Annotated in this window: 46 protein-coding genes and 1 pseudogene (1 of these 47 running past the window's edge); 17 read left to right on the top strand and 30 right to left on the bottom strand. The window is 63.0% G+C overall.

Annotated elements, in window-relative coordinates:
* Positions 1-168: 168 nt before the first annotated feature.
* Together IVA95_RS16285 and IVA95_RS16280 are read right to left on the bottom strand one after the other, a co-directional pair.
* Complete coding sequence (locus IVA95_RS16285) at positions 169-1,554, bottom strand: FAD-binding protein (RefSeq protein ID WP_247511382.1); 1,386 nt, start codon at positions 1,552-1,554, stop codon at positions 169-171.
* Between the two features lie 50 nt (positions 1,555-1,604).
* Positions 1,605-2,432 carry an MBL fold metallo-hydrolase gene (locus IVA95_RS16280; protein ID WP_247511381.1) on the bottom strand — a complete coding sequence of 276 codons (828 nt, stop codon included), beginning with the start codon at positions 2,430-2,432 and terminating at the stop codon, positions 1,605-1,607.
* Positions 2,433-3,075: 643 nt separating this feature from the next.
* On the opposite strand from IVA95_RS16280, the gene IVA95_RS16275 reads away from it, so the two are divergent.
* Positions 3,076-6,402, top strand: coding sequence for an adenylate/guanylate cyclase domain-containing protein (locus IVA95_RS16275; RefSeq protein WP_247511380.1), 3,327 nt, complete (start codon positions 3,076-3,078; stop codon positions 6,400-6,402).
* 61 nt (positions 6,403-6,463) lie between these two features.
* Here the strand turns inward: IVA95_RS16275 and IVA95_RS16270 are convergent, their stop codons facing one another.
* From IVA95_RS16270 to IVA95_RS16245, 6 genes are read right to left on the bottom strand one after another with little or no spacing between them, the layout of a single operon-like run.
* Positions 6,464-7,339: an amidohydrolase family protein gene (locus IVA95_RS16270; protein WP_247511379.1), complete on the bottom strand. Its 876-nt coding sequence runs from the start codon at positions 7,337-7,339 to the stop codon at positions 6,464-6,466.
* 25 nt (positions 7,340-7,364) lie between these two features.
* Complete coding sequence (locus IVA95_RS16265; protein ID WP_247511378.1) at positions 7,365-7,748, bottom strand: RidA family protein; 384 nt, start codon at positions 7,746-7,748, stop codon at positions 7,365-7,367.
* Positions 7,749-7,777: 29 nt separating this feature from the next.
* Entirely contained in the window at positions 7,778-8,581 is an 804-nt protein-coding gene (hpaH, locus tag IVA95_RS16260) for a 2-oxo-hept-4-ene-1,7-dioate hydratase (RefSeq protein ID WP_247511377.1), read from the bottom strand.
* A gap of 3 nt (positions 8,582-8,584) precedes the next feature.
* Positions 8,585-9,439: a fumarylacetoacetate hydrolase family protein gene (locus IVA95_RS16255; protein ID WP_247511376.1), complete on the bottom strand. Its 855-nt coding sequence runs from the start codon at positions 9,437-9,439 to the stop codon at positions 8,585-8,587.
* Between the two features lie 46 nt (positions 9,440-9,485).
* A complete protein-coding gene (locus IVA95_RS16250; protein ID WP_247511375.1) occupies positions 9,486-10,103 on the bottom strand; it encodes a flavin reductase family protein in 618 nt (205 codons plus the stop codon).
* Between the two features lie 11 nt (positions 10,104-10,114).
* Positions 10,115-11,092 (bottom strand): tripartite tricarboxylate transporter substrate binding protein, encoded by a 978-nt coding sequence (locus tag IVA95_RS16245; protein ID WP_247511374.1) that lies wholly within the window; start codon positions 11,090-11,092, stop codon positions 10,115-10,117.
* Between the two features lie 169 nt (positions 11,093-11,261).
* On the opposite strand from IVA95_RS16245, the gene IVA95_RS16240 reads away from it, so the two are divergent.
* A complete protein-coding gene (locus IVA95_RS16240) occupies positions 11,262-12,050 on the top strand; it encodes an IclR family transcriptional regulator (protein WP_247511373.1) in 789 nt (262 codons plus the stop codon).
* Position 12,051: 1 nt separating this feature from the next.
* On the opposite strand, the gene IVA95_RS16235 is transcribed toward IVA95_RS16240, so the two are convergent.
* From IVA95_RS16235 to IVA95_RS16195, 9 genes are all read right to left on the bottom strand, one after another.
* Entirely contained in the window at positions 12,052-13,143 is a 1,092-nt protein-coding gene (locus tag IVA95_RS16235) for a histidine kinase dimerization/phosphoacceptor domain -containing protein (protein ID WP_247511372.1), read from the bottom strand.
* On the bottom strand, positions 13,140-13,580 hold the full coding sequence (locus tag IVA95_RS16230) for a response regulator (RefSeq protein ID WP_213247449.1): 441 nt from the start codon (positions 13,578-13,580) through the stop codon (positions 13,140-13,142). Before IVA95_RS16230 ends, IVA95_RS16235 begins: the two co-directional genes overlap by 4 nt.
* Positions 13,577-15,109, bottom strand: a complete 1,533-nt coding sequence (locus tag IVA95_RS16225; RefSeq protein ID WP_247511371.1) for a CHASE3 domain-containing protein — start codon at positions 15,107-15,109, stop codon at positions 13,577-13,579. Before IVA95_RS16225 ends, IVA95_RS16230 begins: the two co-directional genes overlap by 4 nt.
* Positions 15,110-15,215: 106 nt before the next feature.
* On the bottom strand, positions 15,216-16,577 hold the full coding sequence (gene accC, locus IVA95_RS16220) for an acetyl-CoA carboxylase biotin carboxylase subunit (protein WP_213247445.1): 1,362 nt from the start codon (positions 16,575-16,577) through the stop codon (positions 15,216-15,218).
* A gap of 88 nt (positions 16,578-16,665) precedes the next feature.
* Positions 16,666-17,163 (bottom strand): acetyl-CoA carboxylase biotin carboxyl carrier protein, encoded by a 498-nt coding sequence (gene accB / locus IVA95_RS16215; RefSeq protein ID WP_213247443.1) that lies wholly within the window; start codon positions 17,161-17,163, stop codon positions 16,666-16,668.
* 86 nt (positions 17,164-17,249) lie between these two features.
* Positions 17,250-17,729 carry a type II 3-dehydroquinate dehydratase gene (gene aroQ, locus IVA95_RS16210; RefSeq protein WP_247511370.1) on the bottom strand — a complete coding sequence of 160 codons (480 nt, stop codon included), beginning with the start codon at positions 17,727-17,729 and terminating at the stop codon, positions 17,250-17,252.
* 296 nt (positions 17,730-18,025) lie between these two features.
* Positions 18,026-18,646: a hypothetical protein gene (locus IVA95_RS16205; RefSeq protein WP_247511369.1), complete on the bottom strand. Its 621-nt coding sequence runs from the start codon at positions 18,644-18,646 to the stop codon at positions 18,026-18,028.
* A complete protein-coding gene (locus IVA95_RS16200) occupies positions 18,646-19,785 on the bottom strand; it encodes a YadA-like family protein (RefSeq protein ID WP_247511368.1) in 1,140 nt (379 codons plus the stop codon). The genes IVA95_RS16205 and IVA95_RS16200 overlap by 1 nt, the downstream gene beginning before the upstream one ends.
* 544 nt (positions 19,786-20,329) lie before the next feature.
* Complete coding sequence (locus tag IVA95_RS16195; RefSeq protein WP_247511367.1) at positions 20,330-21,544, bottom strand: adhesin; 1,215 nt, start codon at positions 21,542-21,544, stop codon at positions 20,330-20,332.
* Positions 21,545-21,841: 297 nt separating this feature from the next.
* Here IVA95_RS16195 and IVA95_RS16190 point away from each other — a divergent pair, with 297 nt between their 5' ends.
* Positions 21,842-22,975: a helix-turn-helix transcriptional regulator gene (locus tag IVA95_RS16190; RefSeq protein ID WP_247511366.1), complete on the top strand. Its 1,134-nt coding sequence runs from the start codon at positions 21,842-21,844 to the stop codon at positions 22,973-22,975.
* A gap of 86 nt (positions 22,976-23,061) precedes the next feature.
* Here the strand turns inward: IVA95_RS16190 and IVA95_RS16185 are convergent, their stop codons facing one another.
* The 3 genes from IVA95_RS16185 to IVA95_RS16175 all read right to left on the bottom strand — a co-directional run bounded on the left by IVA95_RS16185 (position 23,062) and on the right by IVA95_RS16175 (position 26,412).
* The gene (locus tag IVA95_RS16185) at positions 23,062-23,877 is read right to left on the bottom strand and encodes a DUF1236 domain-containing protein (protein WP_247511365.1); all 816 of its coding nucleotides are present in this window, start codon (positions 23,875-23,877) and stop codon (positions 23,062-23,064) included.
* Between the two features lie 211 nt (positions 23,878-24,088).
* Positions 24,089-24,856, bottom strand: coding sequence for a DsbA family protein (locus IVA95_RS16180; protein WP_247511364.1), 768 nt, complete (start codon positions 24,854-24,856; stop codon positions 24,089-24,091).
* Positions 24,857-25,008: 152 nt separating this feature from the next.
* A complete protein-coding gene (locus IVA95_RS16175) occupies positions 25,009-26,412 on the bottom strand; it encodes a M48 family metalloprotease (protein WP_247511363.1) in 1,404 nt (467 codons plus the stop codon).
* A 228-nt stretch (positions 26,413-26,640) separates the two neighbouring features.
* On the opposite strand from IVA95_RS16175, the gene IVA95_RS16170 reads away from it, so the two are divergent.
* Both IVA95_RS16170 and IVA95_RS16165 read left to right on the top strand, forming a co-directional pair.
* Positions 26,641-27,828, top strand: coding sequence for an aminotransferase class I/II-fold pyridoxal phosphate-dependent enzyme (locus tag IVA95_RS16170; protein WP_247511362.1), 1,188 nt, complete (start codon positions 26,641-26,643; stop codon positions 27,826-27,828).
* A gap of 78 nt (positions 27,829-27,906) precedes the next feature.
* Positions 27,907-28,509 carry a biotin transporter BioY gene (locus IVA95_RS16165; RefSeq protein WP_247511725.1) on the top strand — a complete coding sequence of 201 codons (603 nt, stop codon included), beginning with the start codon at positions 27,907-27,909 and terminating at the stop codon, positions 28,507-28,509.
* Between the two features lie 120 nt (positions 28,510-28,629).
* Here IVA95_RS16165 and IVA95_RS16160 read toward each other — a convergent pair whose 3' ends face one another.
* Positions 28,630-31,737 carry a ribonuclease E/G gene (locus IVA95_RS16160; RefSeq protein ID WP_247511361.1) on the bottom strand — a complete coding sequence of 1,036 codons (3,108 nt, stop codon included), beginning with the start codon at positions 31,735-31,737 and terminating at the stop codon, positions 28,630-28,632.
* Positions 31,738-32,461: 724 nt separating this feature from the next.
* Between IVA95_RS16160 and IVA95_RS16155 the strand changes: the two genes are divergently transcribed.
* The 7 genes from IVA95_RS16155 to IVA95_RS16125 all read left to right on the top strand — a co-directional run bounded on the left by IVA95_RS16155 (position 32,462) and on the right by IVA95_RS16125 (position 40,904).
* Entirely contained in the window at positions 32,462-33,793 is a 1,332-nt protein-coding gene (locus IVA95_RS16155) for an N-acetylmuramoyl-L-alanine amidase (protein WP_247511360.1), read from the top strand.
* A 240-nt stretch (positions 33,794-34,033) separates the two neighbouring features.
* Positions 34,034-36,538 (top strand): penicillin-binding protein 1A, encoded by a 2,505-nt coding sequence (locus tag IVA95_RS16150; protein WP_247511359.1) that lies wholly within the window; start codon positions 34,034-34,036, stop codon positions 36,536-36,538.
* A gap of 124 nt (positions 36,539-36,662) precedes the next feature.
* Positions 36,663-37,794, top strand: a protein-coding gene (prfB, locus tag IVA95_RS16145) for a peptide chain release factor 2 (RefSeq protein WP_247511358.1) whose coding sequence is annotated in 2 segments (ribosomal slippage) — positions 36,663-36,731 and positions 36,733-37,794 — 1,131 coding nt in all. Because the reading frame shifts where the segments join, the coding sequence is not laid out codon by codon here.
* A gap of 3 nt (positions 37,795-37,797) precedes the next feature.
* On the top strand, positions 37,798-38,667 hold the full coding sequence (locus IVA95_RS16140; protein WP_247511357.1) for an NAD(P)-dependent oxidoreductase: 870 nt from the start codon (positions 37,798-37,800) through the stop codon (positions 38,665-38,667).
* Positions 38,668-38,741: 74 nt separating this feature from the next.
* Positions 38,742-39,647, top strand: a complete 906-nt coding sequence (locus IVA95_RS16135) for a DMT family transporter (RefSeq protein WP_247511356.1) — start codon at positions 38,742-38,744, stop codon at positions 39,645-39,647.
* A 121-nt stretch (positions 39,648-39,768) separates the two neighbouring features.
* Complete coding sequence (locus IVA95_RS16130; protein ID WP_247511355.1) at positions 39,769-40,410, top strand: XRE family transcriptional regulator; 642 nt, start codon at positions 39,769-39,771, stop codon at positions 40,408-40,410.
* Positions 40,407-40,904, top strand: coding sequence for a hypothetical protein (locus IVA95_RS16125; protein ID WP_247511354.1), 498 nt, complete (start codon positions 40,407-40,409; stop codon positions 40,902-40,904). The genes IVA95_RS16130 and IVA95_RS16125 overlap by 4 nt, the downstream gene beginning before the upstream one ends.
* Before the next feature lie 35 nt (positions 40,905-40,939).
* On the opposite strand, the gene IVA95_RS16120 is transcribed toward IVA95_RS16125, so the two are convergent.
* Complete coding sequence (locus IVA95_RS16120; RefSeq protein WP_247511353.1) at positions 40,940-43,105, bottom strand: carbamoyltransferase C-terminal domain-containing protein; 2,166 nt, start codon at positions 43,103-43,105, stop codon at positions 40,940-40,942.
* Between the two features lie 143 nt (positions 43,106-43,248).
* Here IVA95_RS16120 and IVA95_RS16115 point away from each other — a divergent pair.
* Positions 43,249-43,381 (top strand): annotated as a pseudogene (locus IVA95_RS16115) (branched-chain amino acid ABC transporter substrate-binding protein); the annotation flags it as partial.
* A 41-nt stretch (positions 43,382-43,422) separates the two neighbouring features.
* Here the strand turns inward: IVA95_RS16115 and IVA95_RS16110 are convergent.
* The 3 genes from IVA95_RS16110 to IVA95_RS16100 all read right to left on the bottom strand — a co-directional run bounded on the left by IVA95_RS16110 (position 43,423) and on the right by IVA95_RS16100 (position 46,296).
* On the bottom strand, positions 43,423-43,872 hold the full coding sequence (locus tag IVA95_RS16110) for an SRPBCC family protein (protein ID WP_247511352.1): 450 nt from the start codon (positions 43,870-43,872) through the stop codon (positions 43,423-43,425).
* 210 nt (positions 43,873-44,082) lie between these two features.
* Positions 44,083-45,435, bottom strand: a complete 1,353-nt coding sequence (locus tag IVA95_RS16105) for a M23 family metallopeptidase (protein WP_247511351.1) — start codon at positions 45,433-45,435, stop codon at positions 44,083-44,085.
* Between the two features lie 99 nt (positions 45,436-45,534).
* Entirely contained in the window at positions 45,535-46,296 is a 762-nt protein-coding gene (locus IVA95_RS16100; protein ID WP_247511350.1) for a peroxiredoxin, read from the bottom strand.
* 216 nt (positions 46,297-46,512) lie between these two features.
* On the opposite strand from IVA95_RS16100, the gene IVA95_RS16095 reads away from it, so the two are divergent.
* Complete coding sequence (locus tag IVA95_RS16095) at positions 46,513-50,181, top strand: DUF3971 domain-containing protein (protein WP_247511349.1); 3,669 nt, start codon at positions 46,513-46,515, stop codon at positions 50,179-50,181.
* Positions 50,182-50,249: 68 nt separating this feature from the next.
* Here the strand turns inward: IVA95_RS16095 and IVA95_RS16090 are convergent, their stop codons facing one another.
* Together IVA95_RS16090 and bla are read right to left on the bottom strand one after the other, a co-directional pair.
* The gene (locus tag IVA95_RS16090; protein ID WP_247511348.1) at positions 50,250-50,672 is read right to left on the bottom strand and encodes a hypothetical protein; all 423 of its coding nucleotides are present in this window, start codon (positions 50,670-50,672) and stop codon (positions 50,250-50,252) included.
* Positions 50,673-50,678: 6 nt separating this feature from the next.
* The gene (gene bla, locus IVA95_RS16085) at positions 50,679-51,575 is read right to left on the bottom strand and encodes a class A beta-lactamase (RefSeq protein ID WP_247511347.1); all 897 of its coding nucleotides are present in this window, start codon (positions 51,573-51,575) and stop codon (positions 50,679-50,681) included.
* A 112-nt stretch (positions 51,576-51,687) separates the two neighbouring features.
* On the opposite strand from bla, the gene IVA95_RS16080 reads away from it, so the two are divergent.
* Positions 51,688-52,590 (top strand): LysR family transcriptional regulator, encoded by a 903-nt coding sequence (locus IVA95_RS16080; RefSeq protein WP_213247767.1) that lies wholly within the window; start codon positions 51,688-51,690, stop codon positions 52,588-52,590.
* On the opposite strand, the gene IVA95_RS16075 is transcribed toward IVA95_RS16080, so the two are convergent.
* On the bottom strand, positions 52,591-53,838 hold the full coding sequence (locus IVA95_RS16075; RefSeq protein ID WP_247511346.1) for an MFS transporter: 1,248 nt from the start codon (positions 53,836-53,838) through the stop codon (positions 52,591-52,593).
* Positions 53,839-54,101: 263 nt separating this feature from the next.
* Positions 54,102-55,112 (bottom strand): AraC family transcriptional regulator, encoded by a 1,011-nt coding sequence (locus tag IVA95_RS16070; RefSeq protein WP_247511345.1) that lies wholly within the window; start codon positions 55,110-55,112, stop codon positions 54,102-54,104.
* Between the two features lie 412 nt (positions 55,113-55,524).
* On the opposite strand from IVA95_RS16070, the gene IVA95_RS16065 reads away from it, so the two are divergent.
* Entirely contained in the window at positions 55,525-56,328 is an 804-nt protein-coding gene (locus IVA95_RS16065) for an MBL fold metallo-hydrolase (RefSeq protein ID WP_247511344.1), read from the top strand.
* A gap of 51 nt (positions 56,329-56,379) precedes the next feature.
* A complete protein-coding gene (locus IVA95_RS16060; protein WP_247511343.1) occupies positions 56,380-57,063 on the top strand; it encodes a DUF1326 domain-containing protein in 684 nt (227 codons plus the stop codon).
* Positions 57,064-57,138: 75 nt separating this feature from the next.
* Here IVA95_RS16060 and tyrS read toward each other — a convergent pair whose 3' ends face one another.
* Positions 57,139-57,671 carry the final stretch of a tyrosine--tRNA ligase gene (gene tyrS / locus IVA95_RS16055; protein WP_247511342.1) on the bottom strand. 721 nt of this gene lie beyond the right edge of the window, so 533 of the gene's 1,254 nt are visible here — the last part of the coding sequence; its start codon lies off the right edge, out of view; its stop codon occupies positions 57,139-57,141.

The raw sequence follows: 57,671 nt of genomic DNA, 5'->3' as shown, positions 1-57,671 counted from the left end.
CGAAACGACGACCACGGCCGGACCGCGGGCGGGTTCCTTCCGTCAAAACTCAATCAGATTGGGCCGCGCCGATGCAAATGGTTGGGGAAGCCTGAGCGTTCCTTCGTTCCATGAAACGAAAGAACGCTCCGATCCTTGGACATACTCGAGCCGCGCGGACGTGATCGTTTACGAGTGCAGCGGTCGGATGTTCTGGTTCACGCGGAAGAAATTCGTCGGGTCGTATTTGGCTTTCAAGGCGACGAGACGATCGTAATTGTCACCGTAGGTAGCCCTGAGCCTGCTCTCGTCTCCATCGTCCATCATGAAGTTCACGTAGCCACCGTCAGCCGAGTAGGGATGCACGGCCTCCCAATAGCCCTTGGTCCAGCGGGTGATTTCGCCCGCCTTTTGCGGATTGGGATCGATGCCGGCGATGACCATCGACCAGGTCGCGTCGCGCGTGTTCCAGGCGGTGTCGGTCTTGCCGACGCGACGGACAGCGCCGTCGATCGGATAAAGATGCATGAGCGAGAGCGGGCTCGGCAGTTTCTGTGCCTGGGCGATATGGGCGTCAATCGCTTCGTCAGTCAGTTCTTTCACGAAATCGCCGCGCCAGTACCATTGCAGGCCTTTCGGGAAGAACGGATCGAACATGGACTGGAGGGCCGGATAGGGCATTTCGCCCATCCAGTTGAAGAGCGGCGGGGGCAGTTCAGCGAGCAATTTAGCCATGACCGCCTGGCCGTCTGCTGTCGCGCCATTGTAGCAGCCGATGATGGCGCAGGCGCGCTTACCCTGATGCTCAGCCGGGAACGGGTCTACCGGCGGAACGGTCTTCAACCCGACAAAGGCCCCGAGCTCTTCAGGAGCGCCAGCCAGGAAATCCCTGTACTTCTGCATGATCGTCCGGGCATCTTTGAGATCCCAGAAGATTGGACCGGCATAGACCATGTTCACCGGATGAGCCTGGAACAGGAAGCTCGTGACAATGCCGAAATTACCACCGCCGCCGCGCAGGCCCCAGTAGAGGTCAGCATTCTCAGACTTGTTGGCTGTGACAATGCGACCATCGGCGAGCACGACATCCGCCTCGAGCAGATTGTCGCTGGTGAGGCCATACTTGCGGGTGAGGTATCCGGTGCCGCCGCCGAGCGTGAGGCCGGCAATCCCGGTCGTCGAAACGATGCCGGCCGGCACAGCGAGCCCGTAGATATGCGTGGCGTGGTCTACGTCGCCTTGCGTGCAGCCGGGACCGACGCGGACGGTGCAGGCGGTGGGATTGACCCGCACGCCTTTCATCATCGACATGTCAATCATCAGCCCGTTGTCGACACTGCCAAGGCCCGGCCCGTTGTGCCCGCCTCCACGGATTGCGACCCGGAGATCATTCTGCCTTGCAAAATTGACGGCGGTGACAACGTCAGCGACGTCGATACATCGCGCAATCATCTCGGGACTCTTATCGATCATCCCGTTGTAGAGGCTACGCACGGCGTCATAATCGGCGTCCGTTCGCCTGATGACGGGGCCGCGCATGTTGCCGATGAAGGTTTCAGTGGCCATGGCTTGCATGATCTCCTCCTGTTTCACACACAATGATCGGCCAGTTGGGCTAGGTGGACTTAAGTGGGACTTACGCCGTCCCAACTCCAATCGCTTGAAAGCCAGCTGAACGCTGTCCCCGCGCGAACGACATGGCCAATCCCGGGGAACGGGAGATGGTAGGTCGAGACCATCACCTTCTCGCTTGCGCATCGATCGAGGAAGGCTCGGCGCGTCTTCGCGCCTTGCTCGAGATCTAAGTCGAACCCGCCGCGCCAGTCGGGGTGTTGGAAGGCGACAGCGCGGTTCCCAACAACGTCTGCGGTGCAGAGAATCTGGTTGGAACCGGACGCGATCTGCACAGAGGTGTGCCCCGGCGTGTGCCCGGGCGTGGCTATCGCCGTGATACCCGGGACCACCTCGCCATTTGGCTTCACGGTCCGGATGCGATCCTCGATGGCCGCGAATGTTTTCATGTTCTGGCGATAAAGGCCGCCCCGCCTAGCATCACTTGCGAACGGGTGCTGAGGCTGCAGCCAGAAGTTCAGTTCCGGTTCGCTAATCACATACTCGGCGTTTGGAAAGGTCCGTTCGGTATCACTCGCGTCAGCAACCCCCCACAGGTGATCCGGATGGGCATGTGTGATGAGGATTGTGTCGACCTCCTCCGGTTTGATTTCGGCGGCCGCGAGGTTGTGAAGTAGACGGCCGGCGGTTGGCTGCATCTTTCCCCGGGAGCCTGCGTCGATGAGTACAAGGCGATCGCCCGTATTCACGGCCAACACATTCACCTGCAGCGTAGATTTGTCCGTGGGCTGGAAATCCGACGCAAGGACGGCATCGCGTTCCGCTTTAGGCGCCTCTGGCCAGAGCGCCTCCGCTGGAAAAGCAATTGTGCCGTCGCTCACGACGGTGAGTTGGAATTGCCCGAGACTGAACCGATAGAATCCTGGCGCCTGACTTCTTGAGACTGGTGCGCGAGCTCGGGCACCACCTCCACTTAATGACCCACCAACGAGGCCAACCACAGCGCCCCCGGCAGCTGCAAGGAAATGACGACGATCAAGCGACATCTCATCCTCCCTTGAACGGTGTTGACCGCGGGACGGCAGACTTCGCTAGCGATGCAGGCCGCCCCACAAGAGCAGTCCTACTCGAAATTATGCTTTTTCCTTTAGCACAATGGTGCTCGCACTAAACCTGCTTCGATACTTGCTCTGATCAATTCTTCATCAATGCGTCCGTTAGTTTTGAACGGGAAGGTTGCTAAATTGCACCGCCATCTTGGAGGTGCGGTCCAGACCCGAACCAGAGGCGGAGATTTCTGGACCACGGATGTATGCTGCGGGGCATATGTTCGGATCCTATTGGGGCGTGCTGGCGTCAGGATCACGCGGCAGATCTGGTCTTTGCCTCCGTCGCCTGTCGATCGCTGGCCATTGCCGGCGGGATCTCCGGTCGACGGCGAGCAAGCGCAGGCAAGCAATCCCCGCGTAATGTCCCATTCTCTGCTAAACTTCACAACGGGACTGGCTGGCGGAGCGTCGCGGAATGGACGTCGCGCAGTGGCTTGAAGATCTCGGCCTTTCCAAATATTCGGCGCTGTTCCGCGAGCAGGCCATCGATGCTGACGTGCTGCCGTCGCTCACGGACGCCGACTTCGAGAAGCTTGGTCTGCCGCTCGGACACAGAAAAAAGCTGCTAACAGCGATCGCTGCCCTGGAGGCCGCGCCGTCGTCCACCGCCTCAGTCCGGCGGCCGTCGCTCGCTGAGCGACGCCAACTCACAGTGATGATCGTCGACCTTGTCGGCTCGACGTCTCTTTCCACGCGGCTCGATCCCGAGGACATGCGGGAGACGCTGACCGCCTACCAGGACGCAGTCGCGGGCGAGATCGCACGCTTCGAGGGACACCTTGCCAAGTTCATGGGTGACGGCGTGTTGGCCTACTTCGGCTGGCCGCGCGCGCACGAGGACGAGGCTGAGAGGGCGGTGGCAGCCAGCCTCGCGACCGTCGAGGCCGTGGGCCGTTTGCGGTCCCCAGACGGCCACCCGCTTGCCGCGCGAATTGGGATCGCGACAGGGCTCGTCGTCGTAGGTGATCTTCTCGGCACTGGTGCGGCGCAGGAGGAAGCGGTCGTCGGCGACACCCCGAACCTCGCCGCCCGCCTACAGGCCGTAGCCGGGAGCGGCGAAGTCGTCGTCGCTGAGCAAACACGGCGCCTGCTCGGCGGGCTGTTCGAGCTCGAAGACCTCGGACCATGCGAACTGCGGGGCTTCGGAAAACCGATCAACGCTTGGCGGATCGTCCGCACGGGCGCAGCGGAGAGCCGCTTTGAGGCACTCCACACAGCGGGCCTGAACCCGCTCGTTGGGCGGGAGCAGGAACTGGGACTTCTCCTCGAGCGCTGGCATCTCGCCAAGAATGGCGAGGGTCAGGCGATGCTTCTCGCCGGGGAGGCCGGAATCGGCAAGTCGCGACTCATCGAGGCGCTCCGAGAACGGATCGCCGATGAGCCGCACACTCGAATCTCCCATCGTGCCTTGCCCTACCACGCCAATACTGTGCTCTGGCCATTCATCGACCAGCTTGAACGAGCGGCGGCGTTCGAGCGTGACGACACGCCTCCAATACGGCTCTCCAAGCTCGTATCTTTGCTTGCGCAAGGGACCGACGATCTCACCGAAGCCGTGCCGCTTATCGCGGCTCTCCTCGGCATTCCAACGGACGGTCGATACCCGCCGCTCGACCTCATGCCGCAGACCCAAAAGCGCAAGACACTGGAGGTGCTTCTCGCACAGCTCGAAGGCCTGGCCCAGCGACGGCCGGTTCTCTCAGTGCTTGAGGACGCGCACTGGTTCGATCCAACATCGCTCGAGCTTCTCGAGCTGATCCTAGAGCGGGTCCAGCGCCTGCCGGTGCTCGCAATCATCACGTTCCGGCCGGAGATGACGCCGCCCTGGCCGTCCTTCCCGCACGTAACGGCCTTAACGCTTAATCGCCTTGCGCGCCGGGCAGCGGCAGCTCTTGTCGAGCAAACGTCAGGCGGGCGCCGCCTTTCTCCGGCAGTGGTGAACGAGATTGCCGCGAAGACCGAGGGCGTTCCGCTCTTCATCGAAGAACTCACCAAGACCGTGTTGGAATCGGGCATGCTGCGCAATACGCCCGAGGGTCTCGCGCCGGTCACGTCGCGTGGCGCGCTTGCCATTCCGGCGAGTCTGCAGGACTCCCTGATGGCCCGGCTCGATCACCTGGCTTCGGCCAAGGATCTGGTCCAGGTCGGCGCCGCCATCGGCCGCGAGTTCACCTACGAGCTCCTCGATGCAGTCGCTGGACGAGAACCGGCTGATCTCGACCAGGCGCTCGCCCGGCTCGTGAAGTCAGAGCTCGTCTTTCAGCGCGGCACACCGCCCGAGGCGGTCTATACGTTCAAGCATGCGCTGGTCCAAGACGTCGCCTACGCGTCGCTGCTTAAGAGTCGACGGAGCGAGCTCCACGGCCGGATTGCTGCCATCCTCGAGGCGCGGTTCGCCGACCTTGTCGCGCGTCAGCCCGAACTCCTTGCGCACCATCTCACAGCAGCCGGGCATGCCGATCGGGCGATCGACTTTTGGTTACGGGCCGGACAGCTAGCGGTTGGCCGATCGGCAAACAGGGAGGCGATAAGTCATCTGACCACGGCCCTTGAGATGCTCGAGAACCGCCCGCCCACCGATGAGCAGTTGTGCCGCGAGCTCGAGGTGCAGATTGCACTGGGTCCCCCGCTGACCGCAACCAAGGGCTTTGCCGCTCCCGAGGTCGAAACGGCGCACGTCAGAGCGGAGCACCTGGCGCGACGGTACGGACACCGTCGCCATCTCGCCAGAGCGTTGCGCGGCCTGTGCTATGTGAATCACGTACGCGGTCACATCCAGCGCACGAGTGAGCTGTGCTCCGAGCTCGTCGACCTGGCCGAGCAAGGCGAGGATCCCGTGATGCAGGCCGACGCGCACAATGCCCTGGCGTTCAATCTATTCCACCAGGGCGAGCACCGATCGGCGCGCGAGCACTTGGAGATTAGCAGTGCAAAGATCGTGCAGGCTGGCGATCCTGCCAATGCCTTGTCGCGCGGCGTCAACATCCACGTCTTCGGCCGCGCCTATAGGGCTCATGTCGACTGGCATCTTGGGTTCGCGGACACCGCGCTTCGGTCGATGCAGGATGCAATCGATCTGGCCCATCGACTCGTCCACCCGTTTAGCTTGGCGGTGGCACTCGCCTACGCGGCGATGCTTCACCAGTTCCGTCGCGAGCCGACGGAAGTCCGCGCTCGTGCCGAAGCGGCTCGCTCAATCTGCACGGAACACGGGTTCAGCTACTATGAGGCCTGGGCCGCGATCATGACCGGCTGGGCCGTCGCCGAGGAGGGCGACGTCGAGGATGGTATCGAACGCGTTCGCGTCGGTGTGCGGGACCTGCGGGCCACCGGTGCTGAGCTGCGTTTGCCGCACTATTTGGGGATCCTTGCTGACCTTTACCGCCGAGCGCAACGGCTTGAGGACGCGATCGTCAATCTCGCCGAGGCCCGCGCTGTCGCAGAGCGCAATGAGGAGCACTGGGCCGACGCCAGTCTGCACGTTCTCGAGGGCAATCTCGCTCTGGCAAACGGTGACCAAGCGGAGGCGGAACGCTGCTTTCGGCGCGCCATGGAGAGCGCGCAAGCCCAAAGTGCCCGCGCGCTTCTCCTGCGGGCCAGTACAAGGCTCGCGCGGCTTCTGGCGGCGGGTGATCGAAAAGAGCAAGCCTATGATGAACTCGCCGATATCTATGGCTCGTTCACCGAGGGCTTCGAAACCGTCGATCACCGTGAGGCCAGAGCCTTGCTCGATGGCATTTGACAGCGTCTGGAAAAAGCACGCGAAGGTCGTGTGGCAAGCCGTTTGGTGGTACGGATCGAGTCTAATCCTCGTAACCGAATAGTTTGGCCGGGTTGGTGACCAGGATCCGCTTCAGCTCCGCTTCATCGGCCACGTAGCGGTAGAGTAGTTCGAGCAGGTCGGCATCGTTGGGCGGCTGCACCACCGAGACCGGGTGCGGCCAGTCGCTGGCCCAGACGCAACGGTCGGGCGCCGCCTCGATATAGGCGCGCGCGATCGGAATGACGTCGTCCCAGGGCGGGCCGTTCTTCGAGGTCTTTTCGCCGAGCGACAGCATCACCCAGAAATTGCCCTTCGACAGGAGCTCCAGCATCTTCCGCAAGTTCGGGTCGTCCTTGCCGCGGGTCGGGTCAGGGCGTGCCATGTGATCGATCAGCACCGGCACGTCGAGATTTTCGTACTTGGCGACGCTGGAGACGATGCCGTCTTTCTCCGGCTGAATTTTTGCGTACCAGCCGAGTTCGCGAATCTTCGCGATGGCGCGGGCAAAATCCCTGTCCGAGAGCACCGCGCCGAGTTCCTGCCGGAAGCTGAAACGGGCGCCGCGAACACCAGCATCGTGCAGCTTGGCGAGATAGGCGTCATCGGCTTCGGCAAACACCAGCGCATTGGCGCAGCCGCGATAGTTCGGTCCCATCGCCGCGAGGCCGTCGAGCACCACCGAATGATCGGCGCCATAGGTCGTGGTCTGCACGATGATGCCGCGCTCGATGCCGAGCGCCTTGTGGACGCGAAGCGCAGCCTCCCAAGTCGCGGTCGGCATCTGGTAGGCGGCACCCGGACGCACCGGATATTTTTCCAGCGGCCCCAGTACGTGAAACTGGCTGTCGATGCTCTTAGGCGGCGGCAGTTTTGAGGGGCGGCGCGGGTTCGGATCGAACGGAAGATAGGTCGGCATCTCGGTTTTCCTTGTCTGATCGCGGTCAGTCGATCACGGCAGTGAAATCGCATTGCACGAGCGCGCCATTCTCCATGTCCATCTGCAATGCATGGCGGGCGGGGCGAGAGTGCTCGTCGGGAAACATCTTCAGCCATTCGGTATTGACCGGCGCGCGCTGCTTGCGGTCCTGCAGCCATACCGTCATCTTGATGATGTCATCGGTCGTGCCGCCGCCGGCTTCCACGATTGCCTTTATATGCGCGAACATGTTGGCGCACTGGTCCTCGATGCGTTCGGGCATCGCGCCGGTCGCGGGATCACGGCCGAGGATGACGCCGGACATCAGGAGATTGCCGATGCGGCAGGCGTTCGGAATGGGATTGGCGTGCTTGAATTCGCCGATATGAATGCTCTTGCGCCTTGTCATCGCTGCTCTCCCTTCGGGATGCTTCTCGTTCAGACGAACTGGCAGGATACCGAACCGAACCGGCCGTAATCGGCATGAAACGTGTCGCCCTTGATGATCTCGACCGGGCGCGTAAACGATCCGGCCAGCACCACTTCACCGGCTTCGAGATATTCGCCTTGGGCAGCCAGCCGGTCGGCGAGCCAGGCCACGCCGTTGGCGGGGTGATTGAGCACGCCCGCGGCGATGCCGGTCTCCTCGATCTGGCCGTTGCGGAATAGAAGCGCGCCGATCCAGCGCAGGTCGGCGTCGAGCGGGCGAATGGGCCGGCCACCGACGACCAGTGCGGCATTCGCGGCATTGTCGGAGATCGTATCCATCACCTTGCGCGGCGCCTTCGTCTCGGGATCGACGCGATGCATCCGGGTTTCCAGGATTTCGAGCGCCGGCGTGACGTAATCGGTCGCGTTGAGCACGTCGAACAGCGTGCAATCCGGTCCCTTCAACGGCGCCTTCAGCATGAAGGCCAACTCAACCTCGATACGGGGAGCACGGAAACGATCGAACGGGATCGGCGACGCGTCGGGATAGAACATGTCGGCGAACAGCACGCCGTAATCCGGCTCGGAAATACCGACGGCGTTTTGCATCGCTTTCGATGTCAGGCCGATCTTGTGGCCCCTGACGATGCGGCCGCGGGATAGCTGCAACTTGGTCCAGGCGCGCTGAATGGCGTAGGCGTCCTCGATCGTGAGATCCGGGTGCTCGCGGGTGAACGCAGGGATCAGCGACTTGCTGCGTTCGGCGTCATCGAGGCGCTGCGCCAGCCGTTCGACGGTTTGTTGATCGAGCATCTTCTATTGCTCCGCCGCCACGGTGTTGCGAAGGATGCCGATCTTTCCGGACTCGACCTCGACGACGTCGCCGACCTTGAGCCAGCGCGGCGGCGTGAATCGGGCGCCAGCCCCGGTCGGGGTACCGGTCGCGATCATGTCGCCGGGTCTTAAGGTGGCAAAGGTCGAGAGGTAGGCGATCAGGTAATCGAACGGGAACATCAGTCGCTCGGTGGAGTCGCTCTGGCGTACCTCGCCGTTGACACGGGTGATGATGTCGTGGGGGCCGCGCGGATCGCATTCGTCTGACGTGACGATCCACGGCCCGATGCTGCCCGAGCGGTCAAAATTCTTGCCTTGGGTGACGTTGAACTTGCCGTGGTGCAGCCAGTCGCGAACGCTGCCCTCGTTGCACAGCGTCATGCCGAATATGTGCTCCCATGCACGCTCGCGGGGAATGTGCCGGCCTTCCTTGCCGATCACGATCACAAGCTCGCCCTCGTAATCGAGCTGTTCGGAGACCTTCGGCTTCTCGATCGGCTGATCGGATCCGACGACGGAGGAGGGGTTGCGGACGAACAGGCTCGGATATTTCGGCAGGTCCGAGTTATCCTTGTACTCGGCGTTGCGGTCTTTGTAGTTGACGCCGATGCACCAGAGCTTTTCCGGAGCCGGGATCGGCGGCAGCAGCGTGATGTCCTCGAGTGCATAGTCCGGCTTCTGTCCGGCAATCGCCTGACGCGCGATATCCAGTCCGCCTACGGCGATCAGCGCCCGCAGGTCGGCAAAGTTCGTTCGTTCGGTCAGGTCGACGACCCCGCCGGGGATGCTGGCGCCAAAGCGCGGCTTGCCGTTTGCTAGATAGCTTACAAGATGCATGCGATCGGTCTCCGGATCAGCGCGGCGCGCGATGGCGCGGCACGCTTCAGGATTCAGTCTTCGAAGTCTGAAACACGGGTTTCAGGGTGACGATCTCGCCGAGCTTGGCGTAACGCGGACCGGCGATGCGGGCGATCGGGTCGAGCGCCTCGGTCTCGATCTTGCCGTTATTCAAAAGGCCATCCCTGATGTGGAAGACCAGCACTTCGCCGACGATGAGCCGGCTGCGGGTCTCGCCGAATTCGAGGCATTGGCGGAAGCGGCATTCCATCGCAATCGGCGCGGCCGCGAGATGAGGCACCTTGATTCGCTCTCCCGGCAGCGTCGAAAGCCGCAATTCCTCGACTTCGCTGACGTCGGACGGATGTTCGGTGGAGCTCTCATGCACCGCGGTCATCAGGCTGGAATCTGCGATGTGAACGACGTATTCCTCGTTGTTGAGGATGTTCTGCGCCGTATCCTTGTAGATTCCACCCTTGCGGCCGACGCTGATGGCCAGCATCGGGGGCTTCGGGGAGACGAACGTAAAGGCAGAGAACGGGGCGAGGTTGAGCACGCCGCCGCTCGACAGGCTGGTTACCCAGGCAATCGGACGGGGCACGACAACGCCCGTGATCAGCCGGTAAGCCGTTTCAGCATCGAGATATGCAGGATCGATCAGCATCGCGATGCGCTTCAATCAGCCTTGATGTTCGCCTTGCGTACGACGGGAATCCACTTGGCGTCCTCGCGTTCGAGGTAGCTCGTGAACTCTGCCGGCGTCATAGATACGGCCTCGGCGCCAAGCGCGTTGAATTTCTGAACGATCGCGGGATCTTTCAGGATCTCTGCGAGAGTATCGTGGAGCTTGGTCACGATCTCGGCCGGCGTACCAGCCGGCGCGAACAGGCCGGTAAAAGTCTGGCCGTCGAATTCCTTGTAGCCGAGTTCAGTGAAGGTCGGGACATCGGGCAGCCAGGAGGCACGGTGGCTGCCGGTGACGGCGAGCGCACGCAGCATACCGCTCTTGATCGAAGGCAATCCGACGGAGATCTGGTCCAGCGCAAACTGCACCTGTCCGCCGATGAGGTCGTTGAGAGCGGGCGCGTTGCCTCGGTAATGCACCGTCAGCCATTGCAGGCCCAGTGTCGACTGCATCAGTTCGCTCAGCAGATGGTTGGTGGTGCCCTGGCCGGGCGAGGCCATCGTCAGCTTGCCCGGATCGCGGCGCGCGAGCTCGATGAACTCCTTCAGATCCTTGGCCTTCACCGACGGATGCACTTCGAGCACCAGCGGCGTCATCGAGATCGAAGTGATGGGAACGAAGTCCCGCTTCCAGTTGTAGGCCTCACGCTTGGCGATCTCGGGTGCGAACAGCACCGGACCATTGGCGCCGACGAACAAGGCATAGCCGTCGGGCGGCGTTTTCGCGAACGCCTCGCCGGCGATCAGTCCGCCGGCACCGGCCTTGTTTTCCACGATGAACGGCTGGCCGAGCTTCGCCTGCAGCCTGTCGGCGATGACGCGCGCAGCGCCATCGACATTGCCGCCTGCCGGGTAAGGGACGATCAGCTTGACCTGACGCGCCGGCCATTGCTGGGCGTCTGCCGGTGTGTTCAACGCTGCCGTGAACAGCGCCGACAGAGCGACGCCTGCGATCGCGAAAAGTTTCATCGCATCCTCCCGAAAAGCGGCACATCTACCGCTACATTCTTGTTTTGCGCGAGCGCCGTCCGAGCGGCATGCGCATGTATTGTTCCGCGCCGCGATCTTGCGCGCAGCCCTTCCGCTGTCGACCAAATTGTGGTGTTTTTGTCCACATTGTGGACAGCGGGCAAGACGTATGACGAACGGTCGGTTAAAGGCACGAGGGCCGCTACAGGGTGGGCAGGCGATCCGCCGCGCGTTGGCCGTGCTGCGGACGCTCGCGGTTGGCGGGGAACGAGGCGTACCGCTGGCTGAAGTCGTGCAGGCGACCTCGCTCGCGCGCCCTACGGTACATCGCATCGTGCATGTGCTGATCGAGGAGGGGATCGTCGAGCGCAGCGAGCGGACGGGAAATTATGTCGTTGGGCGCCAGGTGCCCGAACTGGCGCTGGCGCGTCCGTCGCGCTCGCCACTGTTGATTGCGGCCGAGCCGCATCTGGCGGCGGCGTCGGCGAAACTTGGCGATACCTTGTTTCTCACGGTACGCACCGGCCTCGATACGCTTTGCGTGGCGCGCCGCATCGGCAGCTATCCGATCCAGGTCTTGTCGATCGAGGTCGGTGTACGCCGTCCCCTGGGCGTCAGCAGCGCTGGAGTGGCGATCCTGGCCGCCATGCCGTCAGCGGAGGCGCGCAAGATCGTGCTCGCCAACGAAACAAGATTTGGTGCTTACCGGACGGATACGGCCACCGTGCTCGGCCAGATCCAGCTCGCGCGGCGCCGAGGTTACAATCTGCGCGATGTCGGCCTCGTGCAGGGCACGAAGTCACTTTCTGCCTGGATCCGCACGCCGGACGGCCAGCCAGCCGCCGCGATTACGCTCTCCGCCATCCGCAACAGGTTGAGCCCGCGTCGTGCGATCGAGGTGGCGGACGTTCTCATCTCGGCTGCGCGCGCGATCGAAGCGGCGATGGCTAGGAATTAGCCTAACTCGCCGCGGCGTTGTTCGACTTCGGCGCCGCTGCCGCGACGCGGCGGAAGCGCAGTACGATCCTGGTGCCGTGGTGGTTGGGATCGCGCTCGGCACTGGCATCCAGTTTGGCGGCCATGGCGCTCACGATGCGTTGTCCCATGCCGGTGGAACGCGGGTCTGACTTGGCGTTGAGGCCGACGCCGTCGTCCGCGATCGAGACCACGAGGTCTTCGCCGTCGGGCTTGAGCTCGACGTGAATGGGACCGGCGCCATCGGGATAGGCGTATTTGACGGCGTTCATCACCAGTTCGTTGACGATGATGCCGATCGCCACCGCGCGGTCCGGGTCGATCTCGATCGGTTCGGCCTTGAGCGTCAGCCGCGACATCTTGTTGCCCTCGGCCGAACGGCGGAGATCTTCCAGCAGAGCTTCGAGATACTGGTTCAAGAGCACGCTCTTGAGATCGTGCGAAGTATAGAGACGACGGTGGACCTGGGCGACCGCGGCGACGCGGCCCATCGCATTGGTCAGCGCCGCCTTGACGTCCTCCTGGGTCGCCGAATTGGCCTGCAGGTGCAGCAGCGAGGCGATGATCTGCAAGGAGTTGCCGACGCGGTGGTTGACTTCGCGCAGCAGCACTTCACGTTCGGCGGCGAGCGCCGCATAGCGGTCGCGTGAGGCGTGAACCTCCGCTTCGGCCTCGTCGCGGGCCCGTTGAAGCTCGGCCTGCCTGAGCGCGCCGTCGATCGCGACCTGAAGCAGCGGAATGAAATCGCCCCTGACGTCCTTGACGAGATAGTCGGCGGCGCCGGCCTTCAGCGCCGTGACAGCAATCGCCGAATCCTGCGCGGCCGTGACAAACACCACCGGCGGAGCGTCCGGTATCGCCATGATCCGTTCCAGCGTTTCGAGGCCGTCGAGACCCGGCATGAACTGGTCGAGCGCAATCACGTCGATGCCGCCTTGCGCCAGCCGCGCCAGCCCCTCTTCGCCGCCCGCCGCGTGCACGACCTTGAAGCCTGCCCGCGTCAGGCCGCGGTCGACCAGCCGGGCGAGGCCGGCGTCGTCGTCGATATAGAGCAGTGTCGGCGTTGCGGGTTTCATGTGGCGGCCGGAGGGACCTGAATAACGGAGAAGAACAGACCGAGCTGGCGAATGGCGTTGGCGAAGCTTTCGTAGTTCACGGGCTTGGTGATGTAGACGTTGCAACCGAGTTCGTAGCAGCGCTTGATCTCGTAGGAGTCGTCGGTCGTAGTCAGCACCACGACCGGCGTGGTCTTGAGATACTGGTTTTCCTTCACCCGCTTCAGAATGTCGATGCCGGACGTATCGGGCAAGTTGAGATCGAGCAGAATCAGGAGCGCGCCGCCCTTGTGGTCGAGGCCCGTCCCGTCCTTGCCGAACAGATAGTTCAGCGCTTCTGTACCGCTGGTGAACGGTATTATCTCGTTGTTGACGCCGGATCGGCGGATATTCCGTTCGATCAGGCGAGCATGGCCCTCGTCGTCCTCAATCATGATGATGGTGACTGGATTACTCATGTCCGTATATTCCGGTTACCCGCTGGCCAATTAATAGGCAGCGTGATCGTGAACGTGCTGCCCTGGTGAAGTTCCGATGCGACCGACATGGTTCCTCCCAAGCGGCGCACCAATGCGCGGACATGGGCAAGCCCGATGCCTTGTCCCGGCTTGTCCTGGGTTCCCGCGCGGCGGAACAAATCGAAAATGCGCTGATGGTCCTTAGGATCGATGCCGCGGCCATTGTCTGTTATCTCGAAAACCGCAAAGCCGAGCTTGGTGCGGCCGCGAACCGTGATTTCGCCGGGGACGCCGGTCTTGAGATATTTGAGCGCATTGTCGATCAGATTGGAGAATATCTGCTCCAGCGCAAGGCGATCGCTGACGATATTCGGCAATGCGTCGATCCGGATCTCGGCCTGGGCTTCCGCGGCCTGGTGCGCCACGGTCGCCACAATGCCTTCGATCAGCTCTTTGGTATTGATCCAGACCGGCTCGAACTCGCGCCGCCCCTCGCGGGTGAGATTGAGAATCGCCGATATCAGCCGATCCATCTTGCCGATCGACGATTTAATGAAGGCGAGCGCCTCGGAGAAATCCTCTGAGAGCTTCCTGTCGGGACCTTCGAGTACGGGCTCGGCGGTATCGGTGGCATTTTCCGGGGCGGGCGGCGCTTCGGATTGCGCGCGGGAAAGTGCTGCGATCCGTTTGAAGATGTCCCCGCGCAATTCCTCGAGCTCGCTGGTGAAGCCCATGATGTTCACCAGCGGTGAGCGCAGATCGTGGCTGACGATATAGGCGAAGCGCTGGATCTCGTCATTGGCCTCGCGCAGGTCCGCCGTGCGCTCGTCGATGGTGTTTTCGAGATTGAGATTGCTGTCGCGCAATTGCGTCTCGGCCTCGTCGCGGGCGCGCGATGAGCGTCGCACCAGAAAGATCGAAATTCCGGCGAGCGCGATCACGAGGCCAGATCCCGCCACCGTCACCAGCGAGGCCAACTGCTGAGTGCGATCTGCGGTTGCAGTGCGTGCCAGAAACAGCCGGTCTTCCTCGGCCCGCATAGCCTGTGCGACATCGTGGATGATCGTGCTCGTATCGCCGGCAGCCGCTTCGCGCACCAGGGCGGTAGCACTCTGCGGATCGCCCTGCTTGACGAAAGTCATCTCTTTGGCGAACTGGCTGAGCCGGGTCTCGATCGCTGGCCGCAGCTTCTTTAAGTGTTCGACCTGGGCGGCGTTGTCGCTCGTCGATCGCTCCACCTTTTCGAAATAGGGCAGGACATTGGACACTGCAGAATCGTGGTCGCGAAGAAACTCCGGTCCCGAGGTCAAGAGATAGCCGCGGGCGCCGCTTTCGGCTCGCCGTATTTCCAAAAGCAGGGCATTGAGGTGATTCTGCACCTCAATGGTGTGAACTACCGAAGCGTTGGCCTTCCGCGCTTCGTTGACGAGCATGACGGAGGCGGCGCTGACGGCTACCAGCACCAACAATGCCGCCGCGAGCAGCAGAATTTGTCCCATGGCGCGCCGGCGCTGAGCATCAGCGGTCACAAGATCTCGGTACATAAAGACGAAACTGCCCTGCCTGAATGCCCCAACACCTCCTAATACCGGGAGGGTCCAATTGGTTCCATTGGTAGGGGAACTTCCGAGGCAGCTACGGCGCTTTTCCGTCCGCCGGCTGGCCGGCGAGGTACTGCTCGAGCCAGTGAATGTGGTAGTCGCCGTTGATGATATCGGCCTCCCGGACCAGCGCCCGGAACAGCGGCAGCGTGGTTTCGATGCCGTCGACCACCATCTCGTCGAGTGCCCGGCGCAGCCGCATCAGGCATTCGGCGCGAGTCTTGCCGTGCACGATCAGCTTGCCGACGAGTGAATCATAGTAGGGCGGAATGACGTAACCCTGATAGACCGCGGAATCGATCCGCACGCCGAGCCCCCCGGGCGGGTGGAATTGCGTGATCTTGCCGGGCGAGGGGCGGAAGGTCTGCGGGTTTTCCGCATTGACGCGGCATTCGATGGCATGCCCGATGATAGCAATCTCGTCCTGCTTCGCGGGCAGGTCGCCGCCGGCGGCGATGCGGATTTGCTCCAGCACAAGGTCGATGTCGGTGATGCTCTCGGTGACGGGATGCTCGACCTGGATACGCGTGTTCATCTCGATGAAATAGAACTCGCCATCCTCATAAAGGAATTCGATGGTGCCGACGCCGAGATATTTCATATCCCGCATCGCCTTGGCGCAGGTCTCGCCGATCTTGGCGCGGGCGGCGGCGGCGAGAACCGGCGAGGGGCCTTCTTCCCAGACCTTCTGGTGACGGCGCTGTAGCGAGCAATCGCGCTCGCCGAGATGGATCGCACCGCCGCGGCCGTCACCGAGAATTTGGATCTCGATGTGGCGCGGCTTCTGCAGGTATTTTTCCAGATAGACCGAAGCGTCGCCGAATGCGGATTTCGCCTCGTTGGATGCGGTGGACAGCGCCAGCATCAGGTCGTCGGCGGTGCGCGCCACCTTCATGCCGCGTCCGCCGCCGCCGGCCGCCGCTTTCACCAGCACAGGAAAGCCGATCGCCTTGCCGATCGCCAGCGCGTCGTCGTCCGACGAGACCGCGCCGTCTGAGCCCGGTACCACCGGAATGCCGAGCCGCTTGGCGGTCTTCTTGGCCTCGATCTTGTCACCCATCAGGCGGATGTGTTCGGCCTTCGGGCCGATGAAATGCAGATTGTGCTCGGCGAGGATTTCGGCGAAGCGGGCGTTCTCGGAAAGAAAGCCGTAGCCGGGATGCACGGCATCCGCGCCCGTTATCTCGCAGGCCGCGAGCAGCGCCGGGACGTTGAGATAGGAGTCCTTGGAAGGCGGCGGGCCGATGCAGACGCTCTCGTCGGCGAGCCGCACGTGCATCGCGTCGGCGTCGGCGGTAGAATGCACGGCAACGGTGGAGATGCCGAGCTCCTTGCACGCGCGCAGCACGCGCAGGGCAATTTCGCCGCGATTGGCTATCAGGATCTTATCAAACATGCGGCTCCCGCCGGCGAGTAGCGAGTGGCGAATGGCGAATGGTCAAGCTTCAAAACCATTCGTTATTCGCTACTCGCAATTTCGCCATCTACTCAATAATGACCAATGGCTCGCCGAATTCGACCGGCTGGCCATCCTCGACGAGAATTTGCGTCACCGTGCCCGCGCGCGGCGACGGGATCTGGTTCATCGTCTTCATCGCTTCGATGATCAGGAGAGTCTGGCCGGCCGAGACTTTGGTGCCGACCTCGATGAACGGCTTGGCGCCGGGTTCAGGTGCCCAATAGGCGGTGCCGACCATCGGCGAGGGGACCACGCCTGGATGCTTGGCCAGATCGGCACCCGCAGCGCTCGCCGCGGCGATAGCTGCCGCCGCAGCCGGCGCCGGCTGGAAGCTCGCCGGCATCGCCGCCGACACGCTGATGTTGCGCGCAACACGCACCCGCAGCCCGGCGCGCTCGATCTCGATCTCGGTCAGGCTGGTCTCGTCCAGCAACAGCGCGAGTTCGCGAATGAGCTCGCTGTCGTCGCTCTTTAGGTTTGCGGCTGATTTGTCCGCTGACTTGTTGTCGGGCTGGCGGGCCATGCTCTTGATCCGGAATTCTCGATGTGGATGACGGCTTAAGCGTCAGGTGTCGTTCGACGTCAGATTTTTGAGGTCAGTTTTTGAAGTCAGCCTTTGGCCTTGGCGCCCAGTTTGGCGGCCAGGCCTGATATTGCGAGCCGGTAGCCATCGACGCCGAAACCACAGAGCGACGCAAAGGCGGCCATGGCCGTGAAGGAGTGGTGACGGAAGCTCTCGCGGGCGTGGATGTTGCTGATGTGCACTTCCACCGTCGGGATTTTGACCGCAACCAGCGCATCGTGCAACGCGATCGAGGTGTGCGAATAACCGCCGGCGTTGATGATGATGCCGGCCGCCTCCTTCGCATGCGCCTCATGGATGAAGTCGATCAACTCGCCCTCGCGGTTGGACTGGCGGCAATCGGCCTTCAGGCCGAATTGTGCTGCCGTTTCGACGCAAAGTTTCTCGACGTCGGCGAGCGTCGCATGGCCGTAGGTTTCGGGCTCGCGCGTCCCCAACATGTTGAGGTTCGGGCCGTTGAGCACATAAATCGTCGCGGCAGAGGCTTGGGCAGTTCCTTGGGCCATCCGGATTCCAGCAAAAGGGGCGGGCGGGTCGCGGGGTTATAGGTAACAACGCGGCCAAGGGGAAGCCTTTAGGCCGCTAAAGACCCCTATCAAATGCCTCATCCTGTTCATAAAAAGGCGCACAGAACCTGCAGAAATTGCTCGTTAACCACTGTTAACAGAAGCAGCACCATAACCGGGCAGCCCTATCACCCCACATTAACAGCGGTTCTGGATCCCCAAGCTTTCGACGAGGTCTCCGCGGAAGTTGTATTGCCCGAGATGCAATAGCTTGCATTGCAGGCCGCGCGCTCAGTCTACTTGGGTTGCTGGTTGCCGGTTGGCTTGTTCTCCGGCGGCGCGAGCTTGATCGCGGGCGCCGGCTTTGCTGATGCGGCCTGCTTGGCGTTGTTGGGAGGAGGCCTTTGCGCGATCGGCGGCGAGGGTGGGTCTGGCGCGGCGGGGGCGGACGATCCGACGCCGACAGAGATGCCGAACAGCCGCCACTGCCCGTTCACGGGCGCGAACGACAGATCGAAATTGACTTGCGTCGGCACCGAAGGGAAGAAGCCCGCCATACGCATCAGGCCATTGGCCTCGATCTGCGGCAGCAGATTGAGCTGCGGATCGATCACAGCAACGCCGGAGAGATCGAGACTGTCGTTGCGCAGCTTGGCGAAGATCTCACCGAGCCGGGCGGCCGAGTTACTCTGGAAGCCGGGCGCGCCGATGTCGCGCAGCACGGTATAGTTGCCGGTCTTGTTGGCCTGATCGAGCGCGAGCAGCGACGACCGGATCAGGATCAGCACCCCGTTGCGATCGATCTGCGCGGGCTTGGGGGCCGACGGCGCCTCCGCCTGCGCGCGGAATCCGCATGCGACAACGAGCGCTGCCAGCAAGAGCGCACCGAGGATTCGCCCGCAACTGGTTTTGGCCATCACCACGCGAATGTCACGCCGGCCCGCCCGCCGACGCCGCCTTGCGCAAAGCCCGCGGCGACGCCGCCATTGACGACCACATATTCGCTTAACCGCATCTGGGCGCCCAGACTCATGGCATTCTGGCCGCGGAAGGTGCCCCAGTTCGTCGAGATCGCGAATTTCTTGTCAGACGGCAACGCGGAGCCGCCCATGGCGATGGCAATCGCCGTTCCCTCAAAGGACTGGCGCATTTGCGTCTGCAGCGTGGCCACGTTGGATTGCAGCAGGGAGATATCCTGGCCGCTGAAACCTGCCGCCGCGAGATTGCCATTGGCGTCGGTGGTGACGAGTGAGGTCGGGCCGGATTGCGCAGCGCGGCTCGCCGCCGAGGTGATGCCCGACATCCGGTAGGTGTTCGATGCGGTGCCGAGCGATATCTGATTGGCCGCCGTCGTCGTGGCGCCGTTGCCGATGGCGGTCGAATTGGTGAACGCCGCGGTGGCCCCGGTGCCAAGCGCCGTCGCGCCGGTGGCAGTGGCTTGGCTTGCTTGGCCGATGGCGGTGGTGGCGTCGCCAGTGGCGTTGCTGCCTTGGCCATAGGCGCTCGCGGTAGCGCCGTTGGCAATGCTGTTCTGGCCCGTCGCGGTCGCGCTGACGCCGTTCGCGAAGCTGTCCGCACCCGTCGCGGTCGCATTTTGACCAATCGCGTCGCTGGCAGAGCCAGTTGCAGTCGCCTGCAAGCCGTTCGCTAAGCTGCTATAGCCGGTCGCGGTCGCGGAACTCCCGTTCGCGTAGCTGTCCTGGCCCGTCGCGGTCGCGAAAGTCCCGTTTGCGTTGCTGTTGTGGCCCATCGCGGTTGCGAAGTCGCCATTGGCGAGGCTGTTCGCGCCCGTCGCGGTCGCATTTTCGCCAATCGCGTCGCTGGCAGCGCCCGTCGCAGTCGCCTGCAAGCCGTTCGCTAAGCTGCTATAGCCGGTCGCGGTCGCGCAGCTCCCGTTCGCGTGGCTGTGCCCGCCCATCGCGGTTGCGCAGTTGCCGATCGCCCTGCTGTCCACGCCGGTCGCTGTCGCGAACTCGCCGGTGGCTATCGCGGCAAGGCCGGAAGCGTAAGCAAAATTGCCGGTGGCCGTCCCGCCGTTGAGGGATTGCTGTCCCATCGCCGGAACGGCCCAGAGGATTGCTGCTGCGATTGAAACACCGGCGGCCAACGCCAGCCACCGCAAGGTCACACCCGACAGGGAGCTGCTAGCGAGCGATCCGCCGCGATGGTTGCTCGGATAAAACGCGCCAGAAGCAAGTGCCGGTGAAAATACCGTTTGGTGACGCCGATTATCAAGCATGCAAAAAAAACCCAATAGCAGACGGCACGAGTCTGTAGTCTCCATCGATCGTTGTGCGACCTTGGCCAAGCCATGCCGCGGCCGCATCTGACGTTCGTCAGATGCATTGGGCGAAAGCGGGCGTTTCGAGGTGAATGTTGCGGAGTGAGACTTCGCGGCAACATTGTGCTTGCCCATAATCGAGCCTTGCGGCTGGGGCTACACCCAGGGCCAGTGTTCGTGCACAACTTGGGGTAGGGCGAAGCGGTGGGCCATCCGGCGAGGAACAACGTCCGGCATCGTTGGGCCAGTTCGTCACGAAGGCGCCGATCGCCATTGAGATCGAATGATAGCATTCGCGGCGGCCAGAAGCTTGCCACTGTCAGAACTCGCCGCCCACGCCGACATAGGCCGTATGCTGAGTGCCGCCGCCGTTACCGTAGCCGCCGACAATACTGAGCGGCACGCTGGTGTTGAGGCGATGGGCAAATCCAAATCCGAATCCCGCCTCGCTCTGAAACGTCGATCCGCGAATTTGCCACGTCGTCTTGCCGGGCGCCGAGGGCATCGGCGCGCTCGCGGTCGCGACCGCAGCGGCGATGCCGCGCCGCGCCTCGGTACGGTTGTCGCCGATCTGTGCCTGCAATGAACTGATCTGGGACTGGAAGTTGGAGCTGAAACTGGAAAGCTGGCTGACATTGACTGCGTCGGTCGGGTTGATGCCAGCCGCCACATTGGTCAACCGCCGTTCGTTGCCGGCGGTGCCGAACGATACCGTATTAGGAGCACTCGCTACAGAACCGGCACCGATCGCCACCGAATTCGCGGCTAGCGCCTGCGCGCCGGCACCAAGCGCGGTCGCGCCGGTTGCAGTGGCTTGGCTTGCCTGGCCGATCGCGGTGGTGGCGTCGCCAGTGGCGTTGCTGCCTTGGCCGAACGCGCTGGCGGTTGCGCCGTTGGCGAAGCTGTTTTGGCCGGTGGCGGTCGCGTTGGCGCCGTTCGCGACGGCGTTCTGACCTGTCGCGGTCGCGTTAGAGCCGTTCGCGTAGCTGTCCTGGCCCGTCGCGGTCGCGAAATCCCCGTTTGCGTTGCTGTCGTGGCCCGTGGCGGTTGCGAAGTCGCCATTGGCGAGGCTCAACGCACCCGTCGCGGTGGCGGAGGCGCCGATCGCGAAGCTGCCGGCGCCCGTCGCCGTCGCGCTGGCGCCGGTCGCCCTGCTGCCCTGGCCGGTTGCGGTGGCGGCCCCGCCATTCGCGGTGCTGAATGCGCCCGTCGCCGTAGCGAGGGCGCCGTTTGCGGTGCTGACCTGACCGATCGCGGTCGCACCGATGCCGGTCGCGGTCGCGCCATTGCCGGAAGCGTAGGCATTGCCGCCGGTGGCCGTCCCGCCGTCGAGGGATTGCTGGCCCATCGCCGGAACGGCACAGAGAGTTGCCGCTGCGATTGAAACGCCGGCGACCAGCGCCAGCCCTCGCAATGTCCCGCCGGAGAGCACGCCGCTGGCAAGCAGTCGCGTCCGGAGGTCGTGTGGATGATGCCCGTCGGAAGTGTGTGCTGTCGCCCAATCCGCGGCACCCGCTGTCGGAAAGCTTGTCATCGCCGGCTCTTCTCATCGCCGGCCGGTGAAATGACCGTTTGGTGAATGTCAGACATGCAAGCTCCCACGGCGGACGGCACGATTCTGTTAGTTCAATCTGCCGTGAAGCGACCCTGGCCCAAGCCCTGCAGCGGCCGCATCTGACGAACGTCAGAGGCATCGAACCAAACGGAAGCATCTTGAGGTGAATGTTGCGAAGTGAGGCTTCGCGGCAACAGCGTGCTTGATGCCCATAATCGAGCCTTGCGGCCGGGGCGGCACCTAGGCCAGAGTTCGTGCACAACTTGGGTAGGGCGAATGTCTGGCGGTGGACTATCCGGCGAGGACGAGGTGCTGGACCTTGTCGGATCGATTTACGATGCCGCGCTCGACGCCCAGCTCTGGCCGGGCGTCCTCAACAGAATTGGCGATGCTGTTGGCGGGCCGCAGGTGGTGTTCGGATTTTACGACCCGGCGAACGGGATCGTGAGCATGCATGCGCCGCGGACCGATCCGGACATCTTGCGCAGCTTTGACGACTGGACGCCGAATATTCCGGCCTTGCCGTGCACTGGAAACTATCGGCCCGGAGAGGTCTTTACCGGCGCCGACGTCATCTCGCGGGACGAGTTTACCAAAACCGCCTTCTATAACGAATTGTGGCGGCCGGGCGGTTTCAGCGCCGATCCGCTCGTCACCAACCTGTTTGCCGATAGTGCGGCTTCCGGACACATTGCGAGCCACGGGCTGCTGAATCAGTCGCCATTTGACGCAAGCCAGAAACGATTGTTTGCGGCGCTGGCGCAGCATCTCGTTCGCGCAGTCGCGCTGCAGCGCCGTGTGCATCACCTGACCATCGCAAACGAGCACGCGCTAACCGGCCTCGACAGATTGCAACAGGGTTTTCTGCTTGTCGATGCAGAGGCCCGGCCGCTGTTCGTCAATCGAGCGGCGCGTGCGCTGCTCGATCGTCGCGATGGTCTGCGGCTCGAAGCCGGCGCTTTGTCGGCGTCCGATGCTGACGGCGGGCGAGCGTTGCGCGGGCTGATCAAGTCATGCGCTGGCGATCCCATTGTGACCGCTTCTGGCGGCGACGTTGCGCTGGCGCGTGGAACGCGGTTGCCGCTTGACGTGGTCGTGACGCCGGTAAAGCCGGACACGGCAACGATCATTATCCCCTGGACTTTCTTGCGCCGCGCAGTCGCGATAGTGCTTGTCTCCGACCCTGAAACAGAGATCCAGGCGCGTGTCGAAGACCTGCGCGAACGGTTCGGGTTCACGCCGGCGGAGGCAGCGTTTGCGCTTGAGATCGTCAAGGGCGACGGTCGCCAGGCCGCCGCTGACAGACTCGGCATTACCGTCGGGACGGCGCGCAGCCATCTCTCCAGCATCTTTGACAAGACAGGTTCACGCCGCCAAGCCGAACTGGTGCGGCTGCTTCTGCGGAAGTGACGCGAAGCATCTCGTTGAGTGGAGCCAAGAGCGCAAATCAGGGCGGGCATTTCTGCCCGCCCTGGTATTCTGCGGAAAGCCCGCCGTTAGGCTTCCAGAACCGCCACGATCTCGAAGGTGTTCGGATCCACGATCACGATCTGCTCCTTGACGAGGATGTACTTATACCTGCGCCATTCCGGATAGATCGTCACCACTCGCTCCGGCAACGTATGGAAGGTCACGTCGCGCGGTACGCGGGTGCCGACCGAAATCGAGAAGTTCACGTTCGTCACCGGCTGAACGCGTGTCTCCTTGATCGCGGTGGTGATCTGGGTGCGCTGCTCGGTCGAGAGCTTCGCGGCAGCGCCGGCCTGGCCCGTCGTGGTCGTGGTCTGGCCCGCGGCTCCGCCCTGTGTCTGGGTCTGAGTGCGGTCCTGCTGGCCCTGGGCCTTCTGGTCCTTCTGCATGGGTTGGTCACGGCCCTGGGTCGTGGTCTGGTCACGCTGGGTCTGGTCACGCTGCGTCGTGCCCTGGTCACGTTGTGTCGTGCCCTGATCACGCTGCATCGTGCCTTGGCCGGTCGTCTGGCCCTTGTCGGCCTTCGTGCCGCCACGGTCCTCCTTACCTTCGGCCTTCATATCCTTGCCGCCCTTCATGCGGTCTTCGCTGCGTTGGGTCTTTTCACCGCCCATCGACTTCTGCTCGGACTGCGCGCCCTTCATTTCGGACGTGCCGCCGCTATCGCGCTGCATGGTGCCTGACGAGGCGCCGCCGCGCTCAGAGGAAGGCGCGCTCTGCTGCGCCGCAGAACCGGCCGACCCTGCGTCGCCGCGTCCCATGCCGGTGCCCTGCGCGTTCGCAAAGCCGGTTCCGGCGATCAGGGCCGCCGCGGCGACCGTCATCAGAAAGCGATTACTCATCGAATGTCTCCTCACGTATTTGCATTGCCCGCGCCAACAACGAAAGGAATTGCCTGATGTTCCTGATAGTTGGCGGTTCCGCCGTCTTTGTTTTGTGAACGCGGGATGAACCGTTTTGTGAACGTGGGATGAACGCTTCGCCGCAGAATGCCGCAACGAAAAAGGCCGGCTGTCGAGCCGGCCTTTTCATCGCAATTTGTGAAGCATCGCCTCAGCAGGTCGCCTTGCCGCAGCGCGCGTTGCTGATCTTTTCGCGCAAGGCCTCGACGCCGACCGCGCCGATCACGACCTGCTTGCCGATCACGTAGCTCGGCGTGCCGTTCATGCCCATGGCCTCGGCGAGCTTGAAATTTTCCTCGAGCGTGTTGCGCACTTCGGCGCTGTTCAGATCCTTCTCCAGCTTCGCCATGTCGAGGCCGACTTCCTTGGCAACGGCCATCGCGCGCGCCTTGTCGGCGGCGCCGCGGCCGGTGAGCAGCTTCTGATGGAAGTCGAGATATTTCTTGCCGGTCGGGTCCTGCATGCGCACCGCGACGCCGACCTGGGCGGCTTCGACCGAGCCCGCGCTCAGTACCGGAAATTCCTTGAGTACGACCTTGAGCTTCGGGTCGCTCTTCATCAGCTCCATCATGTCCATCATCGCGCGCTTGCAATAGCCGCAATTGTAATCGAAGAACTCGACGAAGGTGACGTCACCGTCCTTGTTGCCCACAGTGACGCCGCGCGGCGAGTTGAAGATCGTGTCCGCATTCTTGGCGACGCCGGCTTCGTGCTTGGCGGCTTCGGCTGCGGCCTGACGCTTGCTGAGTTCGGTCATCGCCTCTTCGAGCACCTCGGGATGCGCGATCAGGTAATTGCGGATGATGGCCTCGATGTCGCCGCGCTGGGTATCGGTAAAACTCTGTGCGGAGACGGGCAGCGGCGCGCCGCAGAGCGCCAAAGCGAACAGTGCGGGGATGAGAAGACGGAACGAGGGCATCGGTAAATCCTTATGCGGCGAGTTCCCGGGCAATTCTGCTGAAGGCCGGCTCCTCGAGAATATCCTGGTCGGGTTGGCCAAATCCTTGGTGACCAGTCATTGGTGACCAGTCTTTGGTGACCAGTCCGATTATAGCCGAATGCGGTTGAATTCTAGTTGCCCTTCTGGCCGGGCAGTGGCTTGGTGTTCACGATGTCGTCAGCCTTGACCCATCCCGGCGTTCCGATCGCGAAGCGTGTTTTTGCCCGTGAGGCGAGATCGCGCGCCGTCTTGCTGTCGCCGCGCAGGTAGGCGGCCTGGGCGGACGCCAGATCGGCCTGCGCGTAATCTCCTTTTCGGCCATAGGCCATCGCAAGCTGCATATAGCCGATCGGCGCCTCGCCCTCGCGCGCTACCGCCGCGCGCAGGATGGCAATCGCCTCGTCGGTGTAGGCGTTGTTGCCGGTTGCCACGAGGGCCTGCCCAAGCAGCATCTCGATGAGCGGAGCGTTGTTGGAGAGCGCTACGGCCTTGCGAAGCGGCGCGATCGCCTCCTGCGGTTTGCCGCCTTCCAGCAGCGCCTGGCCGCGCACCTCGTGAAAATAGGGATTGTTGGGCTGCTGCTGAATCAGGGCGTCGATCTGCGCCAGCGCGCTGCGCAGGTCGCCGTGCCGATAGGTCGCGATGGCATGCGCATAGCGCGCAGGCAGGCTGTTGTTGGACAGCGGATAGCGCCGGTAGACGGTATCCTGCCGCTCCATGAAGGCCGAGATCTTGGCGCGCACCATGTCATGGCGTAGCTGCAGGGCAGGGTCGTCCTTTTTGTCCCAATAAGGGCTCGACCGTGCCAGTTCTTCCAGCGCGGCGACGCGCTGGGCCGGCATCGGATGCGACTGAACGTAAGGGTCGGAGCCGCGCGCGGCGAACAGGCTCTCGTCGGTGAAGCGTCTGAAGGTCTCGTACATGCCCCTGGCGGACTGGCCTGTGGCGGTCAGAAACTTCACGCCGGCCTTGTCGGCGTTCTCCTCCTGCTGACGTACGTAGGAGAGCAGGTTGCGGCGGATCATTTCTCCCGGCGCGGAAAACATCGCCGCGCCGGCGTTGGCCAATCCACTGTTGCTGCCTCCTTGCGCGCCCGCGACCATCGCGCCGGCGCCAAGCAGCATGGCGATGATCATCTGCGTCTGGGCCTGCGCCATCTGCTCGCGCATCTTGGCAAGATGGCCGCCGGCAAGATGGCCGGTTTCGTGCGCCATCACGCCGATAATCTGATTCGGCGTCTCCGACTGCATGATCGCGCCGTAGTTCACGAATATGCGTCGGCCGTCGGCAACGAAGGCGTTGAAGACGCCTTGGTTGATGATCACCATCTGGATGTTTTGCTTTTCCAGACCGGCGGCGCGCAGGATCGGCCGCGTATATTCGCGCAGCAATTGTTCCGTCTCGGTGTCGCGGAGCACCGGTGGGCCCCTGTTCTCTTGCGCCAGCGCGGCCATCGGCGCGACGGCAAGGGCGACCGCAGTGGTCAACGTGGTCAACTTCAGTGATTTCTTGCGTAGGGCGATGCGAAGCAGCATGAGCGATCTTTGGCGATTGGCGGTGCATCCGGATTGACCGGAAGCCGGTTCGGTTTCCGATTAGATCAGAAACGGGTCCTAGTTTGTTGTTTCAATGCGTTTCTTTACCGGAGCCGGTATCACTTCGCTTGAAAACGCTATAACAAGCCACCGAATACGGCCAGTCTGGGGCGCCAACCGGTTCGGGAACCCGAATTCGGGCAGCGCCCGTGCAAATAGCAGAGATCGATGCTGGAATCGACAGTGAGAGATCGCGCGACAGCGCTGCTGACGCCTTCGACACGGAGCGATGTTCCGCCCTTCATGGTGATGGACGTAATGGCGGCCGCAGCGCGCATCGAGGCGGCCGGCGGCCATGTCATTCACATGGAAGTGGGGCAACCGGCGGCGCCCGCGCCCAGAACCGCGATCGCGGCCGCGCACGCGGCGCTCGATGAGGCGAGAATCGACTACACTGCCGCACTCGGTATGCCCACGCTGCGTGCGCGGATTGCCAGGCATTACCGCGACGCTTACGGCTGTATGGTCGAGCCCGACAGGATCGTGATCACGACCGGCTCGTCCGGCGGATTCATTCTGGCGTTTCTGTCGATGTTCGAACCGGGCGACCGCGTGGCGGTTACGGTGCCCGGATATCCGCCATACCGGCATATTCTGACAGCGCTCGGCTGCGAGCCGGTGCTGATCGAGACATCGGGCGCAACGCGTCATGCGCTGGCGGGAGAGGCCTTGCTGGATGCGCATCGCAAGGCGCCGCTGAAGGGTGTCTTGGTCGGCAGCCCCGCCAATCCGACGGGAACGATGATGTCGCGCGAGGCGCTCACCCGCCTGATCAACGCGGCGGAGGACGCGGGCATCCGCTTCATCTCTGACGAGATCTATCACGGGCTCGACTATGCGTTTCTGGCGGTGACGGCGGCGGAGCTTTCGCCGCAGGCGCTCGTGATCAATTCGTTCTCGAAATATTTCTGCATGACCGGCTGGCGGGTCGGCTGGATGGTGGTGCCGGAGTCTCTGGTCCGTCCGATCGAGCGGCTGCAGCAGAACCTGTCGATCTCGGTGCCGACGCTGTCGCAGATCGCGGCCGAAGCGGCATTCGAAGGCCGCGAAGAGATGGAGGCGATCAAGCGCGGCTACCAGGAGAACCGTCGTATCCTGATCGAGGGATTGCCGAAGGCCGGTCTAACCAAGTTCCTGCCGGCCGATGGCGCGTTCTATCTTTACGCCGATGTTTCGGATTTCACGTCCGACAGTTTCGAGTTTGCCGGCCGCATGCTGGAGAAGGCGCATGTGGCGGCGACGCCGGGCGTCGATTTCGATCCGATCCACGGCCGCAGCTTCATTCGCTTCTCTTATGCGCGCTCGGCCGACGAGATGCGCGAAGCGGTGACGCGCATCGCGCGTTGGCTGCGATAATACCTCGATACCTCCGGCCCGTCACATACCTCATCCGCACCTAAAACCAACCGGGAGCCATCCGTGTCCGCCAGAACCATGACTGAAACCGTCGCGCCATCGCATTTCCCGCTCGCCGCGCTGCTATGGCCGCATCGCGCCGATGGATCGTCGGGGCTGTTGCGCAGCGTGATCCTGATCGCGCTGGGAACGGCGCTGCTGACCTTGTCGGCGAAGGTCAATCTGCCGTTGCCCTATGTACCGATGACGCTGCAGACGCTTGTCGTGCTGGTGATCGGCGCAGCCTATGGCTGGCGGCTCGGCAGCGCTACACTGATGGCCTATCTGGCCGAGGGGGCGATCGGATTTCCGGTCTTCGCAGGCCCGGTCGGCGGCCTCGCGCCGTTCGTCGGTCCGACGGCCGGATATCTCGTAGGCTTCGTAGCGGCGGCCTTCGTGACGGGATGGCTGAGCGAGCGCGGCTGGGACCGATCCGTGCTCCGGCTATTCGTGGCGATGGCGCTCGGACACGTTCTCATTCTTGCCGCCGGATTTGGTTGGCTTGCGTTCGGCATGAAGCTCGGCGTCGAAAAGGCGTGGCTGGTCGGCATTGCGCCTTTCATTGCGGCATCGCTGATCAAGAACGCGCTCGGCGCTGCTCTCGTGCCGGCGATCCGGCGGATCTTTGATCCACGCGGTTAAGCGATCGCATGCGCTAATACCAGCCGTCTCCAGTTTCGTGCTGGCGATCGGTCTCGTAGACACCGCCAACAAAAACCGCCCGGTTTTCGCCGGGCGGTTTTTCTTTTTGGGTTCGATTCCTTACTCGCCGCTGCCGAAGCGCCGTGACCACCAGCCTGCCTTGCGTGGCGCAGCTTCGCCCGATGAGGCCGGCGCAGGTTCGGCTGGAGCGGGCGCGGGGTGCGCGATCGGCTCTGGCGTGTTCTGGCTGACGGCGGGCGCCGGTTCGGCCGGAACGCTGGTCATGAAGCTGACTTTCTCGCGCACGGTCGAGCGCCGCCGCGCCGCGGCGCGCTCGGCCTCTTGCCTGGTTTCCTCAGCGGTTGGCGCCGGCGCACTCGCAACCGGCTCCGGCTGGGCATCGGCCGCAGGCTGCATCTCCGCCGGCGGCGAGACCGGTTCGGGCTGGGCGTCGGCCTGCACCAGTGATGGCGCGGGCTCGGACGAGCCGCCCTCGAAATCGGCAACCGCGCTGGTCGCCTCCGGAACTGGGGTCGGCCCGAGTTCGTCTGCAATCGACCCGGCAAGACCATCTTCCAGTCCGGTACCGCGCCGGCGGCGTCCGCCGCGACGGCCGCGGCGGCGCGGGCGCCGCTCGCCACCCGCAGGTTGATCGCCACGGACCGTGCCGGCCTGTTCGTCGCCTTCGTCCTCGTCGGCTTCGCCGTCCTCGGCGATCGCGCCGTCGACAGCCTCGCCTGCGACGCGCATCGCGTCACCGTCCTCGCGCGGGGCACCACCTTCACGCGGCTCGCCACGGCCGCGCCGGCGCCGGCGCCGCTTGCGGCGGTGACCGTCTCCTTCGCCTTCGCCCACCACTGCCTCGGCGGCGTCGTCGGTCAGCCCCTCGGTCTCCTCCGTTTCGATCTCGGATTCGGTCTCGATGTCGAACGCCTCGTCGTCGTCATAGGCTTCCTCGACTTGCGGCGGGAAGGCGGCAGCCTGTGCCGCCAGCAACGCCTTGGCGGCTTCCAGCGTGTGCACCTGCTCGCCGCGGTCGATGACGTATGACTGCTGGCCACTCACGGTAGCGTCGGCGACGACCGCCAGCGAAACCTTGAAGGCGTTTTCGAGATCGCGCAGGTGGCCGCGCTTGTGGTTGAGCACATAGAGCGCCACGTCGGTGCGGGTGCGCACCACCAGATTGTGGGTCGCGCCCTTCATCAGGATTTCCTCGATGCCGCGCAGCAATTGCAGCGCGACCGAGGAGACCGAGCGCACATGGCCGCTGCCGCCGCATTGCGGGCAGGGCTCCGTCGAGCTTTCCAGCACGCTGGCACGGATGCGCTGGCGCGACATTTCCAGAAGACCGAAATGCGAGATGCGTCCGACCTGGATGCGCGCGCGATCCTGCCGCAGGCAGTCCGACAGCTTGCGCTCCACCGCGCGGTTGTTGCGCTTCTCGTCCATGTCGATGAAGTCGATGACGATCAGGCCGGCAAGATCGCGCAGACGCAACTGCCGCGCCACTTCCTCCGCCGCTTCCATGTTGGTCTTGAGCGCGGTGTCCTCGATGTGATGTTCGCGGGTCGAGCGGCCGGAGTTGACATCGATCGATACCAGCGCCTCGGTCTGGTTGATGACGATGTAGCCGCCGGAACGGAGCTGCACCGTTGGCGAGAACATTGCGTCCAACTGGCTTTCGACGCCCATACGCGAGAACAGCGGCTGGCCGTCGCGATACTGCTTCACCGCCCGTACGTTCGAGGGCATCAGCATCTTCATGAAGTCGCGCGCTTCCTGATAGCCGGCTTCGCCGGCGACCTGGATTTCGTCGATCTCCTTGTTGTAGAGGTCGCGCAGCGAGCGCTTGATCAGCGAACCTTCCTCGTAGACGAGGGTGGGGGCCTGCGACTTCAGCGTCATGTCGCGCACGGTCTCCCACATCCGGATCAGATATTCGAAGTCGCGCTTGATCTCGGGCTTGGTCCGCGAGGCGCCGGCGGTACGCAGGATGATTCCCATGCCCTCGGGCACGTCGAGGTCCTGCACCACTTCCTTCAGCCGCGAACGGTCCTGGGCCGAGGTGATCTTGCGGCTGATGCCGCCGCCACGGGCGGTGTTAGGCATCAGGACGGCGTAGCGGCCGGCCAGCGAGAGGTAGGTCGTCAGCGCCGCACCCTTGTTACCACGCTCTTCCTTGACGACCTGAACCAGCATCACCTGGCGGCGCTTGATGACTTCCTGAATCTTGTACTGGCGGCGTGGCCGGAAGGGGCGCTCCGGAACTTCCTCCAGCACGTCGTCGCCACCGACGGATTCGACGACTTCCTCTTCGGCGTCCTCGCCATCATCCTCATCGTCATGGCCGTCATCGGCTTCCAGAGCCGCGGCGGGTTCATCGGGAGGGGGAGTATAATCGCCGACGTGCTCGACATGCGGCACGTCGTCGGCATGGGCGGCGTTTTCCCGCGCACGCTCTTCGTCATGACGGTCGTCATGGCCGTCCTCGGCCTGCGCCTCGGCAACTTCGACCGACGCAGGGGCAGGCGCATCGGATTGCACCTCCGCGACCGGCGCTTCGCTCGCGGCAGGCGCTTGTTCGCGTTCGTCGTGATCATGCACAGGGTGATCGGCATCTTGCGCCCACTCGTCCCCATGCGCCTCATGCTCGTGCGCATCACGATCGTGAGGAGCCGCTTCGGCGTGATGTTCGGCGTCATGCGCCGGCGTATCGCCGGCCTGCACGGCCTCAGGCTCGTGCAGATGTTCTTGAAAATCTTGGTCGTGAAAACTTTTTTGGCGCTCATAGGGCTGGGCGGCCTGCGAGGGATCCTCGCTGGCACCCTCGAGCACGTCGCTCTGGATACGGTCGCCATGGCCGCGGCGGCGCGCATTGCGGTGGCGCGAGCGGCGGCGATGGCTGGAGCGGTTCTCGCTCTCTTCCTCGGCCTCGCGGTGGGCGCGCTCGTCGGCCTCGATCAGCGCCTGACGGTCGGCGACCGGGATCTGATAGTAATCCGGGTGGATTTCGCTGAACGCCAGGAAGCCGTGGCGGTTGCCGCCATATTCGATGAACGCCGCCTGCAGCGACGGTTCTACGCGCGTGACCTTGGCGAGATAGATATTGCCGCGGAGCTGCTTGCGCTGGGCGGTCTCGAAATCAAATTCTTCGACGCGATTGCCGCGGACCACAACGACCCGGGTCTCCTCCGGGTGGGTGGCGTCGATTAACATCTTGTTGGGCATTTTGGAACTCTTGACGGGGGCGGGCGCGGTGCATGGCGCGCGCAAATTGCGCGGCCCGGTGACGCGACGGTCCACCTGATTCGGGGGTGAGGGGAAGGCCAAAACGCACTTCTTGGCGCCGCGCCGAACGGGGGCCCACGGGAGCGGTGCGACGCGCAAAGCTTTCGCCTCGCGTCGGCGCGATCGTTCCATGGATCTTGGTCGGCAACACAGTCTGGCGCATCAAGCGTCGGCCCGTCTGAACATGTTGGCGGAAAGGATCCCGCCGTATCTATCGCTGAAGGCCCGGTTCGGCGCCTAAGCGCCCGCCGGCCATCGCATATCGGACCGTTAGGGTCCGGATAATCAGTTTTGCCGTGTCTCAAACCGCCCCTGGAAATAAGTACCTGGGACCGGACGCCGCTCGGGCTCGAAACCGCCGCTCCGTGTCAGCCGCGCGCGGCGCTGGCTGTGGAGGGATCGGGAAAGACGCAGGTTCCTCCGGGCTTCGGAGGTTCCGGCGCTGCACCGGGAGGCTGAACGCGACACAACCGGGAGTATTAGCCGTCAGCACCTCGTACATACGTGGATTGGGGGCTCCGTGCAAGGGAAGCGCAAGGGAACCCGCCGCCGAGCGTCGCAGCGCGGCAACACTTGCTGCTTTTTCGTTGATCAGACGTTAAGGCCCAATTAACCCTGCGGTTCTAATGCGGTAAGGGAAGGCTCCTCCGGAGGCACCGAATCGTTGGCGAGCCGCGCAAATCACCTTGTTTTGCTGGGATGTGGCCTATTGTGCGCCGCAGCATTGCTGTGCACCCAAATGATCGGCCCCAGCGCGGCCCAAGGGGGCCCTTCTCAACCGCCGGCGTCTGTCGCCGCCGTCCCCGGCCCGGCGGCCGTATCAAATTTCCCTGTTGCGTCGGATGCCCGGCTGGCTGGCGATGCCAGGCAGACCCGTTTCATCCTCGATCTGGACAAGCCGGTTCAGTTTCGCGCCTTTGCGCTCGCGGACCCCTATCGCGTGGTCGTCGACCTTCCCCAGATCAGCTTCAGTCTTCCCGCCGGGATTGGAGTCGGGGGAAGGGGGCTGGTCAAGGCGTTCCGTTATGGTCTCGTCATGCCGGGCGGATCACGGATCGTATTCGACCTGACGGGGCCGGCCAAGATCGCCAAATCCTATGTACTCGAAGCGGCCAACGGCCAGCCGCCGCGGCTGGTGCTCGAATTCGAACAGGTGGACCGCACCGCGTTTGTTCAGTCGCTGGCGCCGGAAAGCCGCCCCGAACTGCGGCCCGCGATCGCCGAGGCCAACGCCGCCGCCGGGCCGGATTCGTCAACGGCGGCCCAGCCGCCGCAAGCGCCCGACAAGCGGCCGGTGATCGTGATCGATCCTGGTCATGGCGGTGTCGACAACGGCACCCAGGCCGGCGGCGGCGACTTCATGGAAAAGAATCTGGTGCTGACTTTTGGCTTGGCGCTGCGCGACAGAATCGAGAAATCGGGCAAGTATCGCGTCGTCATGACCCGGACTGATGACAGCTTCATTCCGCTCGCCGACCGCGTGAAGATCGCACGCAACGAGGCCGCGGCGCTGTTCGTTTCGATCCATGCTGACGCCTTGCCGCGTGGCGAGGGCGACGCCCAGGGTGCCACCATCTATACGCTTTCCGATAAGGCCTCCGATTCCGAGGCCCAACGGCTGGCCGATACCGAAAATAAGTCGGACGCGATTGGCGGGGTAAACCTCGTCGACGAGCCGACCGAAGTCGCCGACATCCTGATCGATCTCGTGCAGCGCGAGACCAAAACCTTTTCAAACCGGTTTGCACGGATCCTGATGAGTGAAATGAAGAATACCGTGCGGATGCACAAGCAGCCGTTGAAATCGGCCGGTTTCCGGGTTCTCAAGGCCCCGGACGTGCCGTCGGTGCTGGTCGAGCTCGGTTACGTCTCGAACAAGGGCGACCTCGAGCATCTGGTCTCGGAAAATTGGCGGAACAAGACGGTCGGCTCAATGGCCCAGGCAATTGATGCATTTCTGGCGAAACGGCTGGCAACTGCCGGACCGGCCAAGTGAAAAGTCCCGTGCGCGCTGCCTGAAGGTGGATTGAAAAGGGTGCCGTCCGCTGGCCCAAGCCCTAGTTTGGCCACAGCGGCAACGGTATAGAAAACAGACTGCTGGTCTTCGGAATCGGTCAATATTGTCCGCCGGACCTTTTATTGTTCGACCGCGTAGCGACAACCCGTCCGGCGGGATTGCCGTGTCAGGATAGGCGCCGCGGATGACGGCGCACAGGGTTGGAATGGAACTTCGATAATGCGCTTGCTGGTCCGGTTTTTGGGTTTCCTGTTTGCGGCCGGCACCGTGGTGTTCCTGGTCGGCGTGGCCGGCGTCGCGGGTGCGATCTGGCATTTCTCCAAGGACTTGCCCGACTATTCGCAGCTTCAGGATTACGAGCCGCCAGTGATGACGCGCGTGCACGCGTCTGACGGTGCGCTGCTCGGCGAATATTCCAAGGAGCGCCGGCTCTATCTGCCGATCCAGGCAGTGCCAAAACTCGTCATCAACGCGTTCCTCGCGGCCGAAGACAAGAATTTTTACGAGCATGGCGGCATCGACTTCACCGGCATGGCGCGCGCGGCCGTGCTCTATGCGCAGAATTTCGGCTCCAACAAGCGCCCGCAGGGCGCGTCGACGATCACCCAGCAGGTCGCAAAAAACTTCCTCCTGACCAACGAGGTTTCCTTCACCCGCAAGATCAAGGAAGCCTTGCTGGCGATGCGCATCGAGCGCGCCTATTCCAAGGACCGCATCCTCGAGCTCTATCTCAATGAAATCTATCTCGGCCTCGGCGCCTACGGCATCGCGGCGGCGTCGCTGGTCTATTTCGACAAATCGGTGAACGAACTCACTATCGCGGAAGCCTCCTATCTAGCGGCGTTGCCGAAGGCGCCCGCGGCGCTGCACCCGGTGCGCAACCGCGATCGCGCGGTGGAGCGGCGCAATTACGTAATCGATCGACTGATTGAAAACGGCTGGATCAAGCAGGCTGATGCCGACAAGGCCCGCAAGGAACAGCTCAACGTCACCAGTCGCGGCAACGGCGCGCATATCTTCGCCGGCGAATATTTCGCCGAGGAAGTCCGGCGCGACATCTTCGAGCGTTACGGCGAAAAGAAGTTGTACGAAGGCGGCTTGTCGGTCCGCGCCACGCTCGATCCGAAAATGCAGGTGATGGCGCGCAAGACCATGGTCGCCGGTCTGGTCCGCTATGACGAGGCCCAGGGCTGGCGCGGGCCTGTGAGCAAGCTCGACGTTTCCGGCGACTGGGGCGTCAAACTCGCCGACGTCAAATCGCTCTCTGATATCTCGCCGTGGCGGCTGGCCGTGGTGCTGGAGACGTCCGACCAGTCGGCGCGGATCGGTTTCCAACCGGGCCGCGAACTCGGTGGCGCCGTCAGCAAACAGCGGCAGACCGGCATCATCACGCTCGACGGCGTGCGCTGGGCCAAGGCGGCCGCGGGACCTACCAAGGGTAGGACGCCGAATTCGGTAGCGCAGGTGCTGTCGCCGGGCGACGTGATCTATGCCGACCCGCTGTTCGACAAGGAGGGCAAGCCGGTCGAGGGCCAATATCGGCTGCGCCAGTTGCCGGAAGTGTCTGGCGCGTTGGTCGCGATGGATCCGTGGACCGGCCGCGTGCTGGCGATGGTGGGCGGCTTCTCGTTCGACCAGAGCCAGTTCAACCGCGCGACCCAGGCCTATCGGCAACCGGGCTCGTCCTTCAAGCCGCTGGTCTACTCAGCGGCAATGGACAACGGCTATACGCCATCGACCGTCGTGGTCGACGCGCCCATTGAAATCGACCAGGGGCAGGGCGCCGGCGTGTGGCGCCCGGAAAACTATTCGTCCGGCAAATACGGCGGGCCGACGACGCTGCGCAACGCGCTCCGGCAGTCGCTGAATACCGTGACGGTGCGGCTGGCGCAGGACATCGGCATGCCATTGATCGGCGAATATTCGAGGCGCTTCGGCGTCTACGATGAACTGCCGAATTACCTGTCCTATGCGCTCGGCGCCGGCGAGACCACAGTGATGCGGATGGTGACGGCCTATTCCATGTTCGCCAATGGCGGCCGCCGCGTGAAGCCAACCCTGATCGACCGCATCCAGGACCGCTACGGCCGTACCATCTTCAAGCATGACGCGCGCGAGTGCCGCGGCTGCGACGCGCCCGGTGGCTGGAAGAACCAGACCGAGCCGCAACTGGTGGACCGCCGCGAGCAGGTGCTGGATCCGATGACGGCCTACCAGATCACCTCGATGATGGAATATGTGGTGCAGGCCGGCACCGCGACGGTGGTCAAGGAAGTCGGCAAGCCCATTGCCGGTAAGACCGGCACCACCAACGATGAAAAAGACGCGTGGTTCATCGGCTTTTCACCGGACCTCGTGGTCGGCATCTATGTCGGCTTCGACAAGCCGCGCAATCTCGGCCGCGGCATGACCGGTGGTCATCTGGCCGCGCCGATCGCCAAGGATTTCCTCAAGCTTGCGCTCGCCGACAAGCCGGCGATCCCGTTCAAGGTGCCCGCCGGCATCAAGCTGGTTCGCGTCGATGCCAAGAGCGGCATGCGCGTCGGTCCGGGCGAGGGCGGCCGCACCATCCTCGAAGCGTTCAAGCCGGGCACCGCGCCGCCGGACAATTACTCGGTCATCGGCGTTGCCGACATGGATGGCCGGGCGCCGCAAGGATACCCGCAAGGCTATCAGCCTGATGCGGGCAACATCATGCGGCCCGGCACCGGCGGACTTTACTAGCCTGCCGGCATCAAACAAACCCGAGTTCACCGCCTGAGCCGATTGCGCTTTGCGGCGTACGCCGCTACATCCGGCCGTTGAAACATCTATCCAATAGCGGTTCCATCCGCAGATCAGAGAGACCATGCGCGCCGAAGTCGAACGCCTTGTTGAAGAGATCAAGCAGTCAGTCGGGCTGCTGAGGAGGCATCTTTGACGTCGAGAAATCGACGGCACGGCTGGCCGAGCTGAACAAGCTCGCCGAAGACCCCAACCTCTGGAACGATCCCCAGAAAGCCCAGAAGCTAATGCAGGAGCGCACCTCGCTGGTGGATGCGCTCGAGGGCATCGGCAAGGTCGAGCACGAGCTCGACGACAATGTCGAGATGATCGCGCTTGGCGAGGCCGAGAACGACGAAGGCGTGGTGCTTGAAGCCGAGAACGCGCTAAAAGCCCTGAAGAAGGAAGTCGCGCGCCGCGAGCTGGAAGCGCTGCTGTCCGGCGAGGCCGACCGGTTCGATTCCTATCTCGAAGTGCATGCCGGTGCTGGCGGCACCGAGAGCCAGGACTGGGCTGCGATGCTCTTGCGCATGTACACGCGCTGGGCCGAGAACCACGGCTTCAAGATCGAATATCTGGAAGAAACCCCGGGCGAAGAAGCCGGCATCAAATCCGCGACCATCCAGATCAGCGGACACAATGCCTATGGCTGGCTGAAAACGGAAGCGGGCGTGCACCGCCTGGTGCGGATCTCGCCGTTCGATTCCAACGCGCGCCGGCACACCTCGTTTTCTTCCGTGGCGATCTTTCCCGTCGTCGACGACAGCATCAAGATTGACATCAAGGAATCCGACGTACGCACCGACACCATGCGCTCGGGCGGCGCCGGCGGCCAGCACGTCAACAAGACCGAATCCGCGGTGCGCCTGACGCATATTCCGACCGGCGTCGCGGTGGTTTGCCAGGCTGGCCGCTCACAGCACAAGAACCGCGCCCAGGCCTGGGACATGCTGCGCGCGCGACTCTACGAGATCGAGTTGAAGAAGCGCGAGGAACAGGCCGCCGCCGATCAGGCCGCCAAGACCGATATCGGCTGGGGCCACCAGATCCGCTCCTACGTCCTGCAGCCCTACCAGATGGTGAAGGACCTGCGTACCGGCGTGCAGACCTCGGATACATCAGGCGTGCTCGACGGCGACCTCGACGAGTTCATGGCGGCGACGCTGGCGCAGCGCGCGTTCGGCACCGCGCCCGGCCAGGTCGAGGACGTGGACTAGCGCATGACCAAAGTCGCCTTCATCGGGCTCGGCCGCATGGGCCACGGAATGGCCGGCCGCTATCTCGATGCAGGCTTTACGGTCGCGGTGTGGAATCGCAGCAAGGCAAAAGCGGAAGACCTCATCGCACGTGGCGCGCGGTGGGCCGCGTCCCCGGCGGACGCTGCCGATGGCGCTGAAGCTGTCGTGACTATGGTCGCCGACGACGGGGCATCCCGTGCGGTCTGGCTCGGCAAGGACGGCGCGGCTGCAACGATGAAGGCGGGCAGCCTCGCGATCGAATGCTCGACTGTCTCGCACCAGCAGGCGCTCGACATGGCGCGCGAACTGCGGGGCCGAGGGCTTACCTATATCGACTGCCCGGTCACTGGCCTGCCGCAGGCGGCGGCCAGCGGGAAATTGACCTTGCTCGTCGGCGCTGAGGCTGCCGATCTCGATCGTGCAAAACCGTATCTCGCGCCGATCGGCGACGTGATCAGGCATTTCGGCGCTGTGGGCACCGGCACCGTCTTCAAGCTGATCAACAATCTGATGGGCGCGGTGCAGATTGCGAGTCTGGCCGAAGGTGTCGCCATGGCCGAGCAAGCCGGGCTCGATATGAATCTCGTGGCGGATGCCTTGGCGACCGGCGCGGTGGCTAGTCCGCAGGTGATCCGGCATTCAAAGCGCATGGTGGCGCGCGATTTCTCCGGCGCGTCGTTTACCGCAGCGCTGCGTCACAAGGATGCGGCCTATGCCGTGGCGCTGGCCGAAACGCTGCTGGCCGACGTGCCCGTCAGCCGCGCCGCGCTCGCCGCGTATGAGAAGGCGAAGGCAAGCGCGCCCGACGATGACGAAGGCAAGATGATCGAGATTGTGTCGCAGCCGAAATAGTCTTCGGAAATCGGGTGGACAGCGACGCGCGTCCGGTCCTAGCTGGCCAAGCGATTTCACCAGGTTCTTGCGAAATGACAGTCAGCGATGGCCGGATCGATGCGCGTGACTGGTCGCTGCTCGGCCTGCTCTCGATCCTGTGGGGTGGATCGTTCTTTTTCAACGGTCTGGTGCTAAGGGAATTGCCGCCGTTCACGCTCGTGCTGTTGCGCGTGCTGCTTGCCGCCATGATCCTGCTGCCGGCGCTTTGCGTGCAGCGACTGCCGTTTCCGAAGGGGTGGATAGGCTGGAGGCCGTTCTTCCTCGTCGCCCTGTTCAACAATGTGCTGCCGTTTTCGCTGATCGTCACCGGACAGATGTACATCCCGAGCGGGCTGGCTTCGATCCTCAATGCCACCACGCCGCTGTTCACGGTAGCGGTGATGGCGGCGGCGGGCGAGGAGAAGCTCATCATCAGACGTGTGGCCGGTGTGATCGTCGGCCTTGTCGGCGTCGCGATCCTTCGCGGCAGCGGATTAGGCTTTGCCAGCGGGCAGGGGATCGGCATCCTGCTCTGCCTCGCAGCGGCTCTCTCTTACGGATTATCCGCGTTGCTGGCACGGCGGCTGTTATCAAATTCGCCGCCGCTCGGCACCGCGACGTTTCAGATGCTGGCGTCCGCCGCGATGATGACTGTCGTAGCCGCGCTTATCGAGCGTCCTTGGCAATTGCCGATGCCGGGCATCACGACATGGCTCGCCGTGATCGGCCTTGCTGGCTTGTCGACGGCGCTCGCGTATATCGTGTTTTTTCAGATCCTGCGGCGCTCTGGTGCGACCAATGTCATGCTGGTGACGTTGCTGATACCGGTGACAGCCATCCTCCTCGGCTATCTCGTACTGGACGAAAAAATCTCGCCGCGAGAAATCGCGGGTGCACTGGTGATCGGCAGTGCGCTGCTGTTGATCGACGGCCGCGTACTGAAGTTTCTCGAACGTTAGTTCGCTCGCGCAGGCGAAGCGGGTCAGCTTGACATTTGCCTATATAGCAATACAATTTGCTATATAAGCAAAGAGGGAGAGCGGCGTGGTTTCGGCAGAAGCTGGCCGGCGCGCCCGCGAGGTGGCGCGCCTTGCCGGAATTGGAGCCGTCATTCGCAGGGCCCGTTCGGCGCGCGGTTTAACGCTCGATGAACTCGCCGGAATGGTCGGGCTATCCGTGACATTTCTCTCGCGGATCGAGCGCGGACTCATCGCGTGTTCGATCGGTAACCTCTTGGAAATTGCCGGCGTCCTTGAGTTGCGGCCGGCCGAATTGTTTGCCGAAGAAGAGGACCGGACGCGCGCGTATCGCGTGGTGCGGTCAATCGATGCCATTCCATCGAAGGGCGCTGACGCAAATTATGCCTGGCGCAAGCTCGCTTCGGGCGTGGGCGAGCAGCGGCTGGAAACTTTCCTGCTCGAATTGTCGGCAAAACCGCGCAGGCCAACATTGGTCGCGCATCCCGGCGAAGAAATGTGCTTTGTCCTCGAAGGCAGTGTTGAATTTCAGGTCGGCGACGAAACCATCACGCTGGAGCGAGGTGATTCGATTCATCTGCGCTCAGATGTACCGCATATGGCATGGGCGCGCGGGTCCGGCAGTGCGCGCCTCCTCATGGTGACATCAATCGAAAATCAGTCGGCCATCGCGGTTGAATGGTGGAGCAGTATTGCGGGCAGGAAAAGCGAACGAGAGAGCACGGCAAAAGGGAGAGCAAAATGAATGCTGTCAGGAGCAAGGGGATTCCCGATACGGCGGCCGCAAATGCGGAGTTGACGACCGCGCGCGAAGCGTCGCGAAAGGATCACAAGCCCTACGAGGCGCGTCATTTCGACGAAGTCGATTGGGAGACAATCCGGTGGCCGGGCGAGACAGGCAAAATGCTTTTTCATCCACGACCGGAACGTCCGACCGAACCGAACGCGGGAATTCTGCGGCTTGAGCCCGGCGCCTATCACCCCGAGCACTATCATGGCTTCGCGCAGGTCTGGCATATCCTGAAAGGCGAGTTTTCAATCGACGGAACGCTGCATGGTCCGGGAACGGTGCTGTTCCACCCCGACCCGCACTTTGAGGGCGAATTCCGTACCGAAACGGGCGGGGAGATATTCATCGTCCAGTACCCTGGTCCGACGACCGGTGAGCGCCCGATCTATAGCGGCCGGTTCAACATGGCGGAACGCAAAGCGGTTGCGAGCGAACGCGTCGATCTTTGAACCGGCGGATCACCCGATCTCCGAGAAGAAGCGAGTTATCGCGTAGGCTGGCTGGAAGCCGATGTCTTCCAGGTGGCAAACCAGTTTCTAAACCGTCCGCTGTCGCGCTCGCCGCCGTGCCAGGCTGCGGTGACGGTGCCGTCGCCGGCCACCAGGACGACGACATCGAGCCCCTTGGAACGGCGTAGCGTATCGATCGCCTGCTGCGGCGTCTGCGCAATCGGCCCCGCGACATTGAAGGAGGTGTTGACGGACAGTTCGACACCGATATGGCGGCCGAGCGCCTTTAAGTACGCATAGGTGAGGGGATCGTCGCCGGCGCGCACGATCTGGATGCGGCCTGTGCCATCGGCGTGGATGACGGCGGGGATTTTTTTTCGCGCGTGCGGCTTCGAATGCGCCGTCAGCACCATGTAATTATAGGCGTTGTAGTTAGCGTCCGACGCGCCGGGCAGCAGCTCGAAATATTCCTGCGCCGCCTCCAGCGTCGCCATCGGCGCCAGCGGCCGAATGGCCTCGCGGTATTTGACGCGCGCGTTAAGCAGTTCGCGCACCGCCGGGTCGCAGGGGTTGGCGAGAATTGAGCGATGGCCGAGTGCGCGGGGTCCAGTCTCGGCCGCGCCCTGATACAGCACAATCACGCCGTTTTGGGCGACCATGAACGCCATCAGGTCGGCGATCGCTTCAAGGCCTTCAGCCGTCGAGATATCGCCTATCTTTTGCGAGGCGACGTCGTCGGCCGCAACCGCATGGACGACGTCACCTTGCGACGGCGGCGTGCCGCAGTAGAAAGCATGGCTCATCGGCGCGCCGCGCGGAGCGCCGGCCAGATGTGCAAACAGCCAGGCGGCGCCGATGGTAACGCCGGGGTCGCCGGGCACCGGCGGCACCCACAGATGCAGCCGCGCGTTGCGCTGCTGCGCGTCGGCGAACCACGCTTGGTCGAAATGCTCGAGCAATCGCATATTGCCGACCGCGTTCAGCGCAACGCCGCCGGTCAGCACCAGCCGGTTGGCGCCGGTCGCGCGCAACAGATGATCGACGACGTGGATCATGGCATCCTCGAACACCAGTTGCGTCGCGGCCGCCTTGTCGAGCCGATCCTTGGTATCGGGACGGTGGTGGATGTCCTCGACACGCAGCACCGCATCCGGATTCCAGAGCTGGTCCGGCTTAAGCGGTTCGCCGAGGATTTTGGTGAGTGCTTCCTTGTAGGGATGGTCGAAGGGGTCGCAGTACCAGTTGGCCAGCGCGCGATTGAGCCTGATGTCGCCGTTCGCCCCAAAATGCAGAACGTCGCGCAGCCGCGCGTAATAAGGATTGCTGGCGCGGTCCATGTCGCCCCACGCGGCAGCGCCCATGTAACGGCCCTCGCTGGACAACCAGGTCCATCCGCCCTGTGTCGACGAGATCACGCTGTAGAATGCGCCGAGTGAATCGAACATGCTGTCGTTGCAGTAGAGCCGGCGCAGCGCGCCTTGCTGGACCACATAGAGCGAGATCGAGCCTTGATCGCCGGTGCCGTCGAGTACCGCAATCGCGGTCGGCTCGCCGTCGTCGGCGAACGGCGAGGCGGCGTAGGAAAACCAGGCATGGTTGTCGTGATGCGGCAGGCAGATCAGCGGCACCCGCTCGGCAAGCCCGAGCTGGCGCGCGAGAATTTTTGGCGTCCGCGTCATCTGATCGAGGCGCCGGCCGTCGAAGCCGGCTGCTTCGGTGGTGCGCACCAGTTTTATGCTCTGCGGCAATTCCTCGAGCACCGAGCGGGCCAGCGTGCCGGCGAGCGTCGGGTAATCCCAACTCGTGAGCCAGACATCGATGTCGCCGATATCGCGGCCCATGCCGCGCAGCGTCGCCACCGCCGCGTCGATCGACAGCTTTGGATATTCGGTGGTGTGCTTGTTGCCGGAAAAGCGTTCTTCTTCGTTGTTGACGATCAGCCGTGGCCCGTCCGTCTGCGTGACCTCGACCAGCGCCAGACCTGAATTATGCGTGCCGGGCGCGCCGAGACCTGCGAGATACACCGTCTCGCCGCGCGCAAGCTTGTCGCGCACATGCGCGATCCGCGCATCGGCGAACGCCGAGCCGAGTTGATGAAAGCCCGCAGCACCCATGGTTTTCGCCGCGAGCCATCGCGCGAAGCGGAATCCGCCGGCCGCGAGCCTGGGATGCCGCGGACCAATTCGTGTGTTCTGTTTCAATCCTATCCAACCTCTGGGCCACGCCGTCAGGCCAGGTCATGACGTAGGCTGCATCAACCACAATTGGCGGCAGGCAACAATGCCGTTTCGTGGTGCGAAATAAGCACAAGTTTGCAACGTTGAAGCGCATGATGTTGCCGATCTTGCTGCTGCCCGGTATCAAGATCGACTGCGGCAAACGACTTCTTCTCGATCGAGCAAATTCAGTTGTTGAAGTTCAACGGCGAGGCATGGGAAGTATTCGGAGACGTCATCACCGGCGAGGTCGGACATTAGAGGATGAGGCACCACAGCGTGGTGCCTCTCCTCGACCGTCACTATTCCGGAATATCCGGCTCCACCAGCAACGCGAGCTGGGCAAGCGATTGCTGCCAGCCGAGATAGCAGGCTTCGAGCGGGATCACCGTCGGCAAGTTTGTCTGTTCGATGTTGATCTCGGTTCCGACCGAAACCGCTTTCAGCGTCACCGTGACCTCCATAACGCCAGGCAAGTTGGGATCGTCGAAACGATCGGTGTAGCGAATACGCTCGTTGGGCACGATCTCCAGATATTCACCGCCGAACGAATGGCCGGTGTTCGTGGTGAAATTCGTGAATGACATCCTGAATGTGCCGCCAACCTTCGCCTCGAATTGGTGGACCTTGCAGGTGAAGCCGTAGGGCGGCAGCCACTTGGCCATGGCATCCGCATCGAGGAAGGCGCGAAAAACCTTCTCCGGCTTGGTGGCGAGGACACGATGCAAACGAACGGTATTGCCTTGGGACATGACTTTTCTCCATTACTGAGCGGAGTATATCGCAGGATTGGGTTGGGTTCGCTCAGTCTCTGCCACAAGGACGCCTGGCCTCCATGCGATCCGACACGGGGCCAGAAAAAATTCACCGACGCGGGGCGCGCCGGTTCCGTTCACATGCCGGTAGACCGGCGACGTATTTCGCGAACAACAAGCGAGCACGCCAGCTCTGACGGCGCGATGCTAGCCTGAGCTGAGCCGCACGCCCGCGCGCAGGAATTTCTGCGGGTCGACGGCATCGCCGTCGATCCGCGTTTCATAGTGCAGATGCGGACCGGTGGAGCGGCCTGTTGAGCCGACGGCGCCGATGACCTGGCCGATCTTGACGAAGTCGCCGACCCTGACGTGAATCTCCGATAGATGGCCGTAGCGGGTCGACAGCCCGTTGCCGTGATCGACCTCCACCATGCGGCCATAGCCGCCCATCCATCCTGACGACACTACCTTGCCGTTCGCGGTGACGCGTACCGGATCGCCGGTCGCAGCGCGGAAATCGAGGCCGGTATGCATCGCGGGCCGGCCGAGGAATGGATCGCTGCGAACACCGAAGCCCGAGGTGAATTCGACCTCGCCGACGACAGGTTTGCGGTAGGGCACCAGCGCGAGCGTCGCGTTGAGGCGCTGCATCTGGGCACGGGTGAGATTGATTCGGTAGAGCTGGCGTTCAAACGCTCCGGCATCCGCCGGCAGCTTCACCGGCACGAACGGGCCACCAATGGCCGAGCGCGGTGTTGCCGCTTCGAGCTGCGCCATATTGAGGCCGAGATCGGTGAACACGCCACGCATGCGGCGCAGCCGCGATTCCATGCTGACCTCGACCGAGCTCAAGGCTGCCATCTGCCGCCGCTCGACGGTATCGAGCGAGGTCTGCAGGCGGACCAGGACATTGTCGACACCCTGAACTTTGGCGAACTGATTTGGCTGCGGCTTGGCGACGGCGGGCGTGCGCGATTCCAGCCGGGCCTCGCGATCCGGCGGCGCGACGAAGATCACGGTGTCGCTAATCGGGGAGGGTTTTAGGCTGCCGGGGGCGGGTGTCTCCACGGCCGCGCCGCGCGCCGGGGGCCGAATCGAACCGGTCGCCGCGATATCCGGAATCGCGCCAAGCGCAGTGGCGCGCGATTCGAGCGCGGTCTGGCGCCGCATGATCTGGTCGAGCTTCTGGTCGAATTGTTCCTGATCGAGCAACTGGCGGCTGGTGGTGCGATCGACCTTGGCACGCAGCTCCGCGATGCGGTCTTCATAGGCGTATTGCATCTCGGCCTGCCGGGCGATCAGCCGGGTCAGGACGTCGTCGCGAAACGCGAAATAGGTAGCGGTGGCCGCCGACCATATGCCAAGCAGCACGATCGTGCCGACGACGATCCAGAACACGACCGGGCCGAGCCTGACCTGCTTGCCGGCATGGACGATGGTGTAACCGTCACCGTCAAGCGCTGCGGCTTTTGCGGCATGGGGTGCCGGACGGCGGGACGGCGTCCGGCCATGATCGTGGGGATGGTGGTGATCGGAATAATGACCGGAACGGTACGACATCGGCACTCCCGCGCCGGTCGGAAATCAGCTCCGTTCGGCTCAATTTGCCTGCCGATTTGACCCATTCATGGTTAATTTTTGGGAAATGGAGCCTGCCGATCACATGGCGCGAACGGCAGCCAGCACCTCGTCGGCGTGGCCGTCGACCCGCACATTGCGCCAGATTTTGGCGATCCGCCCGTCGGCGCCGATCAGAACCGTCGTTCGAATGATCCCCATGAAGGTCCTGCCGTACATCGATTTTTCGCCCCAGGCGCCATAGGCCTCGAGCATCTCATGTTGTTCATCCGAGATCAGAGGAACCGACAGCTGGTGCTTGTTCCGGAAGGATTCCTGGGCCTTTACGGTGTCGGCCGAGATCCCGAGCACCACCGCTCCCGCATCGGCAAACGCGCTGCTGAGCCGCGTGAAGTCGATCGCCTCCCGGGTGCAGCCGGGCGTGTCGGCGCGCGGATAGAAAAACAGCACCAGTTTCTTGCCGGCATAGTCCGCCAGCGAGACACTGCCGCCGCCATCGCGCGGAAGGCTGAAGTGGGGAGCCATGGCGCCTTCGACCAGTCCGGTTCCGGCAACTGGTTTGGTCGTATCCGATAGATTGGATTTTATTAACTGTTTCGATGTCGGCTTGTGCGACGCTTTGGCTGAAGAGGTCTTGGCCGTCTTCGCCGGTTTCTTGGCGGCTGCCTTGGTGGCGGTTTTGGCGGCCTTGTTGGCTAGCTTGGCGGCAGGCTTTTTGGCCGATGCCGGCGTGCTGCGGCGGGTGGTCTTGCTAGCGGCCTTGGCCGCGGCCGGTTTTGCGGCGGAAGTCTTGCGGTTCTTGGGGGATGGCATGGAGGATTTCTTGCGCGTTTTCTTGGACATACGCCTTCCTTTCGTCGCTTTCCGCGGATCAACCATTAGGGTATTGCGGGTCTCGCCTTTGACCGTCGGATTCGCTCCGGCTGCTGGGCAAGTTTGATGACCCCGGAGTATGGTTACAAGGAATTCGACGCTACCCCCGTCCGCTCGTCGATGGGACCGCCTAATCAAGCCTTGGGCCCGACCACGAGTAACAGTATTAATCGAGGATTGGCAGCGATGCCGGCACAGGAGCGCTCGATACCGATCGAAGAGCGTGCCTTTGGCGGCGATCAATCTCAGTGCCGGCACCGAGAGGCAATGGCTAGGAATACTTCGCCCAAGGGGTCGAATCCGCGTGCCGAGGCCCAGCAATGGGATGACGCGGCGGGCTGGGAGCAGGACGAGGCGGCGGGCTATCGTGCGCGACGGCTGTTATCGCGCTCCAATTCCCGATTCCACCGGTTCGGCGACAGATTTGCAGCGTTGCAGCGATGGATGACCGGCGAGCGCTGGGTCAAGCGCCTGGCGATTGTGATCGCCGTGCTGGCGGTGATCTTCACCGGCTGTTTCGGCGGACTGTGGTGGCGGCTCGGCGCAGGGCCGATCAATCTTGACGTTGCGACGCCGTGGTTGGCGGCCGCGATTGAAGACAATATCGGCCATGGCAACACGGTCGAAGTCGGCGGTACGCAGATCGAGCGGGCCGGACGAATTCGAATCGCAGTGCGCATCCGCGACATCGTGGTCCGCGACCGTGACCAGGTCGTCGTCGCCACCGCGCCGAAGGCCGAGGTGAAACTATCCGGCACAGCGCTCCTGATGGGACGGCTGCGCGCCGAGAGCCTCAATCTGGTCGATGCCGAACTTGCGGTACGAATCACGCCGGACGGCCAGGTGACGGTGTCTGCCGGCGACACCGACAAGCCGCTGGCGACCGGCGTTGCCTCCAAGCGCGATGCCGGGATACCCCCGACATTCCCCCGCCAGCCGCCTGCGCCGCCGCAAGGGGCTGCAGCGACGGCTCCCGATACCACGCAGAGCGGATTGCTGGCCGGCCTCGACTGGCTCGACAGCCTCAGCCTGACCGGCCTCGACGGGCAGAACCTGAACGAGATCGGCCTCAAGAACGGCAATCTCATCGTCGACGATCAGCAGCGCGGCAACAAATGGACGTTCGAGAATATCAGCCTCAGCATGCGCCGTCCGAGCGGCGGCGGGGTTGCGGTGAGCCTTGGCGAGCAAGGTGCGCGTCCCTGGTCGCTCAAGGTCGTAGTCGGACCGCAGCAGAACGGCGTGCGATCGGTCGATCTTCGCGCCGACAAGGTGCCTGCCGCCAACATCCTGCTGGCGATGCGGGTCAAGGACCTGACCTACAGCGCCGAGCTGCCGCTTTCCGGCGAGCTGAAAGGCGAGCTGGGTCGCGACGGTCTGCCGACCTATTTCCGCGGCAAGATCACCGCCGGCGCCGGAAACCTCATCGACAGCGATACGCCTGACTATCCGATGCCGATCGATTCGGCGGAGATGAGCGTCGAATGGGACTCCGGACGGCGCGTGCTGGTCGCGCCCTTCAAGATCATTTCCGGTTCGAACCGGATTACGCTGCTCGGCCATCTCGAGCCGCCGAACGGCGCCACCACCGAATGGCAGGCCGGCCTTAGCGGCGGCACCATCCTGCTGGCCGGCACCGACAACGAACCGCCGCTGATCTTCAATCGGATCGCGATCGGGCTGAAGTTCGACACCGATCGCAAGCGCGTGCTGCTCACCCAGGCCGATATCAGCAACGGTGAGATCGGCATCGCCGGCACGGGAACTATCGATTATTCGGGTGAGGCGCGTCTCCAGCTTGGTTTTGCGGGTACGCCGATGTCGGCATCCGCGCTGAAACGGATGTGGCCAATCCTGATCGTGCCCGAAGTGCGCGAATGGGTGATCGAGCGCATCGAGCGCGGCACGCTTCAGCGCATCGAGGTCGGCGTCAATTCGCCGGTGCGCAATCTCTCGCGCAAGGGGCCGCCGATTCCGGACGATGGTCTGGCCGTCACCATCGTCGCCTCGGGAGTCACCGCGCGTCCGGTCGACGACATGCCCGCAGTCCGCGATGCCGATTTGAAGGCGCGGGTTACCGGGCGAACGGCGACGGTCACGATCGGGCAGGGAATTGCCGACACGCCCGGCGGCCGCAAGATCAATATTTCCGATTTCACCTTCGAGGTGCCGGACATGGCGCCCAAGCCGTCGCCATCACGGGTGAAGTTCAGGGTCGACGCGTCGGTGCCGGCAGCGGCCGAGATTCTGGCGTCCGACCGCATCAGCGATCTCTCCGGCACGCTGATCGATCCGAACGCCAGCAAGGGAAACGTTGCCGCCACCATCACGCTTGGCATGCCGGTCAAGGGCTCGATGACCAAGGCCGACACGACCTATACCGTGATTGCCGATCTGGCCGGGTTTGCCGCCGACAAGCTCGTGATGAACCAGAAGCTGGAATCCAATACGCTCAAGGTGCTCGCCAATAACGCGGGCTACCAGGTCAAGGGCGACGTCAAGATCAATGGGCAGCCGGCTTCGCTGGACTATCGCAAGCCGAGCGAGGGCGACGCCGATATCAGGCTGCAGGCGACTCTGGATGATGCCAGCCGCGCGCGCCTCGGGATCGATTTCGGACCCGCTGTGAGCGGCTCGATCCCGATCAAGGTGATCGGCAAGATCGGCGAAAACGACAGCCGCGTCGGCATCGAAGCCGATCTGACCTCGCTGCGGCTCGACAACATCCTGCCGGGCTGGGTCAAGGTGCCCGGCAAGTCGGGCAAGGCAACGTTCAATGTCGTGAAGAAGGAACAGTCGACGCTGTTCCAGGACATCGTGGTCGAAGGCGGCGGCGTTTCGATCAAGGGATCGCTGGAAGTCGACCAGAACGGTGATCTGTTGAACGCGAACTTCCCGACCTACGCGCCGTCGGACGGCGACAAGACGACGTTGAAGGCCGAGCGCGGCGCCGACGGCGTCGTGAAGGTCACGATGCGCGGCGACGTGTTCGACGGCCGCGGCTTCCTCAAGTCGGCGATCTCGGGCAAGGAAGCCGACCCCAAGAGCAAGTCGAGGAACATCGATCTCGATATCGACGTCAAGCTCGGCGCGGTCGCCGGCTTCAACGGCGAGGCGTTGCGCAGCGTCGACAGCAAATTCTCCCGCCGCAACGGCATCGTCAAAAATTTCACGCTCTCCGGCAAGGTCGGGCGCGACACGCCGGTGAGCGCCGATCTGCGCGGCCGCGGGCAGGGACAGGGACGCGACATCATCATCCTGCAGACCAACGATGCGGGTGCTTTCTTCCGCTTCACCGACACCTACTCGAAAATGGTCGGCGGACAGCTCTCGCTTGCGATGGAGCCGCCGACGGTCGAACCCAGCGCCAAGGACGGTCTGATCAACGTCCGCGATTTTTCCGTCAAGGGTGAAGCCGCACTGGAGCGCGCCGCCGCGGGCGGAGCGGCCGGCGTTCAGAACGGCATTTCCTTTACGGCACTGCGCGCCGAGTTCACCCGGCAGAGCGGACAGCTCACGATCCGCGATGGTGTCGTGAAGGGTCCGATCATCGGCGCGACCATCGAAGGCAGCATCGACTATGTCGGTAATGCCGTGCGCATGAGCGGCACCTTCGTTCCGATGTACGGATTGAACAACATGTTCGGCCAGATTCCCGTGCTCGGCCTGTTCCTCGGTGGCGGCAGTAATGAGGGGCTGATCGGCGTGACGTATGAGGTGGTCGGCACGCCTGGTCAGCCCGTGCTGCGCGTCAATCCGATTTCGGCCGTGATGCCCGGCGTGCTGCGCAAGATCTTCGAGTTCAACACCGGCAAGCAGAACAACACCCCGATCGAACTCCCGCCGAATAATTAGACAGGTACCGCGACAGGCGTGGATGATCGAATGCAAACTTCAGGATGGGAAGCTGCGTTCGGCTGACATCACTGCTCTGGTCTGCTTGCCAGACAAGGATCCAAGAGGACGTGGTTGGCGTCGCGTCGTCGATATCCGCCTCTTACGATGACCCTGTCGCCAATCGCCACGCCGTTGGATTGGTAGGTCACGCACATGATCCTGATATCCGGAGGTGAGCACAGCACGAGATACCACAAAATTTGATCCGTCTGCACCGCCGTCAGGCTGCCGACCACGGAGAGATCGATCCGGTACTCAAGTTCAGGAATGCCGTCGGCCATCCGCCTCACATCTCTGCAGTCGGCCGGCGTCCGCGCTGGCTGCTCTGCTTCGGAAAACGCGGGCCGGCCGGCAAATATATCCTCCGACGCGATCGATGGAGACGAACCAGGTGCTGCAAGGTACAGGACGATGGTCGCTACCGACAATCCGGCAATTACGGCCTGCATTCCGACCTAGCCAGATGTCATGGCCGAGACCGCCCGCGCGACCGAAGCCAAGGTGGCGTTTTGCTGCGCGGCAGACACGGTGGCGCCGGTCAGATAGGCGGTGATCACGATGGGGGTGTTGTTGGGCGGCCAGACCACGGCGACGTGATTGTTCGTGCCGTGATCACCAGCGCCGGTCTTGTCGCCGATGCGCCAGTCTCTCGCAAAGCCTGCACGCAGTCGCGCGTCGCCAGTTTTGTTGGCGATCAGCCATGCCGTGAGTTGCTCGCGCGATGCAGCCGACAGCGCCGTAGTTCCGAGGATGAGGGTCTGCAAATTCGAAGCCATTGCATTCGGTGTCGTGGTATCGCGGGGATCGTCGGGCAACGCCTCATTGAGCGAGGGCTCATTCCGGTCTAACCGCGTGACCTGGTCTCCTAGACTACGTGCGAAGGCCGTCAGCCCCGGAGGTCCGCCGATGCCGGCAAGCAGCAAATTGCCGGCCGTATTGTCGCTGCGCGTTACCGCCGCTTCGCAAATTTCAGCGAGCGTCATGCCGTCGTTGACGTGCTTTTCAGTGACAGGTGAGTTCACGACGAGTGCGGACGCATTATAGGTTATGCGCCGCGTCAAGTGCTCGCTGCCGGCATCTACGCGGGCCAGAATACCCGCGGCTGCGAGCACCTTGAACGTGCTGCACATCGGAAAGCGCTCGTCACCCCGGTGGACATGACGCGTGCCCGTTGCTGTCTCAAGGACGCAAACACCGAGCCGGCCGCCGCCGCTTTCGCTCTCCAGGCGCTTGATCTCATCGATCAGTCGTTGGCCTGCGATCGATGCGCGCATTGCTTTCGGCCGGATACACAAAGCCGTCGCTATCAGCGCCGTGCCGAATCCAAGCTGGAACTGTCTTCTGCTGATCATTCCGAATCCTCCTTGCTGCGGGCAGGAAGGTGCCGGTAGGTCGCCGTCTTGACAAACGATGAGTTCTGCGGGCAGGCATAAGAAAAACTAAGGACGAGCAATGCGTCGCCGGATGAAGCTTTCGCACCTTCCGCTCAATGCGCTACGGGCCTTTGAAGCGACAGCGCGCCATCTCAGTTTCACCCGTGCTGGCCTGGAGCTTCGGGTTACACAGGCGGCCGTTAGCCAGCATGTGAAAGTGCTGGAGAACCGGCTAGGCGTACAGTTGTTTCGCCGGCTACCCCGCGGCGTTGCGCTCACCGATGAAGGACAGTTGCTGCTGCCGAGCATTGTCGAGGCTTTCGGCCGGCTCACCGAAACGCTCAATCGTTTTGAAGACGGCCACTACCAGGACGTCATCGCGGTCGGTGTAGTCGGGACCTTCGCTTCCGGATGGCTGTTGCCGCGGCTCGATGCTTTCAGGAAAGCCTATCCACGGATCGATTTGCGCCTGTTCACCAACAACAATCGTATCGACATTGCGGGTGAAGGCCTCGATTACGCGATCAGGTTTGGCGATGGCCTTTGGCATGGCACTGAGGCGACCCACTTGATGGGAGCGCCATTTACCCCATTCTGCGCGCCGTCGCTGGCTCGCAGGCTGAGCCGGCCGGCCGATCTCAAGCGCGAGGTATTGCTACGTTCCTACCGACAGGAAGAATGGCCGCGATGGTTTGCCGCGGCGGGACTGCAGAGTCCGGTGCTCAAGGGAATGGTATTCGATTCATCCATCACGATCGCCAGTGTAGCGGCGCGCGGTTTCGGCGTTGCGTTGTTGCCGGCGGTATTGTTTCAGGACGAGATCCGCCAGCGGCGGCTGGTACGTCCTTTTGAGATCGAAGTCGCGCTAGGCGATTATTGGATTACATCGCTGCACTCCCGGCGACCGACAGCCGCGATGCTCTCATTCAAGAGCTGGCTGCTTGAAACGATCGCAGCAACAAAGAGGAGCCCTGGCAAGCAGGCCGGGACGTAGCTAGCGCCGCAGCGCCGGGACTACGAGGAACGGAATCATCCCGAGCACCACGGCCACCAGCGCGAACGCGATCACCGGGTTGTAGCTGTGGGTCCAGTCGTGGATCAGGCCACCGGCCCAGGCGCCGAGCCCCGAGCCAAGGCCGCTGCCGATCGAGATCGTGCCGTAGATGGTGCCGACCCGTTCGCCGCGAAAGATCTTCATCGCGGTTGCCGTGATCAGCGGGCCGCGTGAGCCGATCATGCTGCCGAAGGTCACGACGAAGGCGCCGAGCAGCCAGAAGTTCGGATAGAACTGCAGCAGCCAGAGCAGGATGATGCCGACGATCGAGATCGCGTAGCTGAGCAGCACCGATGGACGTCGTCCGATCATCGCATCGAGCTGGGTGACGCCCAGCATGCCGAACAGCAGCACGACGCCGGAAAAGCCCCAGGCGGTTGCGGCCTGCAGGGGCGGGAAGCCGGCATCGATCAGATAGGCGACGATCTGCGCCGCAAGCGCATACATCCCAACGGCCGTAAAAAAGAAGGTCGAAAACAGCGCCCAGAACGCGTGGTGACGCATCGCGCTGCCGAGCGTCCAGCCGCCGTCGACGAAATCGGGATCGGTCTTTTTGGCGATGTGCGGCGAGCCCGTCGAGAACAGCCGCCAGGGCAGCAGCAACAACGGCAGCAGCAGACACAGCGCAACAATACCGAACGTCTGATAGGCGCCGCGCCAGCCAATGTAATCGATCAGAAGCTGCGACGCCGGCAACAGCACCAGCACGCCCGCGCCGGCCGCGGAATAGACCACCGCCATCGCGATCGGCAATCGCCGGCCGAACCAGCGGCCGAGCAGAATCGAATTCGGCACGTTGCCGATGAAGGCAATGCCGATCCCGACGGAGACGCCGACGCTCAACTGGAATTGCCACAGGGCCTGCGCGCGTGACGCCACGAGAAACGCCCCGCCGAGCAGCAGCAGCCCGAGCGAATAGACGGTGCGGGGGCCATAGCGGTCGAACAGCCGGCCCACCACCGGCGCCGTCAGTCCTCCGGCGAGCCAGGTCAGCGAATAAACCGAGACCACTTCCGCGCGGTCCCAGCCGAAATTCTCCGAGATAGGTTTGAGGAAAACCGTAAAGCTCTCGCCTAGGCCGCGGCCGAGCAGCGCCAGCGTGAAGCACAGCGCCAGCACGTTGAGCGCAATCCGCCCCGGCTTGAGCGGCTGCGTCGCGATATCCTCCCCGCGAGTCTTGTTATCCATGCGAGCAGGGAGCGCGTTTCTGCCGATACCGCAAGCCTCAAAAACGAATGCACCTATGCAGGTCTGATTAAGGGCGCGTACTCACAAATCGGAATCGATTGGTGTGGGCTTGGCCAATGTCGGCTATGCCCCGGTATCGACCAAAATTCCGCATCGCAACGAAATGACGCGATGTGCCACAAGGGCCTCAGCACGAAGCTACTCGGTTGATTTGGTGGATCGACTGAACACAGCAAACGAAATTGCTGGCTGGAGCTTCCCAACTACGGTTGCTTCCGAAATTGCTGCGTCTGACCTTTCAGCGTCTCCGAAGGACTTTCCCCAAAGTACGTGCGGTACATGACCGAGAACCGGCCCATGTGGGTGAACCCAGTGCTCATGGCAATGTCGGTGACATTCGCTTCCGGATCGGCCCGCAGCAGGGCTTGACGAACTTGCCTCAAGCGGGCGTTCCGTAGGTAGCGCATCGGCGAGACACCCTTGAAATCCCTGAAGTGCATAAAGAGTGTCCGGCCCGCAACGCCGGTTGCCGTAACGAGGTCGGCCACTGTGACTGCCTGGTCGAGGTGGGCCTCGATATAGTCGACCGCGCGCCTCACGTCACGCGGCGCAATCGGCCTCTCGAGGCGTCGCAGCGCGTTGCTGTAATTGTGCGGGTGCGACAGCAGCAGTGCGGTAATAATGAACTCCTCGAATTTGCTCATCGTCGTCGTACTCCAGAGCACCGATCCCGCCTGTTCGAGGTCCGCTATGGCCATCAGCACGTAGCGTGCCAGGCTGCGGCCGTAGCCGGCGGCGAGGTCGATCGTGGGCGCAAAGTCGAGGGGAGCGGTTGGTGGCTCGCCGAGTAGGGCGGCAAGCTGACCTGTAAGGCTAGATTTGGTCAGAGACAGTTGGATGCGGCTGCTGTCTGCCTCCGATACCAGCCGACAACTCTCGCACATCGGCGAGATGATCGTGGCGAGGTTAGGATTGCAAACGAAGTTGTCACGGCCAATGGTGGCTTCAAGGTGCCCGCGAAGCGGCAGGTGGATCCAGGTGTCCGTGCGGGCGGGGCTCGGCGACAGGACGACCGATGCGCCGCCGTATTGCACGTAACCCATGTAGAGGCTCGGCATGTAAACGCCATTGAGGCGCGCATCGAGGTGGCGGGCCTGCCGCCCTGCGATGTCGAAGCGGTAGCCTTTCGCGCGCAGGAATGCACCGGTCTCCTCCACATTGCGGCTGTGGAAGATGGGCAGCTGCTCCAGAAGGGGCGCTGTGCCAAGCTGCATGCTCGCCTCCGTATTGATCGAGCATACCACGCATACCGAGGCATGGGCACCGGGGCCGGGAATGCTCCGATCATTCTTGCAGTTTTTGGATAGTGATCACTGGCGCTTTCCGGAGGCGATTTCCACGGTTTGCGCGCTTTCCGGATAGGCCCTCGCGGCAATCGGATATCTGGCACCCGAATGCGCCAGTTAAGCTTCGCGCCCAACGGGGCGGTGCCTATCGATAGGGCGGCCCATGAAGGAGGGAAGCGTCGTGACCGCAGGGCATGTTCACAGAATAGCTCGTCGCCAATTTCTGGGTGAATCGGCCGCAGCGGCTCTGGCCGCAGCTGGGTGCGTGTCATCGCTGCGACCAACAACAGCAGCCGCCCATGCGGTACCGGTCCACAAATCAGGTAGCCTCGAGACGCTGATGGTAAGCGACGGCCATTTCTTCCTTCCAGCAGGGTTCCTCGTAACGCCGGACTCCCCGCCTGCCGAGCGCGAAGCCGCCCTGAACGCAGCCGGACAAACCGGCGAACGGCTCCAGCTCGTGAACACTGTCGCGGTGATCCGTAGCCAGTCCGATGTGGTGCTGGTCGACGCGGGCACCGGTCCGCGCCATCAGCCCACGGCGGGAAAGCTTGCGGAGAACCTCAAAGCTGCCGGGATCCCACCTACGGCCGTTACCAAGATCGTCCTGACCCACGGCCATCCCGACCACCTCTGGGGCATCCTCGACGCGAATGATAACCCGATCTATCCGAATGCGAGCTATCTCGTTTCGGCCGTCGAATGGAACCTCTGGGCCGACCCGGATGTGATGCGAAGGTTGCCGGCAGTGTTGGCAACCAACGATCGCATCACCAATGGCGCCAGAAACCATTTCTCGCCCGTCAAGGACAAGATAAGGACGGTACGGGCTGGCGAGGAGATTGTCAGCGGCGTGCAGGTCATCGATACGCCAGGGCATACGCAGGGCCACATCTCGGTCGAAATCGCCGGTGGGGATGGTCTCGTCGTCGTTGGGGACGCGCTTACGCACGCTGTGATCTCATTCCAGCATCCGTCGTGGCCGGTGCCAGTCGACCATGAGCCGGATCGGGGCATCTCGACCCGTCTACGCCTGCTTGATCGACTCGTCATTGAAAAGCGCCGGCTGATCGGTGCTCACCTGCCGTTCCCTGGCACCGGCTTCGTCGAGCGCAAGGATGGCTATCGCTTCGTTCCGACGTGAAGCTCGCGCAAAGTCGAGTTGAGCGTGATCGCTTTCGGGAGGCGCAGTGAGATGGCTGATCGATGGCTATTCAAGAGCGAGACTTATGACAACTGCAATTGCGCCATAAATTGCGGTTGCCAGTTCAACCTGCCGAGTACTCACGGCTATTGTCAGTCGGCCTTCGTCGGCACCATCGTCGAAGGCCACTTCAACGATACGGCGCTTTCAGGCCTGAACTGGGCAGCCCTGTACAAGTGGCCTGGCGAAATCAAGGACGGAAACGGCCGGCGCCAGATCGTTATCGACGAGCGTTCGGATGAAGCTCAACGGATCGCGCTTGAAACGATCATCTCGGGCCAGGCATGCGAACCATTGACCAATCTTTTCGCCATATTCGCGTCCACATGCTCAGAGTTTTGCGAGACGTTGTTCCTGCCGATTGGTCTCGATGCGGACTTGGAATTCAGAACCGCAAGGGTAGAGATACCCGGCGTCATGCGGAGCATCGGCAGGCCGAAGATCGACGAGTTTACTGGTCAACCATTCCACATTGCGCTGGCGCGTCCTAGTGGCAGTTTCGAGTTTACCTACGCAGAAATCGGGCTAGGTACCACGTCGGTCACAGGTGACATGGAAATGGCGTTCGAAGATTCATGGGCACACTTTTGTGTTCACCACTTCAATCAGGATGGCTTGGTCAGGGAAAGATCAAGGCTCACGGCATGGCTTGGGCATATGCGTTCCCGTGAATGATGCTAGGCGTCTAGAAGCAGCCGCACGTCAAACTTGCGTCAATCCGAATTGGCTGCGTGCTAATGAGTCCACGCCCTAAGCCGGCTTGAGCAGCACGTGCTTTTTCTTCCCCATGGAAAGCTTGATGACGCCTTCCGGCGTGAGGTTGGACGGCGTGAGCACCATTTTCTCGTCGGTCACGGCGGCATCGTTGACCCGCAAGCCGCCGCCCTTGATCTGGCGTCGTGCCTCGCCATTCGAGGTCACGAGCCCCGCTTTCACGAACAGCCCCAGCACGGCCGCGCCGGCCTCGAGTTCGCCGCGCGAAACTTCCACCGTGGGCAGGTTCTCCGCGATCGCGCCTTGCTCGAACGTTTGCCGGGCGGTTTCGGCGGCGGTGTTCGCGGCGTCGCGGCCATGCAACAGCGCGGTCGCCTCCGTCGCCAGCACCTTCTTGGCCTCGTTGATTTCGCCGCCCTGCAATGCCGCGAGCTTCTCGATCTCGCTCATCGGCAGGATCGTGAACAGCTTTAGAAATTTCACGACGTCCGCGTCCTCGACGTTGCGCCAGTATTGCCAGAAATCGTAAGGCGAGAACTGGTCGGCATTGAGCCACACCGCGCCTTGTG

The sequence above is a fragment of the Bradyrhizobium sp. 157 genome, assembly GCF_023073815.1.
Classification (GTDB): domain Bacteria; phylum Pseudomonadota; class Alphaproteobacteria; order Rhizobiales; family Xanthobacteraceae; genus Bradyrhizobium.
Note: the sequence above shows the minus strand (reverse complement) of the source record. Positions and strands in the feature narration are given on the sequence as shown.

What these genes read in the sequence shown, in the direction of transcription:
- IVA95_RS16090 (WP_247511348.1), bottom strand. Translation starts at nt 50,672, where the DNA reads ATGCAGGCCGTAATTGCCGGATTGTCGGTAGCGACCATCGTCCTGTAC.
- IVA95_RS16105 (WP_247511351.1), bottom strand. Translation starts at nt 45,435, where the DNA reads ATGTCGTACCGTTCCGGTCATTATTCCGATCACCACCATCCCCACGAT.
- IVA95_RS16190 (WP_247511366.1), top strand. Translation starts at nt 21,842, where the DNA reads ATGTCTGGCGGTGGACTATCCGGCGAGGACGAGGTGCTGGACCTTGTC.
- IVA95_RS16250 (WP_247511375.1), bottom strand. Translation starts at nt 10,103, where the DNA reads ATGCTGATCGATCCTGCATATCTCGATGCTGAAACGGCTTACCGGCTG.
- IVA95_RS16135 (WP_247511356.1), top strand. Translation starts at nt 38,742, where the DNA reads ATGACAGTCAGCGATGGCCGGATCGATGCGCGTGACTGGTCGCTGCTC.
- IVA95_RS16060 (WP_247511343.1), top strand. Translation starts at nt 56,380, where the DNA reads ATGGCTGATCGATGGCTATTCAAGAGCGAGACTTATGACAACTGCAAT.
- IVA95_RS16165 (WP_247511725.1), top strand. Translation starts at nt 27,907, where the DNA reads ATGACTGAAACCGTCGCGCCATCGCATTTCCCGCTCGCCGCGCTGCTA.
- IVA95_RS16240 (WP_247511373.1), top strand. Translation starts at nt 11,262, where the DNA reads ATGACGAACGGTCGGTTAAAGGCACGAGGGCCGCTACAGGGTGGGCAG.
- IVA95_RS16080 (WP_213247767.1), top strand. Translation starts at nt 51,688, where the DNA reads ATGAAGCTTTCGCACCTTCCGCTCAATGCGCTACGGGCCTTTGAAGCG.
- IVA95_RS16205 (WP_247511369.1), bottom strand. Translation starts at nt 18,646, where the DNA reads ATGGCCAAAACCAGTTGCGGGCGAATCCTCGGTGCGCTCTTGCTGGCA.
- IVA95_RS16160 (WP_247511361.1), bottom strand. Translation starts at nt 31,737, where the DNA reads ATGCCCAACAAGATGTTAATCGACGCCACCCACCCGGAGGAGACCCGG.
- IVA95_RS16265 (WP_247511378.1), bottom strand. Translation starts at nt 7,748, where the DNA reads ATGACAAGGCGCAAGAGCATTCATATCGGCGAATTCAAGCACGCCAAT.
- IVA95_RS16125 (WP_247511354.1), top strand. Translation starts at nt 40,407, where the DNA reads ATGAATGCTGTCAGGAGCAAGGGGATTCCCGATACGGCGGCCGCAAAT.
- IVA95_RS16110 (WP_247511352.1), bottom strand. Translation starts at nt 43,872, where the DNA reads ATGTCCCAAGGCAATACCGTTCGTTTGCATCGTGTCCTCGCCACCAAG.
- bla (WP_247511347.1), bottom strand. Translation starts at nt 51,575, where the DNA reads ATGATCAGCAGAAGACAGTTCCAGCTTGGATTCGGCACGGCGCTGATA.
- IVA95_RS16100 (WP_247511350.1), bottom strand. Translation starts at nt 46,296, where the DNA reads ATGTCCAAGAAAACGCGCAAGAAATCCTCCATGCCATCCCCCAAGAAC.
- IVA95_RS16285 (WP_247511382.1), bottom strand. Translation starts at nt 1,554, where the DNA reads ATGCAAGCCATGGCCACTGAAACCTTCATCGGCAACATGCGCGGCCCC.
- IVA95_RS16065 (WP_247511344.1), top strand. Translation starts at nt 55,525, where the DNA reads ATGGTAAGCGACGGCCATTTCTTCCTTCCAGCAGGGTTCCTCGTAACG.
- aroQ (WP_247511370.1), bottom strand. Translation starts at nt 17,729, where the DNA reads ATGGCCCAAGGAACTGCCCAAGCCTCTGCCGCGACGATTTATGTGCTC.
- IVA95_RS16175 (WP_247511363.1), bottom strand. Translation starts at nt 26,412, where the DNA reads ATGCTGCTTCGCATCGCCCTACGCAAGAAATCACTGAAGTTGACCACG.
- IVA95_RS16275 (WP_247511380.1), top strand. Translation starts at nt 3,076, where the DNA reads ATGGACGTCGCGCAGTGGCTTGAAGATCTCGGCCTTTCCAAATATTCG.
- IVA95_RS16235 (WP_247511372.1), bottom strand. Translation starts at nt 13,143, where the DNA reads ATGAAACCCGCAACGCCGACACTGCTCTATATCGACGACGACGCCGGC.
- IVA95_RS16095 (WP_247511349.1), top strand. Translation starts at nt 46,513, where the DNA reads ATGCCGGCACAGGAGCGCTCGATACCGATCGAAGAGCGTGCCTTTGGC.
- IVA95_RS16230 (WP_213247449.1), bottom strand. Translation starts at nt 13,580, where the DNA reads ATGAGTAATCCAGTCACCATCATCATGATTGAGGACGACGAGGGCCAT.
- IVA95_RS16200 (WP_247511368.1), bottom strand. Translation starts at nt 19,785, where the DNA reads ATGGGACAGCAATCCCTCAACGGCGGGACGGCCACCGGCAATTTTGCT.
- IVA95_RS16075 (WP_247511346.1), bottom strand. Translation starts at nt 53,838, where the DNA reads ATGGATAACAAGACTCGCGGGGAGGATATCGCGACGCAGCCGCTCAAG.
- hpaH (WP_247511377.1), bottom strand. Translation starts at nt 8,581, where the DNA reads ATGCTCGATCAACAAACCGTCGAACGGCTGGCGCAGCGCCTCGATGAC.
- accC (WP_213247445.1), bottom strand. Translation starts at nt 16,577, where the DNA reads ATGTTTGATAAGATCCTGATAGCCAATCGCGGCGAAATTGCCCTGCGC.
- IVA95_RS16170 (WP_247511362.1), top strand. Translation starts at nt 26,641, where the DNA reads ATGCTGGAATCGACAGTGAGAGATCGCGCGACAGCGCTGCTGACGCCT.
- IVA95_RS16185 (WP_247511365.1), bottom strand. Translation starts at nt 23,877, where the DNA reads ATGAGTAATCGCTTTCTGATGACGGTCGCCGCGGCGGCCCTGATCGCC.
- IVA95_RS16150 (WP_247511359.1), top strand. Translation starts at nt 34,034, where the DNA reads ATGCGCTTGCTGGTCCGGTTTTTGGGTTTCCTGTTTGCGGCCGGCACC.
- IVA95_RS16140 (WP_247511357.1), top strand. Translation starts at nt 37,798, where the DNA reads ATGACCAAAGTCGCCTTCATCGGGCTCGGCCGCATGGGCCACGGAATG.
- IVA95_RS16070 (WP_247511345.1), bottom strand. Translation starts at nt 55,112, where the DNA reads ATGCAGCTTGGCACAGCGCCCCTTCTGGAGCAGCTGCCCATCTTCCAC.
- IVA95_RS16270 (WP_247511379.1), bottom strand. Translation starts at nt 7,339, where the DNA reads ATGCCGACCTATCTTCCGTTCGATCCGAACCCGCGCCGCCCCTCAAAA.
- IVA95_RS16195 (WP_247511367.1), bottom strand. Translation starts at nt 21,544, where the DNA reads ATGACAAGCTTTCCGACAGCGGGTGCCGCGGATTGGGCGACAGCACAC.
- IVA95_RS16245 (WP_247511374.1), bottom strand. Translation starts at nt 11,092, where the DNA reads ATGAAACTTTTCGCGATCGCAGGCGTCGCTCTGTCGGCGCTGTTCACG.
- IVA95_RS16180 (WP_247511364.1), bottom strand. Translation starts at nt 24,856, where the DNA reads ATGCCCTCGTTCCGTCTTCTCATCCCCGCACTGTTCGCTTTGGCGCTC.
- accB (WP_213247443.1), bottom strand. Translation starts at nt 17,163, where the DNA reads ATGGCCCGCCAGCCCGACAACAAGTCAGCGGACAAATCAGCCGCAAAC.
- IVA95_RS16255 (WP_247511376.1), bottom strand. Translation starts at nt 9,439, where the DNA reads ATGCATCTTGTAAGCTATCTAGCAAACGGCAAGCCGCGCTTTGGCGCC.